General features: G+C 63.3%; 55 protein-coding genes (1 of these 55 only partly in view). 17 read left to right on the plus strand and 38 right to left on the minus strand.

Translation table 11 applies throughout. The features are described 5' to 3' along the window. Window positions 1–873: 873 nt before the first annotated feature. The 16 genes from ACFX4T_RS04990 to dacB all read right to left on the minus strand — a co-directional run bounded on the left by ACFX4T_RS04990 (window position 874) and on the right by dacB (window position 17109). The gene (locus tag ACFX4T_RS04990) at window positions 874–2358 is read right to left on the minus strand and encodes a DHA2 family efflux MFS transporter permease subunit (RefSeq protein WP_377651008.1); all 1485 of its coding nucleotides are present in this window, start codon (window positions 2356–2358) and stop codon (window positions 874–876) included. A gap of 116 nt (window positions 2359–2474) precedes the next feature. After that, window positions 2475–3377, minus strand: a complete 903-nt coding sequence (panC, locus tag ACFX4T_RS04995) for a pantoate--beta-alanine ligase (RefSeq protein WP_377651009.1) — start codon at window positions 3375–3377, stop codon at window positions 2475–2477. Window positions 3378–3382: 5 nt separating this feature from the next. After that, window positions 3383–4291 carry a Rossmann-like and DUF2520 domain-containing protein gene (locus tag ACFX4T_RS05000; RefSeq protein WP_377651010.1) on the minus strand — a complete coding sequence of 303 codons (909 nt, stop codon included), beginning with the start codon at window positions 4289–4291 and terminating at the stop codon, window positions 3383–3385. Continuing rightward, the gene (locus tag ACFX4T_RS05005) at window positions 4284–5837 is read right to left on the minus strand and encodes a PH domain-containing protein (protein WP_377651011.1); all 1554 of its coding nucleotides are present in this window, start codon (window positions 5835–5837) and stop codon (window positions 4284–4286) included. Before ACFX4T_RS05005 ends, ACFX4T_RS05000 begins: the two co-directional genes overlap by 8 nt. Next, the gene (locus tag ACFX4T_RS05010; RefSeq protein ID WP_216924201.1) at window positions 5834–6346 is read right to left on the minus strand and encodes a PH domain-containing protein; all 513 of its coding nucleotides are present in this window, start codon (window positions 6344–6346) and stop codon (window positions 5834–5836) included. Before ACFX4T_RS05010 ends, ACFX4T_RS05005 begins: the two co-directional genes overlap by 4 nt. Next, on the minus strand, window positions 6327–6848 hold the full coding sequence (locus tag ACFX4T_RS05015; protein ID WP_216924203.1) for a DUF3180 domain-containing protein: 522 nt from the start codon (window positions 6846–6848) through the stop codon (window positions 6327–6329). The genes ACFX4T_RS05010 and ACFX4T_RS05015 overlap by 20 nt, the downstream gene beginning before the upstream one ends. A gap of 2 nt (window positions 6849–6850) precedes the next feature. Beyond that, window positions 6851–7390, minus strand: a complete 540-nt coding sequence (gene folK / locus ACFX4T_RS05020; protein WP_223947515.1) for a 2-amino-4-hydroxy-6-hydroxymethyldihydropteridine diphosphokinase — start codon at window positions 7388–7390, stop codon at window positions 6851–6853. Then, window positions 7387–7746 carry a dihydroneopterin aldolase gene (gene folB, locus ACFX4T_RS05025; protein ID WP_216924207.1) on the minus strand — a complete coding sequence of 120 codons (360 nt, stop codon included), beginning with the start codon at window positions 7744–7746 and terminating at the stop codon, window positions 7387–7389. The genes folK and folB overlap by 4 nt, the downstream gene beginning before the upstream one ends. Before the next feature lie 12 nt (window positions 7747–7758). Continuing rightward, on the minus strand, window positions 7759–8664 hold the full coding sequence (gene folP, locus ACFX4T_RS05030) for a dihydropteroate synthase (RefSeq protein WP_216924208.1): 906 nt from the start codon (window positions 8662–8664) through the stop codon (window positions 7759–7761). 7 nt (window positions 8665–8671) lie between these two features. After that, entirely contained in the window at window positions 8672–9304 is a 633-nt protein-coding gene (gene folE, locus ACFX4T_RS05035; RefSeq protein WP_216924210.1) for a GTP cyclohydrolase I FolE, read from the minus strand. A gap of 10 nt (window positions 9305–9314) precedes the next feature. Then, on the minus strand, window positions 9315–11384 hold the full coding sequence (ftsH, locus tag ACFX4T_RS05040) for an ATP-dependent zinc metalloprotease FtsH (RefSeq protein WP_216924212.1): 2070 nt from the start codon (window positions 11382–11384) through the stop codon (window positions 9315–9317). Between the two features lie 166 nt (window positions 11385–11550). Next, window positions 11551–12603, minus strand: coding sequence for a LacI family DNA-binding transcriptional regulator (locus ACFX4T_RS05045; RefSeq protein ID WP_377651012.1), 1053 nt, complete (start codon window positions 12601–12603; stop codon window positions 11551–11553). Window positions 12604–12651: 48 nt separating this feature from the next. Continuing rightward, entirely contained in the window at window positions 12652–13203 is a 552-nt protein-coding gene (gene hpt, locus ACFX4T_RS05050) for a hypoxanthine phosphoribosyltransferase (RefSeq protein WP_216924216.1), read from the minus strand. A 31-nt stretch (window positions 13204–13234) separates the two neighbouring features. Beyond that, window positions 13235–14305, minus strand: coding sequence for a tRNA lysidine(34) synthetase TilS (gene tilS, locus ACFX4T_RS05055; protein ID WP_377651162.1), 1071 nt, complete (start codon window positions 14303–14305; stop codon window positions 13235–13237). A gap of 149 nt (window positions 14306–14454) precedes the next feature. Further along, on the minus strand, window positions 14455–15576 hold the full coding sequence (locus ACFX4T_RS05060; protein ID WP_377651013.1) for a zinc-dependent metalloprotease: 1122 nt from the start codon (window positions 15574–15576) through the stop codon (window positions 14455–14457). An 81-nt stretch (window positions 15577–15657) separates the two neighbouring features. Next, window positions 15658–17109, minus strand: coding sequence for a D-alanyl-D-alanine carboxypeptidase/D-alanyl-D-alanine-endopeptidase (gene dacB, locus ACFX4T_RS05065; RefSeq protein ID WP_377651014.1), 1452 nt, complete (start codon window positions 17107–17109; stop codon window positions 15658–15660). Window positions 17110–17252: 143 nt separating this feature from the next. Here dacB and ACFX4T_RS05070 point away from each other — a divergent pair, with 143 nt between their 5' ends. From ACFX4T_RS05070 to ACFX4T_RS05095, 6 genes are all read left to right on the plus strand, one after another. Next, window positions 17253–17741, plus strand: coding sequence for an inorganic diphosphatase (locus ACFX4T_RS05070; protein ID WP_144663396.1), 489 nt, complete (start codon window positions 17253–17255; stop codon window positions 17739–17741). A 280-nt stretch (window positions 17742–18021) separates the two neighbouring features. Further along, window positions 18022–19002, plus strand: coding sequence for a hypothetical protein (locus tag ACFX4T_RS05075; protein WP_216924221.1), 981 nt, complete (start codon window positions 18022–18024; stop codon window positions 19000–19002). Further along, window positions 18999–19775, plus strand: coding sequence for a hypothetical protein (locus ACFX4T_RS05080; protein ID WP_377651015.1), 777 nt, complete (start codon window positions 18999–19001; stop codon window positions 19773–19775). The genes ACFX4T_RS05075 and ACFX4T_RS05080 overlap by 4 nt, the downstream gene beginning before the upstream one ends. A 3-nt stretch (window positions 19776–19778) precedes the next feature. Next, a complete protein-coding gene (locus tag ACFX4T_RS05085; protein ID WP_377651016.1) occupies window positions 19779–20414 on the plus strand; it encodes a hypothetical protein in 636 nt (211 codons plus the stop codon). Window positions 20415–20545: 131 nt separating this feature from the next. Then, on the plus strand, window positions 20546–21037 hold the full coding sequence (locus ACFX4T_RS05090; protein ID WP_377651017.1) for a hypothetical protein: 492 nt from the start codon (window positions 20546–20548) through the stop codon (window positions 21035–21037). A gap of 91 nt (window positions 21038–21128) precedes the next feature. Then, window positions 21129–21728, plus strand: coding sequence for a hypothetical protein (locus ACFX4T_RS05095; RefSeq protein WP_216924227.1), 600 nt, complete (start codon window positions 21129–21131; stop codon window positions 21726–21728). Between the two features lie 105 nt (window positions 21729–21833). On the opposite strand, the gene ACFX4T_RS05100 is transcribed toward ACFX4T_RS05095, so the two are convergent. Genes ACFX4T_RS05100 through ACFX4T_RS05110 form a run of 3 tightly spaced genes read right to left on the minus strand, consistent with a single transcriptional unit; the run spans window position 21834 to window position 23844 of the window. Further along, window positions 21834–22409: a DUF3618 domain-containing protein gene (locus ACFX4T_RS05100; protein ID WP_377651018.1), complete on the minus strand. Its 576-nt coding sequence runs from the start codon at window positions 22407–22409 to the stop codon at window positions 21834–21836. Continuing rightward, window positions 22406–22837, minus strand: coding sequence for a phage holin family protein (locus ACFX4T_RS05105; protein ID WP_216924230.1), 432 nt, complete (start codon window positions 22835–22837; stop codon window positions 22406–22408). Before ACFX4T_RS05105 ends, ACFX4T_RS05100 begins: the two co-directional genes overlap by 4 nt. After that, the gene (locus ACFX4T_RS05110; protein ID WP_377651019.1) at window positions 22834–23844 is read right to left on the minus strand and encodes a hypothetical protein; all 1011 of its coding nucleotides are present in this window, start codon (window positions 23842–23844) and stop codon (window positions 22834–22836) included. Before ACFX4T_RS05110 ends, ACFX4T_RS05105 begins: the two co-directional genes overlap by 4 nt. A 162-nt stretch (window positions 23845–24006) precedes the next feature. Here ACFX4T_RS05110 and ACFX4T_RS05115 point away from each other — a divergent pair, with 162 nt between their 5' ends. Next, window positions 24007–25089, plus strand: coding sequence for an aromatic acid exporter family protein (locus tag ACFX4T_RS05115; protein ID WP_377651020.1), 1083 nt, complete (start codon window positions 24007–24009; stop codon window positions 25087–25089). A gap of 18 nt (window positions 25090–25107) precedes the next feature. Here the strand turns inward: ACFX4T_RS05115 and ACFX4T_RS05120 are convergent, their stop codons facing one another. After that, window positions 25108–26142, minus strand: a complete 1035-nt coding sequence (locus ACFX4T_RS05120; protein ID WP_377651021.1) for an NAD-dependent epimerase/dehydratase family protein — start codon at window positions 26140–26142, stop codon at window positions 25108–25110. 33 nt (window positions 26143–26175) lie between these two features. Beyond that, window positions 26176–27753 (minus strand): D-glycero-beta-D-manno-heptose 1-phosphate adenylyltransferase, encoded by a 1578-nt coding sequence (gene rfaE2 / locus ACFX4T_RS05125; protein WP_377651022.1) that lies wholly within the window; start codon window positions 27751–27753, stop codon window positions 26176–26178. Between the two features lie 114 nt (window positions 27754–27867). Here rfaE2 and ACFX4T_RS05130 point away from each other — a divergent pair, with 114 nt between their 5' ends. Beyond that, window positions 27868–29034: a glycosyltransferase family 9 protein gene (locus ACFX4T_RS05130; RefSeq protein ID WP_377651023.1), complete on the plus strand. Its 1167-nt coding sequence runs from the start codon at window positions 27868–27870 to the stop codon at window positions 29032–29034. On the opposite strand, the gene ACFX4T_RS05135 is transcribed toward ACFX4T_RS05130, so the two are convergent. Genes ACFX4T_RS05135 through ACFX4T_RS05165 form a run of 7 tightly spaced genes read right to left on the minus strand, consistent with a single transcriptional unit; the run spans window position 29000 to window position 35941 of the window. Then, complete coding sequence (locus ACFX4T_RS05135) at window positions 29000–29695, minus strand: SDR family oxidoreductase (RefSeq protein ID WP_223947500.1); 696 nt, start codon at window positions 29693–29695, stop codon at window positions 29000–29002. The genes ACFX4T_RS05130 and ACFX4T_RS05135 overlap by 35 nt on opposite strands. Window positions 29696–29736: 41 nt before the next feature. Continuing rightward, entirely contained in the window at window positions 29737–31164 is a 1428-nt protein-coding gene (locus ACFX4T_RS05140) for a PfkB family carbohydrate kinase (protein WP_223947499.1), read from the minus strand. Next, window positions 31161–31880 carry an SIS domain-containing protein gene (locus tag ACFX4T_RS05145; RefSeq protein WP_377651024.1) on the minus strand — a complete coding sequence of 240 codons (720 nt, stop codon included), beginning with the start codon at window positions 31878–31880 and terminating at the stop codon, window positions 31161–31163. The genes ACFX4T_RS05140 and ACFX4T_RS05145 overlap by 4 nt, the downstream gene beginning before the upstream one ends. Further along, window positions 31877–33148, minus strand: a complete 1272-nt coding sequence (locus tag ACFX4T_RS05150; RefSeq protein WP_377651025.1) for a glycosyltransferase — start codon at window positions 33146–33148, stop codon at window positions 31877–31879. The genes ACFX4T_RS05145 and ACFX4T_RS05150 overlap by 4 nt, the downstream gene beginning before the upstream one ends. Continuing rightward, a complete protein-coding gene (locus ACFX4T_RS05155) occupies window positions 33145–34281 on the minus strand; it encodes a glycosyltransferase (RefSeq protein ID WP_377651163.1) in 1137 nt (378 codons plus the stop codon). Before ACFX4T_RS05155 ends, ACFX4T_RS05150 begins: the two co-directional genes overlap by 4 nt. After that, window positions 34278–35366: a glycosyltransferase family 9 protein gene (locus ACFX4T_RS05160; protein ID WP_377651026.1), complete on the minus strand. Its 1089-nt coding sequence runs from the start codon at window positions 35364–35366 to the stop codon at window positions 34278–34280. Before ACFX4T_RS05160 ends, ACFX4T_RS05155 begins: the two co-directional genes overlap by 4 nt. Continuing rightward, a complete protein-coding gene (locus ACFX4T_RS05165; RefSeq protein ID WP_223947495.1) occupies window positions 35363–35941 on the minus strand; it encodes an HAD-IIIA family hydrolase in 579 nt (192 codons plus the stop codon). Before ACFX4T_RS05165 ends, ACFX4T_RS05160 begins: the two co-directional genes overlap by 4 nt. Window positions 35942–36049: 108 nt before the next feature. On the opposite strand from ACFX4T_RS05165, the gene ACFX4T_RS05170 reads away from it, so the two are divergent. Next, the gene (locus ACFX4T_RS05170) at window positions 36050–37000 is read left to right on the plus strand and encodes a glycosyltransferase family 9 protein (RefSeq protein WP_377651027.1); all 951 of its coding nucleotides are present in this window, start codon (window positions 36050–36052) and stop codon (window positions 36998–37000) included. Window positions 37001–37035: 35 nt separating this feature from the next. Here ACFX4T_RS05170 and ACFX4T_RS05175 read toward each other — a convergent pair whose 3' ends face one another. After that, window positions 37036–37809: a sigma-70 family RNA polymerase sigma factor gene (locus ACFX4T_RS05175; protein WP_223947493.1), complete on the minus strand. Its 774-nt coding sequence runs from the start codon at window positions 37807–37809 to the stop codon at window positions 37036–37038. A gap of 142 nt (window positions 37810–37951) precedes the next feature. Here ACFX4T_RS05175 and ACFX4T_RS05180 point away from each other — a divergent pair, with 142 nt between their 5' ends. Both ACFX4T_RS05180 and ACFX4T_RS05185 read left to right on the plus strand, forming a co-directional pair. Next, entirely contained in the window at window positions 37952–38692 is a 741-nt protein-coding gene (locus tag ACFX4T_RS05180; RefSeq protein WP_223947492.1) for a GAF and ANTAR domain-containing protein, read from the plus strand. A gap of 42 nt (window positions 38693–38734) precedes the next feature. Continuing rightward, window positions 38735–39184, plus strand: a complete 450-nt coding sequence (locus ACFX4T_RS05185) for an SRPBCC family protein (RefSeq protein ID WP_216924254.1) — start codon at window positions 38735–38737, stop codon at window positions 39182–39184. Window positions 39185–39217: 33 nt separating this feature from the next. On the opposite strand, the gene ACFX4T_RS05190 is transcribed toward ACFX4T_RS05185, so the two are convergent. From ACFX4T_RS05190 to serS, 3 genes are all read right to left on the minus strand, one after another. After that, entirely contained in the window at window positions 39218–40063 is an 846-nt protein-coding gene (locus tag ACFX4T_RS05190) for an HAD family hydrolase (RefSeq protein ID WP_223947491.1), read from the minus strand. Window positions 40064–40221: 158 nt separating this feature from the next. Next, window positions 40222–41286 (minus strand): hypothetical protein, encoded by a 1065-nt coding sequence (locus ACFX4T_RS05195; RefSeq protein WP_377651028.1) that lies wholly within the window; start codon window positions 41284–41286, stop codon window positions 40222–40224. Window positions 41287–41451: 165 nt separating this feature from the next. After that, a complete protein-coding gene (gene serS, locus ACFX4T_RS05200) occupies window positions 41452–42732 on the minus strand; it encodes a serine--tRNA ligase (protein ID WP_377651029.1) in 1281 nt (426 codons plus the stop codon). A 112-nt stretch (window positions 42733–42844) separates the two neighbouring features. Between serS and ACFX4T_RS05205 the strand changes: the two genes are divergently transcribed. Then, the gene (locus ACFX4T_RS05205; protein ID WP_377651030.1) at window positions 42845–43906 is read left to right on the plus strand and encodes a diacylglycerol/lipid kinase family protein; all 1062 of its coding nucleotides are present in this window, start codon (window positions 42845–42847) and stop codon (window positions 43904–43906) included. Here the strand turns inward: ACFX4T_RS05205 and ACFX4T_RS05210 are convergent. The 3 genes from ACFX4T_RS05210 to ACFX4T_RS05220 all read right to left on the minus strand — a co-directional run bounded on the left by ACFX4T_RS05210 (window position 43903) and on the right by ACFX4T_RS05220 (window position 45555). Then, window positions 43903–44133, minus strand: a complete 231-nt coding sequence (locus tag ACFX4T_RS05210) for a hypothetical protein (protein WP_216924263.1) — start codon at window positions 44131–44133, stop codon at window positions 43903–43905. The two genes, ACFX4T_RS05205 and ACFX4T_RS05210, sit on opposite strands and share 4 nt — an antisense overlap. Before the next feature lie 119 nt (window positions 44134–44252). Continuing rightward, window positions 44253–45182 (minus strand): prephenate dehydratase, encoded by a 930-nt coding sequence (gene pheA, locus ACFX4T_RS05215; protein ID WP_377651031.1) that lies wholly within the window; start codon window positions 45180–45182, stop codon window positions 44253–44255. Window positions 45183–45228: 46 nt separating this feature from the next. Next, window positions 45229–45555: a rhodanese-like domain-containing protein gene (locus ACFX4T_RS05220; protein WP_216924267.1), complete on the minus strand. Its 327-nt coding sequence runs from the start codon at window positions 45553–45555 to the stop codon at window positions 45229–45231. 141 nt (window positions 45556–45696) lie between these two features. Between ACFX4T_RS05220 and ACFX4T_RS05225 the strand changes: the two genes are divergently transcribed. From ACFX4T_RS05225 to ACFX4T_RS05235, 3 genes are all read left to right on the plus strand, one after another. After that, window positions 45697–46440, plus strand: a complete 744-nt coding sequence (locus ACFX4T_RS05225) for a Type 1 glutamine amidotransferase-like domain-containing protein (RefSeq protein ID WP_377651032.1) — start codon at window positions 45697–45699, stop codon at window positions 46438–46440. After that, window positions 46433–47863 carry an amidase gene (locus ACFX4T_RS05230; RefSeq protein WP_377651033.1) on the plus strand — a complete coding sequence of 477 codons (1431 nt, stop codon included), beginning with the start codon at window positions 46433–46435 and terminating at the stop codon, window positions 47861–47863. The genes ACFX4T_RS05225 and ACFX4T_RS05230 overlap by 8 nt, the downstream gene beginning before the upstream one ends. 63 nt (window positions 47864–47926) lie before the next feature. Next, window positions 47927–49426 carry a peptide MFS transporter gene (locus ACFX4T_RS05235; RefSeq protein WP_223947484.1) on the plus strand — a complete coding sequence of 500 codons (1500 nt, stop codon included), beginning with the start codon at window positions 47927–47929 and terminating at the stop codon, window positions 49424–49426. A 167-nt stretch (window positions 49427–49593) separates the two neighbouring features. On the opposite strand, the gene ACFX4T_RS05240 is transcribed toward ACFX4T_RS05235, so the two are convergent. Further along, the gene (locus ACFX4T_RS05240) at window positions 49594–50232 is read right to left on the minus strand and encodes a DUF4190 domain-containing protein (RefSeq protein ID WP_223947483.1); all 639 of its coding nucleotides are present in this window, start codon (window positions 50230–50232) and stop codon (window positions 49594–49596) included. Between the two features lie 256 nt (window positions 50233–50488). Between ACFX4T_RS05240 and pgm the strand changes: the two genes are divergently transcribed. After that, window positions 50489–52150 (plus strand): phosphoglucomutase (alpha-D-glucose-1,6-bisphosphate-dependent), encoded by a 1662-nt coding sequence (gene pgm / locus ACFX4T_RS05245; protein WP_223947482.1) that lies wholly within the window; start codon window positions 50489–50491, stop codon window positions 52148–52150. Window positions 52151–52166: 16 nt separating this feature from the next. Here pgm and ACFX4T_RS05250 read toward each other — a convergent pair whose 3' ends face one another. Further along, window positions 52167–52685: a 2'-5' RNA ligase family protein gene (locus ACFX4T_RS05250; RefSeq protein WP_216924279.1), complete on the minus strand. Its 519-nt coding sequence runs from the start codon at window positions 52683–52685 to the stop codon at window positions 52167–52169. Between the two features lie 177 nt (window positions 52686–52862). Next, window positions 52863–53468 carry a malonic semialdehyde reductase gene (locus tag ACFX4T_RS05255; protein WP_377651034.1) on the minus strand — a complete coding sequence of 202 codons (606 nt, stop codon included), beginning with the start codon at window positions 53466–53468 and terminating at the stop codon, window positions 52863–52865. A 254-nt stretch (window positions 53469–53722) separates the two neighbouring features. Between ACFX4T_RS05255 and ACFX4T_RS05260 the strand changes: the two genes are divergently transcribed. Continuing rightward, a protein-coding gene (locus ACFX4T_RS05260; RefSeq protein WP_216924282.1) for a uracil-xanthine permease family protein crosses the window boundary here: on the plus strand, window positions 53723–54801 show its 5' portion. The gene runs 274 nt beyond the window's last position; only the first 1079 of its 1353 coding nucleotides appear in the window; the start codon lies at window positions 53723–53725; its stop codon lies off the right edge, out of view.

Genomic DNA, 54801 nt, shown 5'->3' on the forward strand with positions numbered 1-54801 from the left:
CGGCATCAACAAACTTGGCACACTATTGAGTTCTCAAACAACAGGTCACTATTCCAGAGCAGTACCAACCAAAACCCAAAAGGCCTCAGAATCGCTCCGGAGCAACTTTTCAAACTTACCCGATTCGACCGCATGAAGCAAATCGCGCTCGGGCCCCCCAAGCCAGTTCAGAGGCACACAAAGCACCACCGGAAACCGGTAATTTGAAGGGGAATTCGTCACCATCATTTCCGCATCAGCGGCGGCGACTCAGATAACTTTACACGCGCCTTACCGTCCGAACAAATCCACCCGCACGCCGCCCAAAACCCCGTAAACACTGGGAAACGGCCCAAAAACACCTCAATAAGCGCAGAACCGTTGTCCGTGAAGCCCGTCACACAACGGAACGGCTGCAATAGCTGCCCTTTGAAGCGGCACCCCGGATCCGCCGTCGGGCCTAATTCAGCGGCCGATATCAGCCAGGTCAAGAGGCAATGGACTCAACGGCAACCGGCCCAAACACGTCAGGATGTGCGAGAGCAACACCCAAAACACGTCACGATGTGCGAGAGCAACACCCAAAACACGTCACGACGTGCGAGAGCAACACCCAAAACACGTCACGACGTGCGAGAGCAACACCCAAAACACGTCACGACGTGCGAGAGCAACACCCAAAACACGTCACGANACGACGTGCGAGAGCAACACCCAAAACACGTCACGACGTGCGAGAGCAACACCCAAAACACGTCACGACGTGCGAGAGCAACACCCAAAACACGTCACGACGTGCGAGAACAACAGCCAAAACGCCTCAGGATGTGAGAGAACGTTGGGAAGGGCAACAGCCGGGCCCAGCGGAACGGCCCGGCCGGGCCCAGCAAAGACTCAGTGACCTCCGTGGCCTGCGCCCTCGGTCTTGCGCATCATCGCACCGAGCACCACTGCAGCTCCAGCGATGATGGTTGCCGCCAGGAAGGCGGCCTGCATGCCGGCTACCAGGCCGGAGGATGCTGACACCACGGCGAAGATGGACACGAGCAGCGCAGTGCCGGCGGCACCGGCCACCTGCTGGGCTGTGCTCATGATGGCCGATCCGTGGGAGTACAGGTGCGGAGGCAGCGGGTTCAAGCCAGTAGTGAAGGCAGGCGTGAAGAGGAGTGCCAGGCCGAGGCTCAACGTAACGTGCAGTGCAATCACCCATCCGAGCGGGCTGCTGCCATCCAGGCGGGAGAACTGCCAGAGCGTCAGGACCATGAGGACTGAACCGGATACGGTCAGCGGCAGTGGACCAACTTTGTCGAAGATCCGCCCGATGACTGGACCCAGCAGACCCATGGCCAAACCGCCCGGCAAGAGGGCCAGGCCCGTTTCCATCGGCTGGAGGTGCAGTGTGTTCTGCAGGTAGAGCGGAAGCAGGATGACTCCACCGAACAGGGCCATCATCGCCACGACCATCAGCAGCGTGGACACCGTGAACATTCGGAAGTTGAAGGCTCTGAGATCCAGGAGTGGAGAGTCGGACTTCTGCAGTTTGAGCTGGCGGAAGACGAACAGCGCCAGGCACACGACTCCCACCACGAGTGCGATGATCGGGACCACCCCGGCGTTGGCACCACCGATCTGGCTGAGGCCATAGACCAGGCCACCGAAGGCAGGCACCGTGAGGACCACTGAAGTGAAATCCAAACCAGTCTTCCCGCGCTCCCCCACGTTGGTGAGGTACTTGGCGCCGATTGCCAGGGCAACCAATGCTACGGGGAGCACGAACACGAACATGAACCGCCACGAGAAGTGGTCCAGGATGATGCCTGAAACGGTGGGACCCATCGCGGGAGCGACTGAGATAGCGATGCTGACGTTGCCCATGACGGCGCCGCGCCGGGACATCGGCACCAGAGTGAGGATGGTGGTCATCAGCAATGGCAGCATGATGGCCGTGCCGCCCGCCTGGACGATGCGTGCAAGGAGCAGCACGGGGAATCCGGGCGCAAGGGCAGCCAGGAGTGTTCCTCCGCTGAAGAGTCCCATCGCCAGCATGAACGAGCCCCGGGTGGTCAATCGCTGCAGGATAAATCCGGTAGTCGGAATGACGACCGCCATGGTCAGCATGAACCCGGTGGCGAGCCACTGGACCGTGGGCGCGTCCACCTTGAGATCAGTCATCAGCCGCTGGAGTGCCACGTTCATAATGGTCTCGTTGAGGATCACCACAAAGGTGGCGACCAACAGCGTGACAATGACCGTGACGGATTCGCGGGACATCTTCCCTGATACAGGAGCCTGGGTGAGCGCTTCCTCTGTGAAGGTTGCACTTGCGGGCGTGCCGGAACCGGGCTCGCTGTTGGCGCCGGACGTGACGTCGGTAGACATGAGGATTCCTCAGGTTTGGGTTTGGATTCCGGCGGTCGGTACCGGTGAAGACAGGAACATTCTAGACGCCCAAGAGATTCCCGTCAGCAGAAAATCCAAACGTTAGGGATTCAACCTCAGGAATTAAGCGGAACGTTGTCTATCAACCGCACGGGGCCTACCTTGGCGGCAATGATTGCCAGCCCTTCGCCGCGGAACGGTGTTTCTTTGCAGTTCTCCGCCAGCGGCTCAAGCGTGGTGGGATCCACGACGTCGAAATAGTCCAGTTCCACCAGCGGCTGGGATTCAACGAGTGCGACGGCGGAATCCAGGTCCAGCGGTTCATGCGCGTTCGCGCGGGACTCGATAAGGCGCAGAGCCCGTGAGAGCACCAGCGCCGCCTCGCGTTCGTCGTCGGAGAGGAAGCGGTTACGGCTGGAAAGCGCCAGGCCGTCCTCGCTGCGCACGATCGGTACGGGCACGATCTCCACGGGGAAGTTCAGATCCACGACCATACGCTTCACAAGGGCAAGTTGCTGGGCGTCCTTCTGGCCAAAGTAGGCACGGTACGCCGGCGTCGGACCGTCCGCAGCTGCGCCGCCCGGGAGTCCATAGTGCAGCAACTTGGCCACCACGGTCAGGGCACCGTCGAAGTGTCCGGGGCGTGAGGCGCCCTCCCATTTCCCGCCGAGCGGACCCGCCGTGACACGGACCCGCGGCTGCCCGCCGGGGTACACCTCGTCCACGGAGGGCGCGAAAACAAGGTCCACTCCTTCGGCATCAAGGATGGCCATATCGGCCTCAAGCGTCCGGGGATAGCGGTCGAGGTCCACGGCGTCGCCGAACTGGAGGGGATTCACGAAAATGGTGGCCACCACGACGTCGTTCTCTGCCACGGCGGCCCTCGCCAACGCGGCGTGGCCTGAGTGCAGGGCCCCCATGGTCGGCACCAAACCTTGGGAACTTCCCCGCTTGGAAGCCAGGAGCCGTGCGCTTTCAGTACGCAGTTCGGCCGCGGTGGTCACGAGTTTGATGGCCATGCTGTTCAGATTCCTTCCGGCGCGGTGGGCTCTGGTCCCAAGGCCTCGCCAATGTCAGTCAGTTGTTCAGGGCGCAGCAGTCCGCGGTTTCCGGCACGCCGGGCCGTCGCCCGGGCCATGGCCTGGTAGGCCGCGAGCACGTCGCCGCCTGCTCCGCCGTCGTATTCTTTCAGCGCCTGGGCGTGCGCAGCAACGGTGCCTACGTCACCGCGCGCGACTGGACCGGTCAACGCAGATTCTCCGCTCGCAAGAGCGTTCTCGAGTGTGGCCCGCAGCAATGGACCCAGCATGGACTCCGGTGATTCGACGCCGATTTCCCGCAGTAACTGCGACGCCTGCGCAACAAGCGTCACCATGTGGTTGGAGCTGTGCGCGAGGGCCGCGTGGTACAGGGTGCGGTCTGCCTCGGCAATCGCTACCGGCTCGGCACCCATCTCCACAACCAGTGCTTGGGCAATCGGCAACATCGCAGCGTCGGCGGTGATTCCGAACGTGCAATCCATGAGGCGCGTCAGGTCAAGGCTCATACCGGTGAACGTCATGGCGGGATGCATTGCCAGCGGAATTGCGCCGGCCGTGCGGATCGGCTGCAGGATCCCGACGCCGAAACGGCCGGAGGTGTGAGCCACCAGTTGGCCGGGTTGCCAGGCACCGAGCTTCGCCAGACCAGCAACAAGCTCGCCGAGGGCATCGTCAGGAACGGCAAGCAGCACCAGTTCCGAGCGCTCCACGATCTCCTGGATCCCAAGGATCGGGACTCCCGGCAGCAGTGTCTCTGCCCGCTCGCGGCTCGCTTCGGATACCGCAGAAACCCCGACGACGGCGTGCTCGGCCGCGCGCAAAGCGGCGCCCAGGACGGCACCCACCTTGCCGGCGCCGATGATGCCGACTCCGAGTCTTCCTGGCCTAACCATGCTGGGGGTCCTCCTGTGTTGGTGCTTGCGGTAGCGATTGGGGTGGGGCCTGGCCGCTTACCTCCGCAAGCCATTGCTCGCTGGTCTGCCGCTTTCTGGCCTCGCGGGCACGGGCTGCCTGCTGGTCGAAAAGCTGCACAGCCTGCTCCACATCAGCCTGATAGAGGCGTGGCACCACAGGTCCCGCCGTAGTGTGGAAAACAAGATCGGCCACACCGAAACGCCGCGCGAGCGGACCTTGCTGCAAGGCCATGGACTGCGTGCGCTGATGGGGAACCAGGACCAAGGTGCGCCACCATCGGCCGGATCGAATCAACAATGCCGTTCGCGTGGCCAGGAAACCATTGCGCCGCCAACCCAGCGGCGCCAGGAGCCGGGCGCGGCGCGGAGTAGTGACGAAACCATCCGTGGAGGTAGAACCGGCTGAGCCAGAACCCGCCGGTGTCCCACCCCCAAGCCCAGCCAACCCTTCCAGCCCGGAAGTGAAAACCCGTTCCGGATCCTCAACACCCGGGTCCGGCAGCACGAGGGACAGCATCCGCATGACGTCCGGCTTCATGCCCACCGGTAGCAACGTGGTCCGGGCAGCGTTCTCATTGCCTGCCGCACCACCGTAGCCCGCCACGTTAACCTGCATGCGGTACCAGCCGAAGATCCTCCAGATGGGCGGCTGAGTGACTTTCAGCGCCTGGATTCGGCCCGGGGGCAAAGTCTGGGCCTGGGTGTCCAGGAGCCCGTAGCGCAGCCGGATCCCATCAGGAGAAATCGCGGCGGTGAAGTTGTAGCCCTTGTTGAATGAGCTCCAATAAGCAGCACCGATGCCCAGCACCGGCGGGATCAGCGCCAGGAAGATGGCGCTGTTTTCGGTGTAAACAGAGATCGCAATGGACGCCACGGCTCCGAGCAGGATACCTACCGTTTGCTCGCTCAGCAGGAGCGAGCCAATAAGGCGGGAAGGCGGCACTGACAAGACAACGTACTCCGGCGCTTCGGGGACAGCTTCCTGAGTCTCCGGTCCACTCACCACTCCAGCGGCACGGGCAAGAATAGTGGCGCGCAGCTGTTTGGCTTGGTCCAGCGGAAGGTAAGCGAGCCGCACGGCCGATTCGCCGGCGTCGGCCACTTCAAACTTGAGTTCGGCGAGGCCAAAAATCCTCGCCAAGAGGGGCTGCACGATGTCGATGGCCTGGACACGGTCCAACCGCGCCTGCCGCTGCTGCTTGAACACGAAGCCGGTGTTGACCCGGACATAGCCCTCGGCCACCTGATAACGCGTGAAGTACCAACTCAGGATGAATCCACCCACGGTCAGGAGAAGCAGAATGCCTCCACCGGCCAACAGCCAGGGCACCCGTCCGTTGAGGTTGGGATCGAGGATGTCACGGCCCTGCAGCATGCGTTCAAAGGCATCGCGACCGAAAAAGTATCCGACGGCGGCAAGCGCCACCCAGCCGCGCACGAACGGCGATGCTGGATGCACGCGCCGCCAATCGCCGTCGTCGGCTTTAGCCGGGAGGCCTACGGTGGCGCTACCGTCCGGGCTCACAGCCCGGCCAGCCTGGCTTCTCCACGTGCCGAGAGCTGTTCGCGCAGCCGTGCGCCTTCCCCGGCAGGAAGCCCGGGCAGGTATGCGCTGGTTCCGGCGGACGCCGTGTGGAGCTTCAAAGTACAGAGTCCAAGCCCACGTTCCACCGGACCAACAGACACATCCACGTACTGCATGCGTCCATACGGGACCACCATGGTGCGCTGGAAAAAGATGCCCCGCCGGATGAGGAGATCGTCATCGCGCTCCGCGTAGCCGATTGCGCGGACCTGACGCGGAATCAGCACGAGCCGCCACAACGCCAGAACGAGCATCACCGCAGGCACCGCGATGGCGAGCCACAGCGGAGGCCAACGCCACCAACCCAGCTGCACAAACACGAGGGGAAGGCTGAGGATCGCCACCATCACCAGGTTTCCGATGGCCCACTCCACCAAGCGGACCGTGACGTACTTCGGGGAGACCCGCAGCCACTGGACGCCGGGAGGGTCAATCGCCTCGGTACGCATACTCGCCTTCGCCTTTTGCTTCCCCGCGGCGGGTTTCCGGTCCAGGGGCGCCACCTTCGAGGTCCTCCGGTGGGATCCGGCAGAACCTCTCGACCACCAAGCCGACGATCACCATCACCACGCCACCACCGCCCATCAAGACGGCGTTCCACAGGATGCCTTCACCACTGCGCAAGGTTCCGACCCGCAGAAGATCAAAGGAGATGCCGGCATGCCAGCCCAGAAGGAGCGTCCCTGCATATGCGCAGGCCTGGGCAAGAATCAGCGTCCTGGCGGCCAGGATCGGGTTCAGCAGGTTCTTCTTCTTGCCGTTGCGCCACCGCAGCACCCGGATCCCCATGATCAGGGTGAGCACGGCGATGACGCCCATGGTGACCAGTGCGGAGACCGGAAGCACGGGCGTGGGCATGCTGAAGCGGTTCGTTGCCGCGGTGGCCAGCCAACCGATGGCGGCAGCGATGATGGCAATGAGGACCAGGACCGCGGGGCGCATTGGCTTCACTGCTACTCCACCGCTCCCGTCGCAGGAACACCGGCGATGTCGCCGTAGCCGTCGAAGCGACGGATGTCGGGCATGTCATCAGCCACGGCGGCCAACTCAGCAACGCTCCGCCCGTTCAGTTGGGCGTTCGGCTCCAACAGGGACCACGGGTACAGGACAAAGGCCCGTTCGGCCGCCCTCGGATGAGGCAGGGTCAGGACGGGGTCGTCGCTGACCACATCACCGAAAACGATGATGTCCACATCCAGTGTCCGAGGGCCCCAACGAACTTCACGGGTGCGGTGGTGCTTCTGCTCGACGTCGTGGCAGTGCTGCAGCAGCTCAAGGGGACTAAGCGTTGTCTCGACTGCCATGACCATGTTCAGGAAATCGGGTTGGCCTTCCGGGCCGCCGACTGCCTTGGTCTGAACAACCGGAGACACTCCAAGGAGCCTAACGTCCGGTGGGTCCACGAGATCGGCGACGGCTGTGGATAGGGTGTCGTTCCGCTCACCAAGGTTGCTGCCTAGGGCAAGGATCGCTTTGGTGTATCCGGAGTTCATGATCGCTCCCTGTGGACACTCACGGTGACATCGCCGAACGGAACCTCGATGGGCGCCTTCGGCTTGTGGACGGTGACATCGACGGCGGCCACGTTGTAATTGGCGAGGATGCCATCTGCGATCCGCACGGCCAAACCCTCAATCAGGTTCAGCGGCTCGCCTTCGATGTGCGATGTAATGAGCTCAGCCACCTCGCCGTAGTGCGCGGTGTACTGGAGGTCATCCGTCTCCGCGGCCTTACTGAAGTCAGTATGAAGGACGGCGTCCACGACGAACGGCTGGCCGTCCCGGCGCTCGAAATCGAACACTCCGTGATGGCCGACGGCGGTGACACCGGTCAGCGTGATCCTGTCCACAAGGTCCTCCGGTCAGCGGGCGATTCGAGCGGCAACCTTGACGGCGTCAAGGCTGGGACCGACGTCGTGGACGCGGACAGCCCAGGCGCCCTTCGCGGCGCTCAGGGCGGTGATAGCTGCCGTGGCGGCATCCCGCTCCAGCGGCGCGGCAGACTTGCCGGCAACAGTGAGGAGCGAGCCTAGGAACCGCTTGCGTGACGCAGCCACCATAACCTTGTGGCCGAGTGCGAACAGCTTGTCCAGGTTCTTGAGGATTTCCCAGTTCTGGTCCTCGTTCTTGGAGAAGCCAATCCCGGGGTCAACGATGATCTGCTCGGGAGCAACGCCCGCTGCATACAGTTTGTCGCGGATACCGCTGAGCTCCGCCACCACCTCTTCCGTCACGTTGTTGTATTCCGCGAGGGCGTCCATGGTGCGGGCATCCCCACGACGATGCGTGAGGATGTACGGAACCTTGGTGCGCGCCACGAGCTCAGGCATGTCCGGCTCGATGGTCAGGCCGGAGACATCGTTGATGATCGCAGCACCGGCCTCCACGGCGGCAGCAGCAGTGGACGTGTGCATGGTGTCGATGCTCACCAGCGCACCGGCCTTGACCAGCGCCTGGATCACCGGAAGGACCCGGCGCTGCTCTTCTTCAGGCGAAACGGGTTCAGCGCCGGAGCGCGTGGACTCGCCACCGACGTCGATGATGTCCGCCCCGGCATAGAACATACGCAAGCCAAGCGCGATGGCGGTGTCAGGCGTGCGGTGGTTGCCGCCGTCGCTAAAGGAATCCGGGGTGACATTGAGAATTCCCATGACGAGCGTGCGGTCCGTAGGCAGGTCTTCGAATCTGGCAGCGGGCCGCGGCTTGCGGAGAACCGGCAGTGGGCTTGTGGCCGGGCCGGTTCCGGGTGCTGCAGCGAGGGAATCCATATATTGCTTACCTTCCGAGTATGAGGCTCATGGCCTCGGCGCGGGTGGCCGGGTCATGGAGCTGACCGCGCACCGCGCTGGTGACAGTCTTGGCGCCGGGCTTGCGGATGCCGCGCATGGACATGCACATGTGTTCGCATTCGACGACGACAATCGCCCCGCGCGGGTTGAGGTGCTTAACCAGGGCCTCAACAATCTGCGTTGTGAGCCGCTCCTGCACCTGTGGCCTGCGCGCATAGATATCCACCAAACGGGCCAGCTTGCTCAGGCCCGTAACCTTGCCGTCATGTGACGGAATATAACCAACATGAGCCACCCCGTGGAACGGCACCAGGTGGTGTTCGCACGTCGAGTAGAAGGGAATGTCCTTCACGAGGACAAGCTCTTCGTGGTCAAGGTCAAACGTGGTGGAGAGGACCTCCGCCGGATGCTGGTGCAGGCCCGCGAAGACCTCCGCATAGGCCTTGGCAACACGCTTGGGTGTGTCCTGCAGGCCTCCGCGGTCAGGGTCTTCACCAATAGCAAGCAGGATTTCGCGTACTGCTGCTTCGATGCGCGGGCGGTCTACTTTGTGGCCCCGCTTAGCGTCCGCGGCTGAGCCGTGGACGGCGGCGAGGTCGTCGTCGTCGAAATGAGTCACAGCAGAAAGCTTAGCCGTGAAGCGGAGAGTCGTTGCCGCCGTCGGCTCCCGGTGACTGGAATGACTCCTGGCTGCTGACACCCTGCGCATGCGGGGCTACGGCATCCAGTGGCTCGTCCAGACGGGCCTTCTTGGCTTCTTCCTGGGCCTCGCGCTCAGCCTTTTCTGCGCGCGACTCGACCGGCGGAATCGACTGGACAGGGCGGGACTCCTTGGACAGCCAGATCTCACGGAAATCGCGCTTGCGGATGTCGTGGAAGATCTCGGCGATCTCGGCCTGGTTGAGGGTTTCGCGCTCAAGCAGTTCCAGTGCCAGCCGGTCGAGGACATCGCGGTTTTCGGTGAGGATGGCGTAAGCCTCGTCGTGTGCCTGATCGATCAGGCGACGCACTTCCTCGTCCACAACGTAGGCGATCTGGTCCGAGAAGTTGCGCTCCTGCGCGGCATCGCGGCCGAGGAACGGCTCGCCGCCGCCTTGGCCGAGCTTCACGGCACCAACCCGTTCGCTCATGCCGTACTGGGTAACCATCTTCCGGGCCGTGGAGGTGGCCTTCTCGATGTCATTGGACGCACCGGTCGAGGGGTCGTGGAACACGATTTCCTCGGCCACGCGGCCACCCATGGCGTAGGCCATCTGGTCCAGCAATTCGTTGCGGGTTACCGAGTACTTGTCGTCCTCAGGAATCACCATGGTGTACCCAAGGGCACGGCCACGGGGAAGGATGGTGATCTTAGTGACCGGAGCGGAGTTGCGCAGGGCGGCAGCAACCAGTGCGTGCCCGCCTTCGTGGTAGGCGGTGATCTTGCGCTCGAGTTCCTTCATCACGCGGCTGCGCTTCTGCGGGCCTGCCATGACGCGGTCGATTGCCTCGTCCAGGGCGCGGTCATCAATGAGGTTGGCGTTTGAACGTGCCGTCAGCAAGGCTGCCTCGTTGAGGACGTTGGCCAGGTCAGCACCGGTGTACCCGGGGGTCTTCTTGGCAACAGCCCGAAGGTCAATACCCTGGGCCATCGGCTTGCCCTTTGCGTGGACGTTCAGGATTTGCTCGCGGCCCACCATATCCGGGGCCTCAACGGTGATCTGACGGTCGAAGCGGCCCGGGCGAAGCAGCGCCGGGTCCAGCACGTCCGGACGGTTGGTGGCTGCGATAAGGATGACGTTCGTCTTGACGTCGAAGCCGTCCATCTCCACCAGGAGCTGGTTCAGGGTCTGCTCGCGTTCGTCGTTACCGCCACCGATGCCTGCGCCACGATGGCGGCCTACGGCGTCGATTTCGTCCACGAAGATGATGGCTGGGGAACTCGCCTTGGCTTGTTCGAACAGGTCACGGACGCGCGAAGCACCAACGCCCACGAACATTTCAACGAAGTCCGAGCCGGAGATGGAGAAGAAGGGAACGCCTGCTTCACCCGCAACGGCGCGGGCCAGCAGTGTCTTACCAGTGCCTGGAGGGCCGTACAGCAGCACACCCTTGGGGATCTTGGCGCCAACGGCCTGGAACTTTGAGGGCTCCTGGAGGAATTCCTTGATCTCCTGGAGCTCTTCCACGGCTTCGTCAGCACCGGCGACGTCAGAGAAGGTCACCTGCGGCATGTCCTTGTTGACCAGCTTGGCCTTGGACTTGCCGAACTGCATCACCTTGGAGCCGCCACCCTGCATCCGGGAAAGCAGGAACCAGAACAGCACACCGAGCAGCAGCACGGGGATGAGCAAGGAGAACAGTCCGGAGAACCAGTTGTTCTCGATCGGCTGGTCAGTGAAGCCCTTGTCCGGGTTGGCGCTGGTAACGGCCTTGACGACGTCCGGGCCACGGTCCGTGACGTAGAAGAACTGGACGTTCTTGCCCTTGTCCTGGCCATCGATGTTCAGGTTGTCCTTGAGCACCAAGTCAACGCGGTTCTCGGCGTCGAATATCTTGGCCTGCTCCACCTTGCCGCTTTGCGCGAGGAGTTCGAGGCCGTCCTTGGTGTCGATACGTGTGGAACCGCCCGGAGCCAGCGTTGCGAATGCCACCAGGAGCAAGCCGACGACGACAACAATCCAGATGCCCGGGCCCTTGAAGAAACTCTTAGCTTTCATCTGATCGGGGTTTTGCCCCGTCCCTCCTGGTAGTGCTGCGAGGCGCAACTTCTGCGCGCGAATGGTGCTGCTTCAGTTTCTAGCTATACACCGTTCCCAGTTATTCACGCACTGGAATGCTCAAAAGTTCCCTCTGGGCGTACACAGGATACTCGCCTACGCCGCGCTAGGACAGCCCTGGATGGGGATTCGTAATGGATTCGCGGGTCACCAAGGGACACTGAAGAATCGTCGGTTTCGCTGCCAGGACGGTGAGGTCTGCCTTGCCCTCAATGGCATCGATCAGGCGTTCAGTGGCCCAGGCACCCATCTCATAGTGGGGCAACGCCACTGTTGTCAGGCCAGGGTAGAGATTGGCCGCGATGAGTTCCTGATCGTCGAAACCCACCACGGACAGTTCATTGGGAATGCTGATTCCTACCTCGGCCGCTGCACGGTAGGCCCCCATGGCCATGCGGTCGTTGTAGCAGAACAGGCCCGTGGGCCGGTCCTTTCGCTTCAACATCCGCAAGGCGGCAACATAGCCGCCCAGCACCTCCGAGAGTTCGGACTCCACCGGTGCGGCAGCGCCGTCGAGCCCTGCTTCATCCAAGGCGTTCCGGAAACCTCGCAAGCGGTCCCGCGTAGCCGGGACGTCGTCGGTGTTGTTCAGGAAACCGATGCGGCGGTGGCCGGCATCAAGGAGGCTTTGCACGGCTACCCTGGCCCCGCCCTCTTCATCGGGGACTACCGAAGCGACGCTCCCGGCCAGGCTCTCGGAGTCCACAAGCACCGCGGGAATTGAACTCAGGTTTTCCGGCAAAGTGACCTCGCGGTGGTACATGGTGGCGTACAGGATGCCATCCACGCGCCGCTCCAGGAGAGCATCGACATCAGCCTGCCTGGACTCCTCACTTGCTGCACCTGAGGTGTTAATGATCATCAGGTTGTAGCCGCGCGCCCTGGCGGCCTCATCCGCACCCAGGATAATCCGCCCGGCGTGTGGTGTGGTGGCGATTTCCTCACTGACCAGACCCAGCATCCCGGTCCGTTGCGTGCGCAGGGCCTGGGCCAGCCGGTTTGGGCCATAGCCGAGACGTTCCGCCGTAGCTTTGACCTTTTCTCGTGTTTCCGGGCTGATGCGAGCGTAAGCGACGTCATTCAGGACGTGGGAAACAGTGGTGACAGACACGCCAGCGGCAACTGCTACGTCCTTGATGCCAATGCTTTTGTTCGTCAACGGCTTCCCACGTCCTTATGGTCCGGTGAAGGGCGTAAGTAAGGGTGGTTACTCGTAAACGTGCGGGGCCAGCGTGCCCACGAAGTCCAGGTTGCGGTACTTCTCGGCGTAGTCCAGGCCGTAGCCCACAACGAATTCGTTGGGGATGTCGTAGCCGACGTACTTGACGTCGATCTCGACCTTGGCGGCGGTCGGCTTACGGAAAGCGGTGCAGATCTCAACGCTGGCCGTACCGCGGGATTCAAGGTTGGACTTGAGCCACGAAAGTGTGAGGCCGGAGTCGATGATGTCCTCGACGATCAGCACGTCCTTGCCCATGAGGTCGGTATCGAGGTCCTTGAGGATCCGGACAACGCCCGAGGACTGGGTGCCGGAGCCATAGGAAGAAACTGCCATCCAGTCCATGCTGACGTGGCTGTGCAAGGCCCGCGCCAGGTCCGCCATGACCATGACGGCACCCTTGAGGACACCGACGATCAGCAGTTCGCGGCCTTCGTAGTCTTTGTCGATCTGCGCCGCCAGTTCAGCGATTCGCGTTTGGATCTGCTCTTTGGTGTAAAGAACGTGCTTGAGATCTGCCTGGACGTCGTTTGAATCCACCAATGGCTCCTGTTTTGATGCTCGGGTGCGGCTACTGTTGGGGCGATTTCTGATGCCGGAATACTAGCTTCCCACAGGGTGCGGCTTCCCGGGGACCGCCGGTGGTCGAATCACCCGACCCGGCAGCCGGCGACGCAATGGAAGAACCCGCCCGTTCCTGCTCCAAATCACTCAGCGACAGGCGATAGACACTGACGTGGCCGGGAAGTTCCACAGGACCGGCAGAACCCTGGCGGCGAAGCAGCGCTTCCGCGGCCTGGAGCCGTCCGTAACCGGGTTGTTGGCCCCCGACGTCGGCAGCTGCCTTGGCGATGACTCGGAACCTCAGCGCTGCAGGAAGTCCGCGGACGGCATCCTCTGGCAACCACGCGCCGTCGTCGGTTCGCTGGACCAGCGAGAGATACGTCTCGTTTGCGAGATCCTCAAGGAAATCCGCGTCCTGCTGAAGGATTGCGGCTGTCCGTGCCAAAGATTCGGCAACGCCCGGCCCCAGCTTTTCTTCGAGGACCGGCATGACCTCGACGCGTGTGCGCGAGCGCGCGAAGGCAGAGTCACTGTTGCTCGGATCATGCCACGGCTGCAGTTCCTCGACCTCGCAGATTTCCAGTGTCTCTTCCCGCCGCAGGCCAAGGAAGGGCCTCATCAGGCGTCCCCGGATTGGCCTCATGCCGGCCAAAGAACGGGTGCCGGAACCACGGGCCAAGCCCAGGAGCACCTGTTCGGCTTGGTCGTCCAAGGTGTGCCCCAGCAGGATGTGATCGCAGCCAAGGTCATCCGCAGCCGCCTCGAGGGCTGCGTGCCGGGCATCGCGGGCCGCAGCTTCGGGCCCGAACCCGGTGGACGCGACCTCCACCGTACGGACTTCCACAGGTGAGAGGCCCAGTTCCCCCAAGACAGCTGCCGTCCGGGAAGCTACGTCTGCCGAGCCAGCCTGAAGTTGGTGGTCGACAACCACGCCGGCCACCGAAATAGGATGCCCGTCCACGTGGCCACGCCGGGCGAAGTATCCAGCCACCGCGGCGAGCGCAAGCGAATCCGGTCCTCCGCTGCAGGCTACGAGAACACGTTCCGGGTAACCCGCAGCGGCCAAGGCGTTTTGCAACTGCTTCCGCGCCTTGCCGACGACTGGCGCCAAACGGCCGGGCCGGCGTCGGCCCTTGCCTGTTGCTGCACGCTCGGAACCGTTGTCAGAACCGCCGCTGGAACCTGCGCTGGAACCGCCCTGTGAGGGGCCATCAAATACGGGTGCGCTCAAAGCCCCATCCGCTCGAGCCACATCCTGGAATTGTGGATCTCTTCCTCGGTGGGGAGGTTTTCGGCCGAGTTCCACACCCGGTTGAAGCCTTCCATGCCGCCTACCTCAACAACCTCGCGCACGAACTTTGCGCCGTCTGTGTACTGGCGCATCTTGGCGTCGAGACCGAGGAGATTACGGATGAACTTCTCGATGATGCCGCGATCCTTGCCGCGATCATTGAACCGCTGGCGGATCGTCTTCACGGACGGGACGATGCTGGAATCCACCGCATCCATCACCACATTGGCATGACCTTCGAGGAGGCTCATGACGGCAGTGATGTGGGATAGGGAAGCCTTCTCCTCGGGATCCTGCAGCAGGTCCAGAATTGCGCCCCGGCTGGGCACGTTCCCGGATGCAGCGCGGTCCTTCAGGGATTTGGCCACCGCGGCCGCCCGTTCAACCAGGGAATCCATGTTGCCCAGCAGATGGCTGCTGAGCTTTTCGATTTCGGCGAGCATGTGGTCCCGCAGCCACGGTGCTGCGGCGAACTGAACGCGGTGCGTTTGCTCGTGAAGGCATACCCAGAGTCTGAAGTCGTCCGGGTGCACGTTGAGTTCGCGTTCGACGGAGATGATGTTGGGTGCAACAAGGAGTAGCCGCCCGCCCGAAGGAACGCGGGCGCCCGGGGCCAGGGCCGCGAATGGATCGTATTGGCCCAGGACTTTACTGGACAGGAAAGCAAGGATGGCGCCGAGTTGGCTGCCGGTGATGGCTCCGCTGGCTGCAGCCGCAGCAGGTGTCATGGACAGGCTGCCGCGGGACTCCAGCATTTTCTCCAGAATAGGCTGGAGCATGACGGAGAAGCTCTGGGTGTTGGCCTTGGACCATGAGGCACGGTCCACCACGAGAACGTGCGAGTCCCGCAGGTCCCGCGCCGCTTCAAGCCCCGTGATGTCATGGACATGTGGCACGGAGATATCGGCGTTGAAGCGCAGGTTCTCCACCGCCTTGCCGATTTCCCCGGCGCTCAGCGCTGGACCGGGCGGGGTAAGCCGGGCAGCCGTGGAGGCGGCCAGGTCCCAATTGATCAGGGACGGGGCCCCTGCTGACGAATCTCGGGCAGATGACACCATACGGTCCATCACACCACATGAGGCTGGCAATGGGCCTTTAAGTTCGCTCCGCGCTGACCCTCACTCCACCCGAGTAGGTGGCTAGCGGCAGCCGCACGAGGCCAGCACCGATGCCGAACGGTCCATCGCCTCCTTGTTTCCAGCCGCACCCGGTTCCAGGCCATTGCCGATGAACGAGAACACCAGCAAGCGTCCATCAGCGTCCACTACGTACCCGCTCAGCGCGATGACAGTGTTGAGCGTCCCCGTTTTGGCGCGGACAAGGCCCGCACCCTGGGCTGTACTCGGATCCACGTACCTGTCGTCCAGGGTGCCCGTAAGGCCCGCCACCGGGAATCCGTCCAGGGCCGCCCGAAGACTCAGGTCCGGTCCGCTGGTGATGGCACGGACTACCTCGGCAAACTGGCGGGCAGTGACCTGGTTCTCCAAGGCAAGGCCCGAAACATCGGCCAACTGCATCTGCTTGGGATCAGTGGCGATTCCCAACTCCCCCAGCCGTTGGCGCACGGCTGAAGTGGCGCCGTCGTACGTTCCTTCCTGTCCGGACGCAATGGCGGTCATCCGCCCAAGCGCCTCTGCCAGGAAGTTGTCCGAGGTCTCCAGCATGAGGTCCACCTGCTCGCTCACCGTCGCGGATTCAGCGGCGGCCAGCACCTTGGCGGGGACGCCCTTGCCGCGCTCGACGCCGGGACGCACCTGCACGCCGACAGCGGCCAATTGTTCGGCGAAAGCCTGGGCGGTGGTGACGGCCGAATCCTGCGGACGCGGCCCAGTGGTAAGCGTGGGTGAGTAGCGCCCGGAATTCAGGGCAAGGGAAAACAAGGGGGCAGTTTCGCCAGCCGCGACGTCGTCCAGGCTCCACGCAGGATTGAGGGGCGCACCGCTGAACAGCGAATCATCCACCTGCACCGTCACGGGCCCTTTGACCCCGGCGGTAGCCAAGGAAGCGGCAGTATCGGAGGCCAGGGTTGCAAGTCCTGACCTGCCCATCACGGCCTCAGGATCCGAGGCACCTGCGCCGAGGAGCACGTCCCCTCCCCCCGTCAGCACCACGGTTGACGCATCGGAACCGGCCAGCACACGGGTGGTAAAGCGGGATTCGGGACCGAGCGCCTTCAAAGCAGCGACGGCGGTCAAAAGCTTCATATTCGACGCCGGGATTCGGTTGGCGTTGGCATCGCGGTCGAACAGGACCGTGCCTGTGGAGGCGTCCATGACAATGCCAGTAATGCTGCCGGCGCCGGAAGGTTTCAGGGCGCCATTCAAAAGGCGCGAAAGCTCAGCCGGTACGGGCACAGGGGCATCGGGATCCAAAGGAAGCACGCCGTTGGCCTCGGAAAGGTGGTCAGGCTCCTGCTGCCATGGCGGCGCGGATGGTGACGGCTTGGGTGCGCTGAGGAGTCCTGGCACCATGCCGGCCACCACGATCGCCCCCAGGCACAGGAGGACCAGCGTCAACAGCATCGGCCATTTCAAGCGCCCCCACGCCGTGGACACCCGCTTCCGGGCACCCCCGTTTTTAACGCCCTTCATGCAGTTGCTTGGTCCTGTCAGTCCTGAAAATGTCCCGCCGGTTCAAGAAACCCGGGCCTCTCGCTATATCCTCAATAGTAGTCGGCGGCGCTGGCTGCACTTTCGCCTGCCGCGCCCCACCCACACCCGTCAAGGAGCACGCCATGAAGCACGACGTGACCATCGAGATCCCCAAGGGATCGCGCGTCAAGTACGAAGTTGACCACGAAACCGGCCGCGTCCGCCTGGACCGCGTCCTCTTCACCTCCATGCAGTACCCCACGCACTACGGTTTCTTCGAGAACACCCTGGGCGAAGACGGCGACCCCCTGGACGCACTGGTGCTCCTGCAGGACTTCGACCTCCACCCGGGCGTCATCGTTGAGTCCCGCCCCATCGGCGTTTTCAACATGACCGACGACGGCGGCGGAGACGCCAAGGTCCTCTGTGTCCCGGTGGATGCACGCTTCGACCACATCCAGGAAGTCAGCGACGTCAGCGAATTCCTGATCAAGGAAATCGAGCACTTCTTTACCCGTTACAAGGACCTGGAGCCCGGCAAGTGGGTCAAGGCTGAAGGCTGGGGCGATCGCGCCGCTGCCGAAGCCGAGCTGGAAGCTTCCATCAAGCGCTTCTCGGCCGAAGGCCACTAATTCCCATCTGAGTAGCACTTAAGCGCATTTTGAACGCTCAAAACGCGCTTAAGTGCTACCTAGTTGGGCTCGACGGCGGCTGGTGCTGTTCCCTGTGAACCGCACCAGTCGCCGTCGTGCTTTAAGCAACGCGGGGTCAGATACGGCCCATTGTTGGCTAAAACATGGGCCGTAAGTGACCTCGCGTTGCTTTGATGGGCACTGCTCCCCATCGCGCCACCTTCGGGGGCCGCCTAGGCTTGGACGAGACTTTACGACGCATGTACACAGGGGGTTCCACATGGCTGGGTTCTACGGCGCGGACATTGCGCAGCTTCGCAGTCTGGCCGGCGTCATGGGCAAGGCTGCTGACGCCATCAATATGCAGAGCGCGCAGTTGTCCAACGCCATCAACTCCGCAACGGCGTGGCAGGGGCGCGATGCCACAGTCTTCAAGAGCGATTGGAACAGCCAGCACAGGCAGAGCCTTATGAAGGCCGCCAACATGCTGAGGGACAACGCGGGCCAGCTCAAGAAGCACGCCAACCAGCAGGAATTTGCCAGCCACAATGACGGCTCAGGTACATCGGTGGGCGTCCTGAAAGACGTCTATGACACAGCAACGGGCGTCAAGGAATTGGGCGCGCAGCTCTGGACCGCCTACAAGTACGGCAAGCTCGGTCATGCCGAATGGGTCAAGACCCGCGAGGTACTCACCAACTGGCGGGCTGGCGGCACGGTGCTGCGGGATGCTTTGAGCGCGTTGCGCAGCGGTGAGAAGGTCACTGACGTCATCACCGACCTCAAGGCGAACATTCCCTACAGCCAGGCTTTCCAGGACGCCACAAAATTCTCCAAGGGCCTTCGAATCGCGGGGGCCTTGGCGGCGCCGCTGAACATCGTTGGCGGTATCAGCGACATGATCAGCCCGGAGCACGACGGCTGGCGCGGTACAGGCGACCGGGTAGCCGGCGGCCTGTCCGTAGTGGGCGGGGTGGGCAGCATCATGCTCATGACGGCCGGTGGCGCAGCCTTGCTGGGCCCCATTGGCGCCCCGATCGTGATCGGCGCGGGCATCGTTGCCGGCGCCTGGGCATTGGGCAACCTGGTGGCGGACAACTGGGATTCGATCAGCAACTTCGCCCGGAACCCCGGCAGCTACATCGCCGACGGCGCCCGGGAAGTAGGCAATTTCGCCAAGGATGTAGGCAGTAAGGTGGCAGACGGGGTCGGTAATGCCGCCAAGTCAGTCGGAAACTTTGTCGGAGGGATATTCGGATGACCACCAGCACCATGAATTGGACCGAGCGGGACGTACAGGCTGCGGCAAAGGTCCTGGCATCGGCCAGCGCCACAGGCAAGGCCTTGCCGACGTTGACCGATGAAGAGGTTGTTGCCCTGGACGGCGTCCAGCATGAGCAGATCGTGGCCCTTCCGTGGCTCACTGCGCAGGATGCCAGCAAGGAGCTGATGTGTGCTGTGGCCCTGCGTGGACTGCTTGCCAAGGAACTCGTCTACCCCGTGATCTTTGAAGGCGAGACCGAACCCACCCGGCTGCACGCCACCGAGGAAATAACCGGCGCCCTGACACTGCGCCGCAGTGGCAGCAGCGTGGTCTCCGTGGAACGCACCGTTTCCACTGGCAAGCGCTGGCTCTACGGCTACCTCCACGACGACGGCGTGCTGCTGGAGGAAGTGGACGAAGGCGGGCTGCACGGCTTCACCGTTGTCACCCGGGATCAGTTGGCTCCGCGCCTGGCTGAATTCGTTGACCCGAACACAGCGGCCAACCGCGACACCGATCCCACTGTTTACTCTGAGGCCGGATTCGAAGAATATGCCGCAACGGCCCTGGCCGATACCCAGGCGGCCAGCAACGTGGTGGTCTTCAATTCTGATACGAACGACTTTCCAACTGTCACCGTGTACACCGGCCCCACCAGCGTGCACGTGCTTACCCCCCGCGTAGAAGGCGAATCAGTCTCCCTTGAGCTGAAGGAGACGTCCGCCCCCACCCTTGCCCGTGTCCTCGGCGGGCTGGCTGGGCTGGCCTGATCCATGAGCAATTCGAAGTCCCAAACCGCTACTGGCTTGGTTGATGCCCTCAACGGCCGCCCTGTACGCCGCCATCCCGAGACCGGCGCATACTTCGTGAAAGCATCCGGAGGAGCCCACTTCTGGGGTCGCGTACTTGACGCAATCGTGTTCCTTGCCGGATATGGCATCCTGGCCGCGATGGTGGCCGTTGCACGCAATGCCATGATGAACAGTGGCTCGCTTCTGGCCTTTAACGACGGTTTTTGGCTGACGCTCTACGTTGTTCTTTGGTTCGTTGGTTTGTTCGTTTACGGCATGATCTGGGGTACCGCGGGCAGCGTTGGCGATGCTGCCGCGGGCATGCGTTCGGTACGGATCAAGGACGGTACGACGGCGGGCGCCTGGCTGGGCGGCTGGCGTGCCATCTGCTGGTCCTTCTTCCCGTTCTTCGTGGTGATGCTGATTCTGGCGGCTTTCAGCGGGAGCTCGGGCGATACGTGGGATCCAAGGTTTGCAGCTTTTGATCGGCGATCCGGGGTGGCGCAGGGCCGCCAGCCGGTCCCGGACCCCAAAGTGGTCGCCGCACAGCAAGCCGCCGAGGCAGAAAGGCAGAACCTGCCAAATCTCTACGGCCAGCGCCCTGATGCGCGGCCGTAACTGGCTGGTAAGGCGCACTGAGCGCAGGCTCGGACCCGAGCTTGGACAGCTACGTCATATTGCGTCCTCGCGCCGCATCTTTTGGAAGCTCCTCATCCCCTGCTTAGCGGTTGGATTCCTTTTTGGGCGCAATGGGTGAGTTCATCAGTCCCGCCACCTCCACGCGGGAACCCGGCCACTTCGAGGATCCAGTCCTGTTCATTGTGGCAAGCACTCTTACAGGCCTGGTCCTCTGGTCAATGACGCTCTTGGGCAGCTTCCGCAAACTCCTGGTGTTCGACGGCGGGATCGTGGCCAGGTATTCCCAGCAGTACACCACTTTGGAGTTTCCGTGGGCGGAGATCGCACCTGACTACATCAAGGCGGTGACCACGGCGGATGGCACTGATCCTGACCGCCGTTTGGTGGCTCGGCAAAAGACATCCCTGGGAGTGGCCGGAAAGAACGCGCTGGTTTTTCAGGCACGCGACACATTCTGGGTATTCTCCACCAATGAAGATCCCGTCCCTCTGGTGGAAGCCATCCAGGCGGCGATGCGCGACGCCGGAATACCCGACGCGCGCCGGTTGGCGGCAGGTGCGCTGCCCGCCGTCGTCGTAACCGGACGCACCGCACTGGACTAGCTGAAGGTGGATTGGATCAAGGGAATGGCGAAAGAAATAAGAAAAACAAGCCCTTGCACAGCGGCTACCAGCCGGTAGCATGTGATCCACTATGTTCACTCTGACCATCAACCAACGCGACAGCCGCCGCGACGGCGACCTCGTGCCCCAGCTCCTCAAGGACTTGCGGCACGTTCCGGCACGGCTCGACTTCGACCGTTCGGTTGAGGACGAGGTGCAAGGCATCGTCGAGTCCGGCCACCACGCTGTTGATACAGCGCTGATCGCCCTCCGAACCGGTCAGTGGTACGTGGGAATCGGTGTGGGGCCCATCAACGAACCCCTTCCAAACCTTGTCAAAGACGCTTCCGGGCACGGTCTGGTCTATGCCCGGCGGGCTGTCGATCGTCTCCGCAGCGGGAAGGAACGAGTCCCTGTTGCCGTTGATGGTCCCTTCACGGCTTTGGCAGCAGAAGCCGAAGCGGTCCTTCGACTCCTCGGACACATCGTGCAGCACCGCAGCGTGGCCGAGTGGCGGGTCCTGGACCTCCTCACCCCCGGCGTCCGCGGGCAGCAAAAGGCTGTGGCCCAGGAACTCGGCATCACGACGCAGGCTGTCAGCAAAGCACTTGCCCGCGCACAGTGGGTGGAAGAACATGCTGCCCGTCCCGCCGCAGCACGTCTACTGCAAATGATCCTCGAAGTGCGCTAGCCAGCAGCCGCGAAACAGCCCCGCGAACCCAACTGAGTCGCAGTTAATGCCGTTCTGAGAGCTCAAAACGGGCTTAACTGCGACTCAGTTGGGCGGGTAACGCGATTACTGGTTGCCGAGGTTGTCCTTGGCCATCGCGGCGCGGTCTTGCACATCTGCAGCAGCGGCCTGGCCCTCGTCCTTGACGTTGGCTGCTGCCTCAGTGGCGCTGTCTTTGACGTTCTGGAAAGCGTCCTGTGCCGGCTCCTTGAGGTGTTCGGCCATCTCCTGGGCGGCGTGGCCCAGTTCCTCGGTCAGTGGCTGGGCTGCTTCCTTGATTGCGTGGGCAGCCTCGCGTTCCTTGTCCGACGGCGGAATCAGGGCGGACACAAGCAGACCGGCACCGAAGGCAATCAGGCCAGCAGCGATGGGGCTGCCTTGGGCCTTTCGCGTAATCACCTGGGGTGCGTCGGCGATGTCATCGACCACCCCGGAAACGGCGTCCTGGGCCTGGTGGGCAACGTGACCCGCCCTGTCCTGAACGTCGTCGCGGGCGCCAAACACGGCCGTCTTGATCCTGTCTACCCTCCGGTTGACGATGTGCGAGGGCGTGACCTTGTCGGCAACGGCGTCAACGTTGGTACTGAGCCGCCTGCGAGTTTGTTCGATGTCGGCGCGCAGGGCGTCGGGGTTCTGCGTCATCGTGTCTCCTCAGTATTCGGTTTGAAGGTTGGAGGTATTTCCTTGACTGTCTCCGCGGTGCGCGGCATGCCTTTGATGGTGTTCAATTCCTTGCGTCCCATCGAGGCCAGCACCGCTGCGACTATGCCCCAAATGACCGCCACAACGACTGCGGACCATCCCAGGCCTATGAGCTGACCCAAGGCCCACCAAAGCGCCAAGGACAGGAACAGCACGGTTAGATGCCCGGCCCAAGCGGCTCCGGCCATCATCCCTGCGCCCTTTCCGGCCTTGGTGGCCGATTCCTTGAGCTCTACCTTGGCCAGCTCAACTTCCTGCCGCATCAAGGTGGAGACATCGCGCGTCAGGTCGCTCAGCAGTTCGCCGAGGGGTACGGATTCGGCTTTGAGATGGGCTTCGGTGGGAGGAAGGTCGGCAGGACTACTCATCGGGGACCTCCATATACGGGATCATCGGGATCGCTGGGATCATCGGGACGTGCTAACGGATCTCCTTGCGCCTTTACCCCACCGGCGTCGGTTTCCGGGTAGGGCATGGTTGATCCTTCCAGGCCACCCGTGGTGCCAGCGTCGTATCCCGTGTCAGTTCCGGCACCTGTCACAGTTGTCCCAGTGGCCGTCGTTCCGTATCCAGCACCTGTTCCAGCACCCGTCGTTCCGTAGCCAGCGGTCGTCGTCTGGGGACCTGGCAGATCTACTGCCGGAGGTGACACAGCGCCGCCCTGGGTTGGGTAGTACATGGCGCGAGGGGTCTGGGTGGTGGCATCGGAAGTGCTGGTCCCGGTCATGGGCGAGTTGTCCGCCATTCCGCGGCCCAAACGTCCGGCGAGGACACCCGCACCGGCAGCCAACAGCAAGAACGTGCCCGGCTTACGGCGGGCAAAGCTCTTGACCTCATCCAGGAGTGAACCCGGATCCCGGTTCTCCAGCCACCGGGCAACCGAGGAGGAACGCTCGGCCGCTTGCTGGACCAGATCCGTGGCCACACCACCGTTTTGGGTCGAATTGGCCATGGTGGACAGTTCGTCGGAAATGGACCGCAAGCCCTCGGCAACCCTCTGCTGTTGGGTAGCAGCCTGATCCGCCAGCTCGCCCTTGGTTTGCGTTAGCAACTGCCGGGCGTTCATCTTGACCTCTTGGGCTACATTTCCGGCCTCGGCCTTGGCTGTTTCGACGACGCCGCCAGCCGCATCGCGCGCTGTGCCGGCGACTTCGGCGGCTTCGTGCTTGGCCGAATCCATGGTTCCCGCGCCGGATGTGGTCCCGGTAGTGCTTCCGTAACCGGTAGTCCCCGCGCCGGCATCGGTTTCCATGCCAGTGGTGTCGGTTTCAACCGGTGAATCCAGGTAACTTCCCGAATAAGGCTCGGTCCCGGCGGGGACCCCAGTCCGTGGCGCCGCGAAGCTTCCGTCCTGCGGCGATTGGCTCTCAGTCATTGTCGCTCTCTTTCCACAGTTGGCAGGCTGCGGACAGCAGCCGGGATAGTAAGTATCGTTACTATCAATGGGTGTGTACCCGCTTGCCGCGGATTCAATCGCCACATATCGAAACGAAATCCCAGCTCGACACGCGGAGCAGGACCCGTCTACGTTGGACCCATGAGCCACAAGCCCTCCAGGCGGCGGCTGATTCCCGCGCTTCGAAAAACTGTCACGCGTCACCGACTCCTGTTCGCCGCCAAAACTGCGGCGGCGGCAGGATTGGCGTGGTATCTCGCGCCCTTCATGCCTGGTCCTGCAGCGTCCTACCCCTACTACGCACCGCTCGGCGCACTCGTGAGCATGCATCCCACGGTGGCAGACTCCGCAAGACATGGCCTGCAGAGCCTCATGGGCCTGGCCCTGGGTATAGGCATGGCTTTTGCGGTGACCACGGTGGCAGCGCCGACGGCGTTGGCAGTCGCCGTGGTGGTGGGATTGGGCGTGATCGTCGGCGGCCTCCCCCGGCTGGGCAGCGCCTCAGAATGGGTTCCGATGGCGGCCTTGTTCGTACTCGTCCTCGGGGATTCCAATGCGGAGGGCTTCTCCTTTGCGTACGTCCTGCAGATGGCCATGGGCGTTGCCGTTGGCTTCGCTGTGAACTGGCTGGTTTTTCCGCCGTTGCATCTTGAAGGAATTGACCCCGCCCTGGCCGGTCATCAACGGGCTTTGTCCCAGCAATTGAAGGACATGGCGCGCGCGATGGAGGAATCCTGGCCGCCCAACCACGAAGCCTGGGCAAGCCGTAGCGGCGAACTGTCAGCAACCGCCGCAGCCGTGCGGACTGCCGTTCATGAAGCGGAACTCAGCGCAAAAGCTAACCCCAGGTCGCGGCGTCGTGCTGGCCGGCTACCGAGTGATTTGGCTGGATTGCGGATCGTGGAAAGGCTGACCTTCCACGTCCAGGACATCACCGAAGTACTTGCAAGCGTGATCTGGGAAGAGGATGCGGGAACAGTCATACCGGACAGCGTCCTGGCCAACCTGTCCGAGGCGCTGGAGGCCGTGTCCCGGGTGATTGATCAGTGGCGGGACGGAGACGCCGGGGAATTGAAGAGCCATTTGGCGGAGGCGAAGGACAGCATCTCGGAGCTCGGGGACGCGGTCACGGAAGCTGCAGTCGGCCAGGCATCGGTGAACGCGGCGGCGTCAGTGGCCATGAGCTTGCGCAGGATCATCACGGTTGTGTCCCCTGCGGATTAGGGCCGCCGACACCAAAAATTAGCGTGGCGTCAACGGCGGCGAGGCTTTCCGCCCCTGACCGGCACCGAGTCCGTCCAGCACTTCAGTCAGCGCCTCCAACGATGATCGGTGGGGCATCCAGCCCAGGAGGCTGTGGGCGCGGCTTGTGTCCATAATGGGTGCGCCGGCGGCCATGTCCACCCAGCCGCCGTCGGTTACCTGCAACCGCAAGCGCCAACTGACCTCGACGACGGCGCGCAGCACCGGAAGCGGTAAGGGAAGCTGCCGTCGGGCGTTGAGGATCCAGGCAAGGGCGTTGGGGTCCAGCACGGGCTCCGCTGCGATGTTGAACGCGCCTTCTGCCCGACGTTCCAGCACGCGCCAGTACGCGTCGGCGACGTCGTCGGCGTGAACGGCTTGAAAAACCAGCTCCTTGGGGATGGGGAGGATGGGCAGCCATGGCTTACGGGGAATGAGCCGCGGGAGAACGCTCCCCAGGAAGTAGCGACCCACTTCACTGCCCGCCTCGGCGCTGAAGATCAGTGCCGGGCGCAGCCGAGCCACTACGATGCCCGAATTTTCCTTGGCAAAGCCATCCAAAAGCCGCTCCTGGGCTGCCTTGTCCACGCTGTAGTGGGAACGCTTGATGCCCCCTGCCGGCCAACCTTCCTTGGTCCGTTGATCCTTGGGGGCCGGCGAATAGGCACCAACGGATGAAGCACAGACGACGTGCTTCACGCCAGCATGCTTGGCCGCGCCAAGTACGTGGGCCGTTCCTGCCACGTTTGTCCGGCGCAGAAGTTCGCGATCGTGATTTGGTTGGATCTGCCAGGCCAAATGCACCACGGCGTCGGCACCTGCGAAGGCGTTCTCCAGTGCTTCCCTGTCCTTGTAGTCGCCGACGTCCAGCGTGTGCCACTCCACTGCGTTGTAAGGGGCTGCGTTCCTGTCAGGTTCGCGTCGCGCAATTCCCACGAGGTCAAGATCGGCACCCTCTTCAGAGCGGGCAGCCTGCAACCGCTTCAGCAATGCCGTGCCCGCGTTACCCGTGGCTCCCGTGATGACTATGCGCATCAAACTCTCCCTTCCCCATCCTGCAACGCCCGATCATGCATGCGGGTTCTCTCCCGTGGAGCGAATACGCTCCAGTACCGCCGTCGTGGAGTGTTCGGGGACGTAATCCAAAATCGTCACCGTGCCCCCATAGTGCTCCACAGCCGCGGTCTCGGCCAGCATTTCCGGCGTGTAGTCGCCGCCTTTGGCGTACACATCGGGCTGCAGCAACTCGATGAGCGGTATAGGAGTCGGGGTGTCGAACACAGTGACGTGGTCCACGCAGCTGAGCGCGGCGATTACGGCAGCACGGTCCGCTTCTGGATTCACGGGCCGGTCTTGTCCCTTCAGCTGCCGCACTGAGGAATCACTGTTAAGGGCCACCACCAGGACGTCACCGAGTTGCTTGGCCTGGTTCAGATAGCGGGTATGGCCACGGTGCAGGACGTCGAAGCACCCATTCGTCAGCACGATCCTCCGGCCCTCCCTGCGATGCGCCTCCACCTGCCGGGCCAATTCATCGGCAGTCAACGCAGTATCGGCGAACCCTCCGAGGTGCCGGGCAAGTTCCTCGGTGGTGCAGACAGAGGTGCCGGGCCGATGGACCACCACATCAGCTGCGGCCTGGGCAAGGTCAACACTGGTGGTCAGGGGCAGTCCGACCGCCCGCGCCAAGGTCAGCGCGGCCACAAATGTATCGCCGGCACCGGAGGCCTGTTTCTCGGCTTCCGGCCTGGCCCAGGTTCGGTGGGTGGCGCGGGCTCCGTTCGTATCGTCTCCGCTTGCGTCCGGATCGCTGGAACGCAGCGTCAGCGTCCCGTCACGGTCCAAAGTCACGACGACGGCGCCCGCACCTGAGGCGCGAAGGAGCTGGTCAGCGTGGGCCTCAACGAAGGGGCAACGTGCAGCGCCACCGGGGAGCTCTGTTCCGAGCAGCCTGGCAGCTTCCTGGGCGTTCGGGGTGGCAAGGTCCGGCTTGAGTTCGGCCCACCGGGCAGGATGATGGGCATCGACCACCAAGAGGGTGCCCTGCCTGTGGCTGGAGTCGGGGTGAGAACCAGTCTGAGGACTACGGGTGGGTCCAAGGGCATCCATCAAGGCGTCGCGGACCGGCCCCTCCAAAGCGCCGGCCTCGTAATCGCACAGCACCACGGCGTTGGAACCCGCGAGCGCTCCCGGGATGGCGGCCGCCAACTCCTGGAGGCCCTCCGGGGGAACGTCGGTGGCTGCGTCGTCGAGGCGAAGCATCACCTGGCCGGCGCTGCTTATCCGGAACTTCGTGGTGGTGATCATGCGGGGATGCTGCACCACGCCAGATATGTCGATGCCGGCAGCCACGAGTCTCCCAAGGAGCTCCTGGCCGGCAGAATCCTTACCGACCAACGAGACAAACCTGACGTCGGCCCCAAGGGCCGCCAGGTTCATGGCAGTATTGGCGGCTCCTCCAGGGGCGAAGTCGCGGCGCTTGACCTGTACCACTGGGGCGGGAGCTTCGCGGCAAAAGCGCTCAATCAGCCCATCCCACCAACCGTCCAGGATGGCGTCGCCGACGACTGTCACAACGGGCGGTTCCTCGGCCAAGCGGCGCGGCAGCCATTCGGCCAAACCTTCTTGATTGGAGAGGCGTGCCATTGGGTACCTTCCGGTAGAGGCGGCATGTTCCTGCTCCCCTCAGGTACCCCACAGCCCGCGGTTCACACGCCGGCTCCGGTAGTTTTCCAGCACCTTTGACGAAGGGACATCCAGATGGTCGTTCAACCGAATTTTGGCGTTGGCCCGGTGCTGGAGAAGTTCGCGAATGTGGAACGGATCGCGGTCCTCCGCGGAGGCGGTTTAGGCGATGTGATCTACACATATCCCGCGCTGCATGCCCTGAAAGTGGCCTACCCTGAAGCAACTATCACGCTCCTCGGCACGCCGATCCACGCCGCGTTGACCGCCGGGACGGATGGGCCCGTTGACGGCGCCGAAATTCTCCCGTTCGCCAAAGGCGTCCGCGACGCCGGCCCTAGGGAAGGCGATCAAGTAGACGAAACCGAAGACAGACTTGCCCAAGAGGAATTCTTCTCCGCCATGCGCGCCCGCAGGTTCGATCTCGCGCTGCAAATGCATGGCGGCGGCCGGTACTCCAACCCTTTCCTGCTCCGTCTGGGAGCACGGCACACCGTGGGCACACGAACCAAGGACGCTGAGCCCTTGGAGCGGAATCTCGATTACATCTACTACCAAAACGAGCCTGATCGATGGCTTGAGGTAGCGGGCCTGGCGGGCGCGCCAACCATCATTTCTCCCCCCTTACGGCCCCTGCCCGAACACGAACAAGCCGTGCAAAGCCTGCTCAATCCCCAACGGGGTCCCCTCCTGGTGGTCCACCCAGGTGCCACGGATCCGCGACGGCGATGGCCGGCGTCGTACTTTGCTGAAGCGGCGGCGACCATCGCCCAGGAAGGTGCACTGGTGTTGGTGGTGGGCGACCGCTCCGAAAAGGCGCTGGCCCAGGAAGTGGCGGAACTCGTGGCAAGGCAACTGCCCGTCGGGCACAAGAATGCCGTGCGCTCAGTTGCCGGCGAACTGGAGATTGGCGAACTCGCGGCGCTCTTGGACGCGGCCACCGTAATGCTTGCCAGCGACAGCGGTCCCCGACATTTGGCGCAAGCCCTTGGAACTCCAACCGTGGGGATCTTCTGGGTAGGCAACGTCTTCAACGCGGGGCCCCGGGGCCGGAGCCTGCACCGGATCCACATGTCGTGGGTGACCGAGTGCCCGGCGTGTGGGGCCGATGTTACGCAAGTGGGCTGGTCAGCACAGCACTGCGGCCACGACGACACCCTGATCAGGGGCATCGCCGTGGCCGAGGTTGTTCAGGACGTGCATGACCTTATGGCCACGAGCCTTCTTCTGCGGGGCAAATAAGGAGCTCACGGACCTCGCTACCAAACGGCTGCGACAACGCGAACACCACGGCTTGCGCCACGTTCGCAGGATCGTTGAGTTTGGAGTCGTCCTGCGGCTTGTATTGTTCGTCGCGGTCATCAAAGAAATGTGTCTTCATGCCTCCCGGAATGATGGTGGTGACACCAATGACTCCCCCGGTTTCGGCGGCCAATGCCCGGCTGAATCCGATGACGCCGAACTTGGAGGCGCAGTACGCCGTAGCGTCCGGCAGTGCCCGCAAACCGAGGGTTGAGGCGATGGTGATGGCCCGGCCCCGGGATTCCTTCAAGTACGGCAACGCCGCACGGACCACGGAAACGGTGCCCAGGAGATTCACTCCAATCACCTTTTCCCACTCGGCTGCGGGAACGTCGGCCAGTTTGCCACAGCGGTCGATGCCCGCGGCCGTCACCACCCCATCCAGGCCGCCGAGGCTTTCGGCCGCCTCTTTCACGGCGGCTTCAACTGATTCACGGTTGGAAACGTCGACTTCAAGGGCTTTAGCGCCGGACACGTTGCTGATATTGCGGTCGAAGACGAAGGGAGTGCCTCCGGCATCGCGGATGGCATCGACGATTGCAGCGCCGAGGCCGGAGCCGCCTCCAGTGACGATGACGCGGCCGGGAGTTTGCGTGTTCATGCGATTCCTTTCGGTGGTCGATTCTTTGATGGCAGCTACGGTCAGCTGACTTTGGCCAGTGCTTCAGCCAGGCCGCTGGTGGAGCGGGCCGGATGGAAGGGCACCGTAACGCAACGCCCTCCCCATACAGCCACGAGGCTGGCTTCCGGCAATTCGTGGGGTTCGTAATCTCCGCCCTTGACCCAAATATCGGGCCGGAGCTGGTTCAGGCAGGCTTCGGGGGTGTCCTCGTCGAAGACCACCACGGCATCAACACAGGTCAACGCGAGCAAGAGCTCTGCCCTGTCCTCCATGCTGACGATCGGCCGGTGCGGGCCCTTGAGCCGCCGCACAGAATCATCGGAATTCAAGCAAACAATGAGGCAATCACCCATGCTGCGGGCCGCAGCCAACGTCCTTGCGTGGCCGGCATGGAGGAGGTCGAAGCAGCCGCCGGTCGCCACGACGGTCCCACCACTCGCGCGGACTGTCCGCGCGAGTTGGATTCCGGGTTCCAGGCCCTGAAAGCGGCCAAAAAGCTCGACGACGGGACTCGCCTTTGCCCTGACCGGCTGGCTGTTCCCTGCAGCGTCCGGGGTCCTTGTATCCATGACCAGGGAGGAGGCTCCGCCCTTCGCGAGGAATGCAGAGGCATCCTCAACAGCTCTGGCCGCGGCACCCGGCAGCGCGAGCCCCAGACCCAAATACACGGCAAGGCTCCCAGCCAAGCGGTCGCCGGCACCGCAAGGATCGTCCACGGTTGTTTTGGGAGCGTGGATGATCTTGCCCGGTCCCCCACGTTCCACTAAAACCGCACCATCTTCGCCGGTCGTGACCAGGACGGCATTGCTGCGCCAGCGATCCAGCAAATGTTTTCCTGCGTCCTCCGCAGCAGTCTTGGACTGATCCTGCCCGCCCACCTTCGCAGCGGCCCGGGCCTCTGCGAAGTTGGGCGTCACGACGGCGACACCCGGCACCGGCTCCGAACCGGCAGGGTGCGGATCCCACACCACCGGGACGTGGCGGGCAGCGTCGGCGAGCGCAGTGCGGATGTCGGGGTTCGCCGTGATTCCGCGGCCGTAGTCGGCCACGATCACCGCTTCCGCGGAGGCAATGGCTGCGAGCATCTCTTCGGTGCACGACGGGGATGGGGCAGGTGCGCATCCTTCGTCGAACCGGACCACGGGGTGGGTCCCAATGCGCACGCGGGTCTTGGTGGGCGTTGGGGCGAGCGGGGCTCCGGCGAGTATGGCGACACCGGCCAGGGCGCGCCTGAGGTGGCTGGCGCCGTCGTCGTCCGACACCGCGGTGACCAGGGCGACGTCGTGACCGTCGCGCGCAAGCAGTGTAGCCACGAGACCGGCCCCACCTGCCCGACGCCGGATATGGGCAACGTCCACTACGGGCACGGGTGCGTCGGGGCTGAGCCGTGTGGCGGTGCCGTTGATGTCCACGTCCAGGAGGACGTCACCTACAACTGTCACTTTCATGGCTGGGCTCCGTCCCCGGCCAGGCGAGGCCCCGTCCTCCTCGCGACCTCCGCATCGAAGGCCCGGCACACAGCGTGGACGGCAATGAGGTGGCCTTCCTGGGCGTTGGCTGCGATGGCGTCCACTGTGATGGCTTGATCGCAGGCGTCGGCCAGCGGGTTGGGACCCGCGCCCGTCAGCGCCCACGTTGTGACGCCGCGTTCCCTTGCAGCCCTGACAGCGTTGAGAAGGTTGGGGCTGCGTCCGCTCGTGGAGAGAAGGATGAGGACGTCCCCTGCCCGGCCGTGTGCCCTGACCTGGCGGGCGAAGACTTCCTCGTAGCCGTAGTCGTTTGACAGTGCCGTGAGGGCGGAAGTCTCGGCGTGCAGGGAGATCGCGGAAAAGGGGGCGCGTTCAGCATCGAACCGGCCAACGAGTTCGGCGGTGAGATGCTGGGCTTCGGCAGCCGATCCCCCATTGCCGGCGGCCAGCAGCCGTTGGCCGGACAAGAGCCGGTGGGCGAGTTCCGTTCCCCACTCCGACAGGCGGGGGGCCTGCGAGCGCAAGGACTCGAGCGCAGGCAGAACGTTGTCCAGGTGTGCGGTGACCTCTGATGCAATCTGTGGTTCACGGATGTTTGTTGGCCTTCTGGATCCGCTCCAGCCAGTGGGCACAGTATCCGGGACGGGCCGGGTGTTTGGCGCGATTCTCTTGGGAACTGTCGATTCTGTAGTCACAGTGCTGTTCCTTCCAGTGGTTCCGCCAGGCCTTCTCCGGCTTGCCGGGACAGCCCGGCGGCCAAGACGGACCGGTACGCTTTCTCGGTATCTGCGGCGATGCGGTCCCAGGAGTAGCGTGAGCGGGCGCGGCGGCTTCCGGCCCGGCCCATTTCGGCACGCAAGGCGGGGTCGCCGAGGAGCCGCGCCACGGCGTCGGCGATTGCTTCCGGGTCCCGCGGCGGTACGTGCAGCCCGGTTTTCTGGTCGACGACGGTCTCCCGGAGTCCCCCGACGGCCGCGGCCACTACGGGCACTCCGCACGCCATGGCTTCAAGGGGAACGATGCCGAACGGTTCGTACCACGGTGCGCAGACCACGGCGTCGGCACTGCGGAAAATTCCGGGCATTGCGTCACGCGGAACCTGTCCGCGCATGGTGACCTTGTCCTCCACGCCAAGTTCCTTGGTCAAGGCGCGAAGTCTCTGGGCTTCCGGATCCTCTTCGAGGTTCAGGGCGTCGCCGGAGCCTCCGACTATGAGGAGCTCGACGTCGTCGAAACCGGCCTCAGCCAGGAGGGGCAGTGCCTGGATCACCAGATCCACGCCCTTCCTTGGAACCAGGCGGCCCACACTCAGGATGCGGTGCGTGCGGGCCTTACTCTCTGGCTCTCCAGTGCCCGGGAATAGGTTGAGATCCACCCCGCATGGTGCGATGGAAATTCTTGACCGGCCAATGCCCAGCGCTTTGAGCTCAAAAACCTCGTCAGGGCAGGTGGCGATCACCCAGTCCGCTGTGCGCCCTACCCACGGTTCCAGCCATGCACGTGCCGGTGGGCTGGTGTCCGCTGAACCTTGGTGCCTGCGCTTGACCGAACCCAGTGCGTGGAAGGTCTGGACCACGGCTACGTGCTCGGCGGCACCGGCCCGTCTGGAAGCTTGGATCGCCGCCAGCCCGGACATCCAGAAATGCGCGTGGACAACGTCCGGGACCGAGTCCGCCCAGTCCCGGCAGATGCCGTCTGCGAGCTCACCCATGAAAGGAAGCAGCTCGTCCTTGGGGATATGGCGGGCCGGGCCAGCGTCAACATGTACTACGGAGAGTCCCGGCGCAACCTGCACCTTTGCAGGAAGATCCGGGTCATCCCGCCGCGTGTACACGGTGACTTGGTGGCCGCGGCTGGCAAGGCTCGATGAAAGGGCGGCCACGTGGACGTTTTGCCCCCCGGCGTCCACACCTCCCAAGGCGGCCAATGGACTGGCGTGTTCGGAAACCATGGAGATTTTCATGGGTGCGTCCTCTCTGTGTCATGGCTGACGGACTCCGAACCTGGTTGCGGGCGGCGTTCCGTGTTGGGGAGCTGTTTATTCGGGACCTGCGTTTCAGGGACCTGCGTTTCAGGGATCTGCTTTTCGGGAAGACGGCTATTGGCAGTCGAGGGGCGTGATGTTGGGAGATCGGCCAGGAGTTCGTCCCAGTCCTGGTGAAATCTTGCGAGCCCGTAGCGTTCCAAGGCTGCAGACCGGGCCACCATCCCCATCGCATAGGCGTCGTCGGGATCGTCCAGCAGCTGCCGGGCGAACCGTTGGAGCTGGTCAACATTGTTTGAGACAAGGCCGGCTTCCGGCGGAATAGCGCGGGACGCCTCCGTGGTCGCCAGTGCCAGGACGGGCATTCCCAGGTGCATGGCTTCGAGCAAGGCCAACCCGAGGGATGTCCAACGCAACGGGTGCAGGTAGAGCCGGCAGCGGGCGAGTTCTCGGTGCAGCCTGGGCGCGGGTACGTCCCCGGAAATCCGCAGACGCTCCTCGCTCAGGCCGAACCCCTTCAGGTTCAGCGCTTCCGGCAAGGCTTCCGTCCCCATTCCGAACACCCTCAAAGGCCCTACCCCGGCGAAGCCAGGGAGGAGGTCCGTGCCCGTCACCCGGCCGCGGCGCACGGGTTCATTGACCACCACCCCCATCTCTTCGCGTTCACCGGTATAAAGTCGGCCCGGATCGGGGATGCCGTGCTCGATCACAACTGTTGGCGTGGATCCGGTGTCCCAGAAGAGCTGGTTGAAGTACGTCACATGAACCACGGGGATAGTGTGCTGATCGGCCAGCGGATGGAGAGTGAACGGGACGTCGCCTTTAGGCGTGTTGTGTTCAAGGTAGACGGCGGGCAGGTCCACGCCGGGCCTTCGACCCAGCTTCCGGGCAACGGCGGCGATCTCCTCCGGACGTTGCAGGACCACCACGTCCACGCTGTCCGGATCGAGGGTGTCCAGGTCAATCTCCTGCGCGGCGACCGGCCACTCCCTGCCACCTCGCCCCAAACCCCACGGACCGCCGTCGGGCTCTACCGGAAGGAGGTACTCGTGCTGGCCCCTGACGAAGGCCTCCATCCATCCTCCGTGGATATGCCACACCAGGATCCTCATGGTTTCCACACCTTCCTTCGGGTGCTGAGGGAGGAGACTCCCCCCAACAGCCGTTCCACCGCCTCAAGGACTTGTTCCGGGGTGACTGAGCTAAGGCACGGGTGGCCCGGTACCGGGCAGATGCGTGCCCGCGTATTCCTGCATGCTGCTTCCTGGTCGCCGAGCAATTCCATCGGAACGCCGTAGGGCGCCCAGCGGATGGCAGGAACCACAGGGGAAAACAGGCACACCACCGGCGTTCCGACCGCTGCGGCCAGGTGGGCGGGCCCAGTGTTGCCGGTGACCACGACGGCGGCGCCCGCGAGTACCGCTGCCAGGGTCCGCAAGTCCGTTGTGCCGCCGAGATTGTGTGCCGAAGGTCCTGCCACGGTTGCCGTCAGCGATGTTTCGCCCGGCCCTCCCGTGACCACCACCTGGTGTCCATACGCTTCAAGGAGTTCCACGGTGGCTGCGTGGTGGAGTACCGGCCACGCCCTCGCGGGAGCCGCTGAGCCCGGGTGGACCACGATGTACGGGCCTTTTTGGGTGAGTTCGTCCACCAGCTCCCCGGGTTCGTCCAGCGGGTTGATGTGGAGCTTGCCATCGTCGCCCCGGGGAAGCTGGAAGCCTGCTGCCTGCGCAATCCCCAGGGCCCGCACCACTTCAGGCTGGTCTTCGGGAAAGTCTTCCCCGGGTTTCAGCCGGACGTCCAGGAGGGAGCCGGCGAAGTCAGTGGAGGCGCCGGTGATGCGCTTGACGCCTGCCAGCCGCAGCAACAGTGCCAACGGAAGCGGGGACTGGTGGAAGGACGTGAGGATCACGGCTTCCTCAATCCTGGAGCTGCGGACGAACTCGATCAGGCCAGCGGTCAGCTCAGCCGTCACGTCCGGCGCCGGATTGACGATCCATGGGCACGGCCACGTGTGGACCTGGGTCACTCCGGGGAGCATTTCCGCAGCCCCGGCGCCTTCGGGGCCGCACAGGAGGACGACGTCGTTGGGCCGGCTGCCGTCCGGCCTGCTTCCGTTCGCCACGGCACGCAATGCCGGTCCAGCGAGGAGGACATCGCCCATGCTGTCCAGTCGGGCTACCAGGACGCGGCTCATACAGGTGGGTCCTGCCTGGCGTCGGGTTTCCCGGATGCCCCTCGTGCACCGGTATCAAGCAACAGCTCGACGGCGGCCAGCAGGTTCTCCGCAACCATTTCTGCCGCCTCAATTTCCTCGGTCCGCGTCACGTGAGTGGGCACCAGTATCGACTGCGAGCCGGCCGCCGTCGCTGCTTCCACGTCGGTACCGATGTCCCCAACAAAGGCCACCTGGAACGGCTGCAGCCCCAGTGTGCTGCAGGCTGCGAGAATCATTCCCGGCGCAGGCTTACGGCAGTCACAGCCATCGGCCGGGCCGTGCGGGCAGATTTCCCACACATCGAACGGGCCCAGAAGCTCATCCACGCGCTGGTTCACGGCGTGGACTTGATTCAAGGTCAGCAAGCCACGGGCAACGCCGGACTGGTTGCTCAGCACCCCTGTTGCCAGTCCCGCCCGGCGTACCAGGTCCAGGGCCGAACGGGCGCTATCCATGGGCCGCACCAGTTGCGGGTCGCCGTTATAGGGCACGTCAACGACGAGCGTTCCATCGCGGTCAAACAGGACCGCTTTCAACGTTCCAGTTCCTCCCATATCCGCAACGTTCCCCAGTTCTCCCGACACTAAACAGCGTGACGACGAGAAGTTTCCCTGCGGCGTTGGCGTCCGCGTTGGCCGCTAGACTCCTAGCGGGAGGCCACCATGGACATCGTCGAAATGAACGGACAACCCCTGCTGCTTGCCTTGCGCGCCTTGAAACTAGGGGACCTCCTTGTTGCCGTTCCGGCGCTTCGCGGCCTGCGCCGGGCATTTCCCGAGCACCGCATTCTGTATGCGGCACCAGCCTGGATTGCCGAGGCCTTGGAACTGGTGGGCGGCATCGACCACCTGCCCACGCCGGGCCTTGATGATCCACTGGACATTCCCTCGGGCGCCGTGGACATCGCCGTGAACCTGCACGGGAACGGACCCGAAAGCCGCCAACGCATCGACGAACTTGGCGCAAGGCGGGTGCTCGCGTACCAAGCGCCGGGGTTGGACGGGCCCGAATGGATCACCGGCATTCCTGAGCGCGAGCGCTGGACACGACTCCTCAACTGGCACGGCATCGACGCCGATCCCCTGGATTATCGGCTCAACAGGCCAAGCGTTCCCTCACCCCGTCCAGGCGCCACGGTCATCCATGTAGGTGCGGCATATGGCAGCAGGCTCTGGCCCATTGAGCGATTCGCCGAAGTGGCGGTCGAGCTCTCCCGGGCAGGGCACGACGTCGTGCTGACCGGGGGCACGTCCGAGCGCGGGCGGGCAGTGGAGACTGCCGCCTTGGCAAACCTCAAAGGAGCAAACCTCGACGGCGGCGTGCTGGCCGGGCGGCAGGGCCTCGCAGAGTTTGCAGCGACCATTGCAGATGCTCGGCTCGTCGTTTCCGCGGACACCGGCGCGGCCCACCTGGCGTCCGCCTACGCCCGGCCCTCCGTGGTCCTGTTCGGCCCCGCTCCTGCTGAAGAATGGGGTCCGCCGCCTGGACCGCATGTGGTGCTTACCGCCGTCGAACTTCGCCGCGGTGACGTTTTCGCCGCCGATCCCGATCCCGCGCTCCTTGCCGTGACCGTCCGTGATGTGTTGGATGCGGTGGACGGGTTGGGCTGCTGAGTCCTGGGCACTTGGTGGTTTCGGCTGTTGTTTGCCTACTGAGCCGCCGTTCCGTCCTGGAGGTGCGCTTCCTCATCCAGCAACTGTGTCTGCAGGGACACCAGGATCTTGGAAAGCCGCCGCGAGACCTGCATTTGGGACATGCCCAGTGCCTCCGCGATGGTGGACTGCGTTTCCTCTCGGTAGTAGCGGCGATAGAGGAGGTGCCTGTCCTCAGGGCTCAGGCCCCGGATCGCATTGCGCAGGGCGAGCACGTCCTCCAGCCGGTCGGTCGGACATCCGAAAGCGGAAAGGCTTCCTTGGAGTCCGTCGCGGCCTTCCGCAGCGGGAGCATCCAGGGAATCCGGCCGTTTGCTGGTGCCGGCCATCAAGGCTTCCCTGACTTGGCAAGGTTCCAGGCGAAGGTCCGCCGCCACTTCCTCGGGGGTCGGAGTCCTCTGCAGGCTTTGCGTCAGTTCCTCCGTCCTGGCGAGCACTTGGCGCCGCACATCCTGGATGGGCCTCGGTGGGCGCACAACCCAGCAGTGATCGCGGAGATACCTCTTGACCTCGCCAGCGATGGTCGGAGCGGCGTAGGCGGGGAAGCTGACGCCTTTACTTTCGTCAAATCCTCGTGCCGCCTTGATCAAGCCCATGTACGCAACCTGCCGGACGTCGTCGAGGTCGTGCGTGTGGGCGGAATACCGGGCGGCAATGGATTTCGCGAGATTGAGATGGTCCAAAACCAAGCCGTCTTGGAAGCTTTGACGGATGGTACTCTCCGGCGCAGAAGGCCGGGTTTGGACGTCGTGTGGTCGGGTTTGTCGCATGTGGCTTCAATCCTTAGACCTGCTGGGGTGGGTGAGCCCACGGCAAGACTCCTTAAAAAGAGAAGCACACTTACTATTAGCTTTCAACGGGTATTCAGGACTACGCTCGAAGAGTAGCCTCATCCAGGGATCGGAGATCCACGTGGAAAACCAACAACTCACCGAACCGCATCTTGTAGCTGCGGAAATCCAGGATCTGCTTCTGGATACACCCGATGTGGAGGCCTTCCTCGGCGAGCTGGCGCGCCACTCAGCGGCGCTGTTCACCAAACCTGACAACGAAGTATTTTGCGGTATCACTCTGCTTCGGCATCGGGCCGCAGCCACAGTGGCAAGCAGCAGCGAACGGGCGCAGATGCTCGACGAACTCCAGTACCAATTCGCCGACGGCCCGTGTATCCATTGCTGCAGGCACGGCACACTGGTGCATATTCCGAACTTCGAAAAAGACAACACTTGGCCGGAGTACAACGACCTCGCCCTGGCGAATGGTGTTCATTCTGTGCTCGCCGTTCCTTTCCCGCTTACGGATGACACCGCCCGGGCAGGCTTGAACCTCTACTCCGAACGCCCCAACGGCTTCGACCAGGCCGCCGTTCAACGCGCCACTGATTATGTCCAGCAGGCATCCAAGGGCCTGCAACTGGCAGTGCTGATTGCGCAGCACAGCCAAACCGCCGCCAACCTTCGTGCGGCCATGGCATCCCGGACGGTCATCGACGTCGCCACAGGCATCATCATCGCCCAAAACAGATGCAGCCAAGCTGAAGCCGTTGAGCTCATCAAAAAAGCCTCCAGCAACCGGAACGTCAAGCTCCGGGACGTTGCACAGGCAATCGTCGACTCAGCCGGCGGCGGCCCGGTTCAATCCCATTTCACTTAACCCCCCACCTAGCCCACAACAATCCAAATCGAGGTGTCTCTCATGCAAACCGTCACGAAAGCCATCGAGGTAGAGGTACCAGTTTCGGTCGCCTACAACCAGTGGACCCAGTTCGAGAAGTTCCCCGAGTTCATGAGCGGCGTGGAGAACGTCCGCCAGATCAACGATTCAACGCTGCACTTCTCAACCAAGGTGGGCGGAGTCCGGCGCGAATATGATGCCCGCATCACCCAACAAGTTCCGGATTCCGTCATTGCGTGGGAGAGCATCGACGCACCACGTAACGCCGGCACAGTCCGCTTCGACAACCTCGGACCCCAGCACTGCGGCGTCAACGTGACACTGGAATGGGAGCCCGAAGGATTCGTGGAGAAGGCAGGCGCCGCGCTTTCCGCCGACGAGATGCAGGTGGCCGCGGACCTGGAGAAATTCAAGGAATTCATCGAGGACCGCGGCCAGGAAACGGGTGCTTGGCGGGGCCGGGTGGACTAACGCGCCCCGCCTCCGGGCTTAGCCGTGCGGCTGTTACAGGAGGCTGCGCAGTACCAGGGCGGCGCCGTCGTCGAATACTGACGCAGTGACCTCGTCCGCAACGGCGATCACTTCTTCGGGAGCCTGGCCCATGGCCACTCCCCTGCCGGCCCATGTCAGCATCTCGATGTCGTTGCGGCCATCGCCCACTGCCACCGTGTTGACCTGTTCCGTGCCGATCCTCTGGCGCAGTGCCTCCAGCGCACTGGCCTTCGTCACGCCCTCCGCTGCAATGTCCAGCCATGCAGTCCAACCCACCGAGTACGTCACGCCGGAAAGGCCGATGTGACGGATGGCGTGGTTGAAGTCGTCCGAGGTGTTGTCACTGCTGAAGACCACCACGCGTACGGCCGTGGCCTCCAACATGGTCTGGAAGTCCACGCCGATTGCCTCGACGCCAAAGCTGGCATCCTGGAAGCGCTCCGTGGAGAGGAAGTTCCCGTCTTCATCCTCCAGCGCGTACTTGGCGTTGGGGAGGCGTTCGCGCAGGGCCTTCAGCGCGGGAGCGGGATCGAACGTTGCCTTGTGGATGATTTCGTAGCCTGCGTTGAGGCCCGGATCCAGCCGGAGAGTAACGCCGCCATTGCAGCACACCGCGTAGCCACGTTCCAAGCCGATTTGCTCAATGATGGGGAGCGTTGCATTCAGCGACCGGCCGGTGGCGATCATGACGTCGTGTCCGCTCGCGACTACCTCCTGCGCAGCCGCCCTAACCTCTGGAGACATGTGGCCGTCGTGGTCCACGAGCGTGCCGTCAACGTCCAATGCGATCATGAGTTTGTTGTTGTTATTTGGCTGGTCATCGATGCCAGCAACTGGAGTGTCAGTCAAAATAGTCATGGTTCCAGTAGAGCAGACACCTCTGACACCGCACTAGGACCGGGGACACAGCACCGGATTAACGCCGCGTGAACACTCCGCGCGGCCCCCGCTGCCAGATCCCGCCCTTGTTCGCGGGTCCCTGCCTACAAGGTTGGGCGTTGCGAACAAGATGGGGCTCATCCTGGCCTGGGCAGGTTCCAGGGAATCCGTCCAGCATCTCGAGCCGGAGACAGGCCCCCTTGCAGCAATTTTCGGCGGAGCCTCTCCGGATTCTCCACATGAGGCCAACCCCAACGCACGAAACCGAATCCGAGGGCGCGAATCCGGTCCTCCCTCAGCTTCTCTTTGTACAGGATTTCCTCCGGCGAGGCGCCGTTCCTTAAGTCGGCATCGGTGTACTTTGCCTTGCCGTCGAACTCGCCCACAACACCCCGGAGGCTGCCACTGCCACCCACCGGCCACCAGAAATCACTTCGGCCGATGAAGCCTTCGATGTCGCTGAAGTCGTGTTGTAGTTCCGGTTGCTCAAAGCCCAAGTACTCAAATGCGGCCCGGCTGTAAGACTCACCGGCTGACTCGGATAACGGCGTGGCCAAGGACAAGGCAACTTCCGCACGACGACGGGCACTCGCGTTCTGATTCCCACGCACTGCGATCGCGATGCCGTCCACATCCATGAGGCTTCCATGAAGGTCCAGCCTGCCCTGTTTCCACATTTCCCGCGCAGCTCCGTCGGCCACCACGAGGGACTGACTAAGGCGTGACGTAAATGCTACGTCCAAGACAGTTTGCACCAGGGCAGTGCACGCATACCCTCCCACCATGTCAGGATTTCGCTCTTTGCCCAGGTGAAATAGCAGAGGAAACCCACCCTCTTGGCGGATCTTCCGCGCCGCCGGGCTCTGCCCAAGGACAGACAGGGTGGGTCGGCCGCGACCCGATCTGCTGGAAGCTGCCGTTATACATTCCACATGGGTCGGCGTGCGCAGAACGGGTATTCCCATCGCGAAAGCCGCAGTTTCACGGCACAGAATCAAGCCAGGTACAGCCCGGGATGCTGCGGCCAACGACCACGCGAAGCGGTCCCAGGGTTTGGCTTCGAGCCAGCGGGACATCTCCACGTAGTAGCCCCGCCGGACCCGCACCAATTCGCCGGCGCGGAATTTCCGATGGATGGAGTCCGTGGTGATTCCCGTTCGCAGGAGTGCGGGAGTCTCAATGAGGCCAGGAGGTATGTTCATCGCTCCACTGTGCCTGCAACGATTCCCTGCCTCTGGACCGGAAAACCCCTATGTGGACAACGGGACCTGTGGAGGACAAGTGGCAGCAAAAAATCCCGCTCTTGTTCGCTGCTCCCGACCTACAAGGGCGGGTGAAACGAACAAGGGCGGGATCCGCGGAGAGAACTACAGGACCGGCAGAACCTCAAGCCCACCAATGTACTTCTGCAGCGCCTTGGGAACGTTGACCGAGCCGTCCGGGTTCTGGTGGTGCTCCAACAGCGCAACGATCCAGCGGGTGGTGGCAAGGGTGCCATTCAGGGTTGCCACAGCGCGGGTACCCTTGGCAACGCCTTCCTCGTTGATCACGCGTTCGCGGATGTTCAGGCGACGGGCCTGGAACGTGGTGCAGTTGGAGGTGGACGTGAGCTCGCGGTAGGCGTTCTGGGTAGGAACCCAGGCTTCGCAATCGAACTTGCGGGCCGCGGACATGCCTAGGTCGCCCGCAGCTGTGTCGATCACGCGGTACGGAAGCTCGCACTTGGCCAGCATTTCCTCTTCCCAGGCAAGCAGGCGTTCGTGCTCTGCCGCGGCTTCTTCAACCGTGGTGTAAATGAACATCTCCACTTTGTTGAACTGGTGCACACGGATGATGCCCCTGGTGTCCTTGCCGTGCGAACCGGCCTCTCGGCGGTAGCAGGAGCTCTGGCCGGCGTAGCGGATGGGGCCGGCGGAGAGGTCCAGGATCTCGTCTGCGTGGTAGCCGGCGAGGGCCACCTCCGAGGTTCCCACAAGGTAAAGGTCGTCTTCAGCGAGACGGTAGATCTCGGCGTCGTGCTTTACGTCAAAGCCTGTGCCCTGCATGGTCTCCGGGCGCACCAAAGTGGGCGTAATCATCGGGACGAAGCCTGCGTCGATGGCCTGGTCCATGGCCATCTGCAGGAGCGCCATTTCCAGGCGGGCGCCAACGCCGCGGAGGAAGTAGAAGCGCGCGCCCGAGACCTTGGCGCCGCGTTCCATGTCGATCGCGCCGATAAGTTCGCCGATTTCCAGATGGTCCTTCGGCTCGAAATCCGTGAATTCGCGCGGCGTGCCCACCGTCTTGACCACAACGTAATCGTCCTCGCCGCCCTCGGGAACGCCATCCACGATCAGGTTGGGGATGGCGCGGAGGAGCTCTTCCTGCTTGGCTTGGGCAGCAGCGGCTTCGGCGGAAGCGGCCTTCACCGAGTTGGCCAGTTCCTTGACCTCGGCCAGCAGGGCCTGCTTTTCCTCGCCCCTTGCCTGGGCAACCTTCTTGCCGAAGGCGTTCTGCTCGGCGCGGAGGGTCTCATGGCGGATCAGCGCGGCGCGGCGATCGGAGTCTGCGGAGATGATCGCGTCCACAACAGACTCGTCGGCGCCACGGGCGCGCTGGCTGGCACGGAACTTGTCCGGATTTTCGCTGAGGTCTTTTACGTCGATCACCACACAAGAGTATCGAATGGGCCGCTGATTTCCCGTGCGGACGCTGCAGCGCGCAAGCGCCGAGAGAACATCGTGAAATCAGCACTACCCGGGACGATAGTGTTGGAGCACCATGAGCGACTGGATCCTGTACGTGATTCTCGCTGGGGGCGTGGCGTTTGCCGTCTCCAGTTGGTGGGGTGTGCGCCGATTGAGAGCACGTCACATCAGGAGCGCGGTTCGGGAGGACACCCACAAGCCGGAGCCAGGGCACCAGAAAGTTGCGGTCATCCTCAACCCGGTGAAAAACAAGTCGCTCGAGGCCCGGCAGGCGATCATCGACGCCTGCGACCTCGCCGGTTGGGACAGCCCGAAATTCTTTGAAACCACTGTTGAGGATCCCGGGTACGGGCAGTCCCGCCAAGCGCTGGAGTACGGGGCCGACGTCGTTCTTGCGTGCGGCGGCGACGGCACAGTGCGTGTGGTGGCTGAGTCGCTGGCGCATAAGGGCGTGGCGATGGGCCTCATTCCGCTGGGCACCGGCAACCTCCTGGCCCGCAATGTCGATCTGGACGTCAACGACATCGCCGACTGCATCCAGATCGCCCTCTTTGGGCATCAGCGCTTTATTGACACCGCCAGCATGGCCATAGACAACGGCATTACCGGAGAATCGTCCACCCATACGTTCCTTGTGATCGCCGGAATGGGCCTGGACGCCGAGGTTTTGGGCGATACCAAGGAAGACCTGAAGAAGAGCGTGGGTTGGCTGGCCTACACAGAGGCGGGAGTCCGGCATCTCCCCGGCCGCCGCAAGCGCGTCACCATCACCATGGATGACCAGCCGGAACAGGCCCGGAAAATCCGCAGCGTGCTTTTCGCCAACTGTGGCCTGATTCCGGGAGGTATTGATTTCATCCCGGAAGCCATGATCGACGACGGCATGCTGGATATCGTCGTCATGAGCCCCCGCAGCGCCCTCGGATGGATCGCCATGTATGCGAAGATCCTGTTCAAGCACAAGCGGAATTTGCCGGTGATGAATTTCTATCGCTCCGGCAAGGTCACCATTCGCAGCCAGGAACCCATGGCGACGCAACTCGACGGCGACCCCGCGGGCGAGGCCACGGAGGTCACCGTTCAGGTCCAGCCGGGTTCACTATTGGTGCGGGTACCGAAGGCTCAAACCCCCTAGACTGCGCCCTTCTCCGGCTGCGCCGCATTCGCCGCGGCTGCTTCAGCCGCCGCCTTCGCTGCAGCCCGGGCCTCGGCCTGCTCACGGATCATCGCTTGTTCTTCTTCAAAACGGAGTCGATCCGCGCGGTCAGCTTCGTCGCCGTCCCAGTCGTCCTTGTTCTCGCCGGAGGGCTTGGGATTGACGATCATGCCCTGGCCGTCTTTGTCATCTCGGTGGACAGACATGACCGCTCCCTTCTTTTTGGCATTCATCCATCGTTTATGGATCAGGCAAGCATACGCACACTTGCATCAACGCGAAAGGGGTTGAAGGTTCAATAATTTAGCGCCGGAGACAGCGCCGCCTAGCCCCTAAGAATCGACTGGACCCACGCATGAGCGGAGGCAAAGGCGGCGTCCGAAGTGTGTGGCGCAACCACCGCAGCTTGCTTATCGGCGCGCGCGTACGAGCCCAGGAAACGGGTTGCCGGGCTGATTCTGTGAAGACCCGCCAAGGCATCAGCAACACGGGAATCCGACGCATGGCCGTCGGCATCGATGCTGAAGAAGTAGTGGCCAAGGTACTGGCCGGTGGGGCGTGATTCGATCCGGCTCAGGTTGACCCCTCGCGAAGCGAACTGTTCCAGGATTTCCATGAGTGCACCCGGGTGGTCTTCCGGCAGCGGGACAACAACCGTGGTCTTGTCCGCACCCGTGCGTTCGGGCAAAGTACCCGGCCGGCTCACTAGGATAAAGCGGGTGACTGCGTCCGGGTTGTCGCCGATGTTTTCGGCCAGAACGTTTAGCCCGGGCTGCTCCCCCGCAATCAGCGGTGCGCAAATAGCGGCGTCGTAGTGGGCATCTCCTTCCAGGAGGCCCATGGCCGATGCCGCGGTAGAGGAACCGGGGACATAATCCGCGTTCGGAATGTTTTCCTCCACCCAGAGGCGGCATTGGGCCCACGCGTGGCCGTGCGTGGAGATGCGCTTTATGTCTGAAACCACGACGCCGGGTCTCGCCACGAGGACGAAGGTAATGGGAACGAGGGCCTCGCGGATGATGCGGAGTTCCGGACCGGTGGCAATGGCATCCAGGGTGGCAGTCACGCCACCCTCCACCGAGTTTTCGATGGGAACCATGGCGGCGTCGGCCTCACCGTTGCGCACCCGCTCGAGCGCCGTGTTCACGTTGGTGCAAGGAATGCGGGAGGCATCAGCGGCGCCGGGGACCTGCATGAGGGCGGTCTCAGTGAACGTTCCCTCCGGCCCCAGGAACGTGTAGGTGAGTGCTGACATTGAATATTCCTTGCTGGTTATATGCGCGGGACGGGCTTACCGGACGTTAAAGAACCACTGGTTTGAGACCGTTGTCCGAGACCATTGGCCGGCCGGCTTCGAACCACATGTCCATGCCACCGGCGACATTCACCGCTGAGTAGCCCTGGCCCACGAGCCACTGGACTACGCGGAAGGAACGGCCACCGGTACGGCAGATGACGAAGAGATCGTCATCGGGATCCAGTTCATCCAGGCGGGCCGGCAGCTGGTCCATAGGGATATGCCGTGCGCCCTCAGCGTGTCCGGCAACCCATTCATAGTCCTCACGAACGTCCAGGATGCTGGCATCAGCCGGAATATCGCCCACAGGCACGGTTTCGAAGTCGCTCATGGCGGTTCCTTCCCATCGATTCAGGTCATCATCCAGCCTAGTCGCAGCAGCCACGAAGCGGGACGCCGCTTGCGCCCCGCGGTTGCGACACTAAGACTGGGACGCAAAGACTCCCATGAATCGGCTGTTAGGAGCAGGACCATGGCGGCTGGCCAACCCACCATCCTCGCAACATCCGGCGGTTACAAGCCAGGCAGCCGGACCCGCATCGAGTTCGACCACCTCATGCACTACGCCGTGGAGTTATCCGGGGTAAGTGGCCGTGCACCCCGCGTGACCCACATTGGTACTGCATCAGGTGACCAACGCTGGTGGGCGGCAGAGATGGATCAGGCGGCCCGCATTGCCGGATTTGATTTCGCTCATCTCAACCTCTTCACCATGCCCAATATTGAGGACCCCGAAGCGCATCTTCTGGAGCAGGACGTGGTGTGGGTCCACGGTGGTTCGGTGGTCAACCTGCTTGCCGTATGGCGGGCACACGGTCTGGATGGAATTTTGCGGAAGGCTTGGGAAAGCGGCGTGGTCCTGGCCGGGGTTTCCGCGGGTTCCATCTGTTGGTTCAAGAGCGGCGTGACGGATTCCTTCGGCCCTGAATTGCAGCCCGTGACCAATGCGCTTGGCTTCCTTCCCTATGCCAACGGCGTCCATTACGATTCCGAACCACGCCGTGCTCCTGCCATCCACAAGCTCGTGGCCAACGGCACGCTGGGCGAGGCGCATTGCACGGACGACGGCGTGGGCCTGGTTTACCAGGGCACCAAGCTCGTGGAGGTGGTGTCCGAAGTCAAGAACAAGGCCGCTTTCCGGGTTACTGCCGGTGCTGGCGAAAGCGTTGACGCCATCGCTGTGGAGGAACGGTTGGAGTCTCGTTTCCTTGGTTGATCTCTCCCCGCAGGCCCTCACGGCTGTGGCGCTTCGCGATGCCCTCGCAGCCGGCGAGCTCTCGGCACGGGATGCCGCCGACCATTTCCTGTCCGTCATCGAGGCCCGCAACAAGCATTTGGGCGCTTTCATTACTGTTACCGCAGAGCAAGCGATGGCCGATGCCAGCACCGCGGACAACCTCCGTTCGAAACTGCGCCGCGAGGGCCGCCTCTCCGAATTGCCGCTGCTGCATGGCGTGCCCTTGGCGTTCAAAGACCTTACGGACGTAGCCGGCGTTCCCACCACCCACGGCAGCGCCGCTTTGGAGCACAAACCTGCGCCGGAGGACGGCGCCCTCGCAGCCACTTTGAAAGGCCAAGGCGCCATCTCGCTGGGCAAGACGCAAGTTCCGGAGTTCGGGCTCACCGCGTACAGCGAAAACCGCATTGCACCGCCGTCGCGCAATCCCCATTCCTTAAGCCGAAGTTCCGGCGGGTCGTCGGGCGGAAGCGCTGCGGCCGTGGCAGCTGGGATGGTTCCGTTCGCTCCCGGGACCGACGGCGGCGGTTCCATCCGGATTCCCGCCGGCGCCTGTGGACTGATGGGGCTCAAGCCGGGGCGCGGCGTGGTGCCATCGGGAGCGAGCGCGGGCGATGCAGCTAAATTGGTGGTCGCCGGACCGTTGGCACGCACGGCGGCGGACGCTGCCCTGCTGATGGACGCGCTGGTCCCCCGCGAACAAGCGCCCGACGGCGGTTATCTCGCCAACGTTGATCACGCTCCAATGCCACTCAAGGTGGGCGTGAGCCTGGATAGCCCATGGGCCGGAGTGTTCCCTTTCGAGGTGGAACAGGAAGCATTGGACGCCCTTGCGCGGGGAATCAAGCTACTTGAGGAGGCGGGGCACCGTGTTGCGGAAGCGGAGGTCCGCTACGACAACCGCTACCCCGAGGCGTTCACCGCAGCCTGGACTGCCGGCGTCGGGAGCGCCCGAATAGCACCCCAGCGCGAGGCGCTTCTAACCCCGCTCACGCGGACATTCCGTCGTCGTGCGCAGCAGCGCAGCGCGTTGAAGGTCAATGAAGCCCTCGGTTTCCTGCGGCAGTTCGAGCACGACACGATCGCACAATACGCAGAATGGGACGTCATCCTCATGCCCACGCTGGCGCAGACACCGCGCCCGATCGGCTGGTTTACGGGCGGCGGCCACAGCAGCGAACCTTGGCCGAGCGAGTGGGCCGGTGACGCGGACGAGGACTACAGAAGACAGTGCGAGTACGCGCCTTGGTCCTCCATGGTCAATGTGTGCGGATTGCCGGCGATAAGCATTCCTGTGTTTCTTACGGAGAGCGGACTGCCGATGGGTATCCAGCTCATTGGCAAAATGGGATCTGAGCTGCAGCTTCTTCAGCTCGCCGCGGTTCTGGAGGCCTTTCCGTAAGCGGGTTTGGGTGGGTGTCTACCATATGGAAAGTGGTTGCCATGGGCATCCATCGATGTGACAATGCCCGCAGTCAATGCCAGCATTGAGGAAATGAGCACACCTCTAACCACGGCTACGCCCCAAAAACCATCGGGCGATACGTCATTCTTCGGCCACCCAAAGATGCTGGCCAGCCTCTTCTCCGTGGAGATGTGGGAGCGATTCTCCTTCTACGGCATGCAGGGCATCCTGCTTTACTACATGTACTTCACCGCGGACCAAGGCGGGCTTTCCATCGACAAGGGCCTCGCCGCAGGCTTGGTCGGCGCGTATGGCGGCGGCGTTTACTTGTCCACGATTCTGGGCGCCTGGCTTGCCGACCGTCTCTTTGGCTCTGAAAAAGTCCTCTTCGGCTCCGCCCTCATGATCATGGCCGGCCACATCGCACTGGCCCTCCTGCCCGGTATTCCCGGATTGATCGCAGGCCTGGTGCTTGTGGGGATCGGCTCCGGTGGCCTGAAGGCCAACGCGACGGCGCTGGTCGGCAGCCTGTACGGCGAGAAGGACGAACGCCGCGACGCCGGTTTCTCCATCTTCTACATGGGCATCAACATCGGCGGGCTCATCGGCCCGCTGGTCACCGGCTGGCTCCAGGAGAGCAACGGCTTCCACTGGGGCTTCGGCGCAGCGGCAGTGGGCATGGCGATCGGCCTGGTCATCTACTCGCTGGGCCGCAACAAGCTTCCCGAGGAAGCCCACCGCGTTCCCAACCCGCTCCCGGCTGCTGACCGCACCCGGTACGGGCTGATTTTCCTGGGCATCCTGATCGTGATCGGCGTACTGCTCGGCACGGGCACCGTTAACGCTGACAACCTGGCACGCAGCATGGCCTACGCTGCCATCGGGGCCTCGGTGATTTACCTTTTCCTGATCTTCCGCAGCGCCAAAGTCACAGGCTTGGAGCGCAAACGCGTGCTGGCCTTCATCCCGCTGTACATCGCATCGGCCGCGTTCTGGGCACTGTTCCAGCAGCAGTTCACGTTCATCGCCGTCTACTCCGAGGAGAAACTGGACCGCAACCTGTTCGGTTGGGAAATGCCAGCCGCATGGGTCCAGTCCATCAACCCTGTGTTCATCATCATCTTCGCCGGTGTCATGGCAGCCCTGTGGACCAAGCTTGGTTCCAAGCAGCCGAGTTCCCCGCTGAAGTTCTCGGCAGGCCTGCTCATCATGGGCCTGGCGTTCCTTGCGTTCATCCCGCTGGCTGGCGAGGGCAAGACACCGCTGCTGGCGCTGGTAGGAATCCTGTTCCTGTTCACCCTGGCAGAGCTCTTCCTCTCCCCCATTGGCCTATCCGTGAGCACCAAACTCGCCCCGCAGGCTTTCCACACCCAGATGGTGGCGCTGTTTTTCCTGTCCGTCTCCCTGGGCACCACGCTGGCAGGCATCCTTGCGGGCCTTTACAACCCCGACGACGAACTCCCGTACTTCCTGGGCATCGGCGGTGTGGCTGTGGTGTTGGCTGTGGCCCTCGCCGCTGGATCCCCGGCCATCAAGAAGTTGATGGGTGGGGTGCGGTAGCTGGCTTTCGGGCCTTCGAATTCCGGCGTCGCTCACGCCAGCTGACCGACCCGGTTTGCGCTTAACAACGACGGCGACCCTTACGCTCGGGGGGATTTCCACCTGACGTAAGGGTCGCCGTCGTACGCGTTTGCGGACAGCTGCCCCTGCGAGGGGCGCAGTGAGCGTTAGTAGTTGTACCTGCTGGTTGATGCCCCGATCGCGGCGAAGAAGAAGATCAAGACCACCACCGTGATAGCCACGCCGACGTAACCCATGATCAGGCCAGCAAGCGCCATGCCCTTGCCAGCGGGTTCGCGGTTGAGGGCAAGGTGGCCCAAGACCACTGCTGCGATTTGGGGCAGGATGAAGAACCCAAAGCCAACAAACGTTGCAATGCCGCAGCACATGCTCGCGATGCTTAGGCCCTTGGGCTGCGTGGGCATGGCGTAGTAAGCGGGCTGGCCGTACGGGTTCTGCTGCCCATAGGGCTGCTGCTGGTACGGGGTCTGATTGTACTGGCTCTGGCCGTAAGGGCTCGGCGGCTGGCCATAGGGCGATGGGGCCGGCTGGCTGTAATCACCGGGTGTGTATGAGGCCTGGCTTGCGCCGCTCTGGCCGCTGCTCTGGCTTGTGGGCGGGAGCGGCTGCGTGTAGAAGTCGTTCTGGCCCTGGGCGTTCTGCGTGTACGCGCCCTGATCGTACGGCGGAAGCGGCTGCGTCTGTGAGCTCTGCTCCGGTGCGCTGAATTCGGCGGGCGGGATGTACTGCGGCGGTTCGTAGCCCGCCGGTTTGTCCTCGTTGCCCTTGGATGGTTGATCTGACATGGGAATCCCCCTCGCTAAGTCTTCGTTTCCCACCCTACCGCCGCGACGTTCGCCGCATAAGGCGACCCGCTTTCCGGGTTTGGCCCATTATCTGGAACGCCGACGGGGCGGAATCCTCCCACTAAAGCCGCCGCTCGTAAACGCGAGGTAAATCTTTGGCTCATCCGGCGCCACATCGCCGCCATTCTGCGTCACAGGGGCGGCATCCCGGGACATTTCCTGTCAGGGGGCGCGGTGGTCTGGCATGCTGGACGACATGGCTAGCCGAGCGGGCACAGTTGCCCTTCCCCAGGACCTTGTTGACATCACAGCCCTGCTGGACGCGTACTTCGACGTCACCCCGGATTTGGGCGATCCCGCGCAACGCGTGGCGTTTGGAACGTCGGGCCACCGCGGATCCAGCTTGAAGTCGTCGTTCAACGAGCCGCACATCCTCGCGATCACGCAGGCAATCGTTGAATACCGCGGCCGCCAGGGCATCACCGGGCCGTTGTTCATCGGGCGGGACACCCACGCCCTGAGCGAGCCCGCGCAGAACTCCGCTTTGGAGGTGCTCGCGGCCAACGGCGTCACGGTGCTCGTGGATGCGCGCCACGGCTACACGCCCACGCCCGCACTGAGCCACGCCATCCTCAAGTACAACCGCGAAGCCGCACCGGGAACGCCGCAGGCTGACGGCATTGTTGTCACGCCCAGCCACAACCCGCCAGGCGACGGTGGCTTCAAGTACAACCCCCCGCACGGCGGACCGGCCGACACGGACGCCACAGGGTGGATCGCCGAACGCGCCAACCAGCTCCTTGAGAACGGCCTCCGGGGCGTCAAGCGCATTCCCTTGAATGATGCCTTGAATGCGGACACCACCGGAAAGTTCGACTTCCTCAGCAGCTACGTTGACGATCTCCCGTCCGTCCTGGATCTTGACGCGATCCGCAACGCCGGTGTCCGCATCGGTGCCGATCCCATGGGCGGCGCGTCCGTTGACTACTGGGGCGAAATCGGTGAGCGTCACCAGCTCAACCTGACGGTCGTGAACCCCACCGTCGACCCCCAGTGGGCTTTCATGACCCTGGACTGGGACGAGAAGATCCGCATGGACTGCTCCTCGCCGTCGGCTATGGCATCACTCATCAAGCGCATGTCTGTGGGCGCCGATGGTACTGCCGCCTACGACGTCGCCACGGGTAACGACGCCGACGCTGACCGTCACGGCATCGTCACGCCGGACGGTGGACTCATGAACCCGAACCACTACCTCGCTGTCGCCATCGACTACTTGTACCGGAACCGCAGCGGCTGGAATCCCGAATCCGTGGTCGGTAAGACGCTGGTTTCGTCCTCGATCATCGACCGCGTAGCCGCAGGACTCGGCCGCAAGCTGGTTGAAGTTCCCGTCGGATTCAAGTGGTTCGTTCCGGGCCTGCTGTCCGGCGAGGGTGCGTTCGGTGGCGAGGAATCGGCCGGCGCTTCCTTTAACAAGCGCGACGGCAGTGTGTGGACCACGGACAAGGACGGCATCCTTCTGGCCCTGCTGGCCTCGGAAATCACGGCTGTCACGGGTAAGTCGCCGTCGCAGCTGTACAAGGGACTCACCGACCAGTTCGGCGCACCCGTCTACGCGCGCATCGACGCCGCCGCCACCCGTGAGCAGAAGGCCAAGCTTGGCAAGCTCTCCGCGGCGGACGTCACGGCTACTTCACTGGCCGGCGAAGACATCATCGCCAAGCTCACGGAAGCACCCGGCAACGGCGCTTCAATCGGCGGCCTGAAGGTTGTTACCGAGAACGCATGGTTCGCTGCCCGCCCCTCCGGCACCGAGGATGTGTACAAGATCTACGCGGAGTCCTTCAAGGGCGCCGATCACCTGGCCAAGGTGCAGGAGGAAGCCAAGGCTTTGGTGGATGGGGTCATTGCCTAGGCTCTGATTCGCGTCCTTATGCGGTTTGCGAGTCCTCAGCCTCTGCGGCGTCCTGCGTCCAGAGTCTGAGGATGCGCCGGATGGTGTGGTTGCCTTCCGGCGCCATGTCCACCAGCGCCACCTGGTCAAGCACGACGACGTCTCCCGGCTTTGGGCGTTTGCCGTCGTGATGCGAGATGTGTGGTCGGTAACGTTCAAGGACGTAATTCGGCGTAGCGATGCGCCCGCCCACGCTGACCACGGCGTCGAAGAGCTCCTCGTGCAGGCCTTGGAGCAACGGGTTTTGTTCCACCAAGCTCACGGGAATCGATCCCATGTGGCCGAAGCCCGCTTCTTCCCCAATGGTCAGTTGCGTTCCGAGGGCTCCCTGGACCGGCGCCTCGGCCAAGTCAGCGAGGACATCGGCGACGTCGGCACTCACGTCAGTTCCGACGTCGAACCTTAACAACGTGATGTGGAGGGGCCAGTCGCTGCGCGGAAACACCAGCCCTGGCCGCACGGGCTCCGTAAATGCCACCCAGATGAGGTTCCGCATAGGCATAGTTTGCCACTCAGCGGGTCAGAACTGACGGGATCTGCGAGAGGGATGCCGAAATAGCCGCAGGATGTGAGAGAGCATCCAAACCCCCGGATCCTCGCTCACATCCTGACCCTTAAGCGCCGATGCTCTCGCACATCCTGTACGAGAGCATCGGCGGAAAAGTTGGAAAGACTAAACGGTGCGGACAACCTCTTCGTACGCAAACTTCGGCTTGGCTTCGCCCCAGGCGTCCGGGCCGGGCTGGCCGATGTTGACCACGAGGAAGCTCTTCTGGTCGCCGTCGGGGAAGAACTCAGTATCGATGGCGGCGAAGTCAGCGCCGGTCATCGGGCCAGCAGCGAAACCGAGTGAGCGCACGGCCAGAATGAAGTAGCCGGCCTGCAGGTGGGCGTTGTTGTTGCCGGTTGAGGCAGCGAAGGCGGGATCGGCGTCGTACATTGCCTTGGGGGCGCCGTAGGCGGGGAGGAACTTGTCCCACTGGCCCTGCCAATCGGTGTCGTAGGACAGGATGGCGACCAGCGGAGCCGAGGCGGTCTTGGCCTGGTTGCCCTTGGAGAGCGCGTCAACCAGCTTGGCGCGGGCCTCGTCCGAACGCACGTATGTCACGCGGAGCGGCTGGGAGTTGAAGGCCGTGGGGCCGAACTTGGTGAGCTCGTAGATGGCGCGGGCCTGCTCGTCGGTGACCTCACCGGCAAAGCTGTTTGCGGTGCGGGCTTCGGCAAAAATGGCGTCGACTGCTGCGGCGTCAATGACTGCTTCTTCGTGGGCGATCGTCATTCGTAAACCTTTCGCTGGGCCCTGGCCCTGGGGTGGCCGGGCACTTCTGCTTTCCATGGTTGCAACTTCAACTTCACATGGCCTCTTCCCGTGACGGCCCGTGACGTTGGGCACAGTGAATGACTCCGCGTGTCGTTTCCTTGCGTTGCGGGGCCCGATTTGCGCGCCATTCCGAGCGCGAGGCGCGTAGAGCAGGCCCCACAATGGCGGTAATGTTGCACCGAATCCCAACATTCTTCTGAGGAAGGCCCGCCATGAGCATGCTCGGCACCAAATGGAAGCTCCACGGCAACGGGAAGTCGGTCCGGCCCGGCCACGTGGTCTCGCCCGACGAGCGGCTTGCTTGGCCCCTCACCATTGGCATCGGCATGCAGCACGTGGTCGCGATGTTCGGTGCGACGTTCCTGGTACCGATCATTACCGGCATGCCGCCCGCCACCACATTGCTCTTCTCGGGCATCGGCACGCTGCTTTTCCTCATCATCACCAAGGGCCGCGTGCCCAGCTACCTGGGTTCCAGCTTCGCTTTCATCGCCCCGATCATGGCGTCCCAGCAACAGTACGGCGTTAGTGGCGCTTTGGGCGGCGTGGTGCTTGCCGGCGTCGTACTGGCGCTTATTGGGGCCGTGGTCCAGAAGTTTGGCGCCGAATGGATCAACCGGCTCATGCCGCCGATCGTCACAGGCGCGATCGTCGCGCTGATCGGCCTCAATCTGGCGCCGGCCGCGAAAAACAACTTCGACCTCGCACCGGTAACCGCCTTGGTAACCCTGGTGACGATCATCCTGGTCAGCGTCCTTTTCCGCGGAATCCTGGGGCGCCTGAGCATTCTGGTGGGCGTCGTGGTCGGGTATCTCGTGGCGATGATGCGCGGCGAGGTCAGCTACGAAAAGATGGATGCGGCCGCGTGGGTGGGCCTGCCCCTGTTCCAGACGCCCGAGTTCCACATCGGGGTCGTGGGCTTGTTCGTGCCGGTGGTGCTGGTTCTGGTGGCCGAGAACGTGGGACACGTAAAGTCTGTGGCTGCGATGACCGGTCAAAACCTCGACGGCGTCTCCGGACGCGCCCTGATGGCCGACGGCGCCGCGACCGTACTTGCCGGCCTCGGCGGCGGTTCCGGTACCACGACGTACGCGGAAAACATTGGCGTCATGGCCGCCACCAAGGTCTACTCGACGGCGGCCTACTGGGTTGCCGGTATCTTCGCCATTCTGCTGAGCTTCTCCCCGAAATTCGGCGAACTGATCGCAACCGTCCCGGCCGGCGTCCTCGGCGGCGCTGCGACCATGCTGTACGGCATGATCGGTGTGCTCGGCGTGAAGATCTGGGTGCA

Source organism: Paenarthrobacter sp. YIM B13468 (genome assembly GCF_042788025.1).
GTDB classification, from domain to species: domain Bacteria; phylum Actinomycetota; class Actinomycetes; order Actinomycetales; family Micrococcaceae; genus Arthrobacter; species Arthrobacter aromaticivorans.

Bases quoted from the DNA above. Each gene is read 5' to 3' on its own strand.
- ACFX4T_RS04990 (WP_377651008.1), bottom strand. From the start codon at position 2,358: ATGTCTACCGACGTCACGTCCGGCGCCAACAGCGAGCCCGGTTCCGGC.
- panC (WP_377651009.1), bottom strand. From the start codon at position 3,377: ATGGCCATCAAACTCGTGACCACCGCGGCCGAACTGCGTACTGAAAGC.
- ACFX4T_RS05000 (WP_377651010.1), bottom strand. From the start codon at position 4,291: ATGGTTAGGCCAGGAAGACTCGGAGTCGGCATCATCGGCGCCGGCAAG.
- ACFX4T_RS05010 (WP_216924201.1), bottom strand. From the start codon at position 6,346: ATGCGTACCGAGGCGATTGACCCTCCCGGCGTCCAGTGGCTGCGGGTC.
- folK (WP_223947515.1), bottom strand. From the start codon at position 7,390: ATGAACTCCGGATACACCAAAGCGATCCTTGCCCTAGGCAGCAACCTT.
- folP (WP_216924208.1), bottom strand. From the start codon at position 8,664: ATGGATTCCCTCGCTGCAGCACCCGGAACCGGCCCGGCCACAAGCCCA.
- ftsH (WP_216924212.1), bottom strand. From the start codon at position 11,384: ATGAAAGCTAAGAGTTTCTTCAAGGGCCCGGGCATCTGGATTGTTGTC.
- ACFX4T_RS05060 (WP_377651013.1), bottom strand. From the start codon at position 15,576: ATGGTGTCATCTGCCCGAGATTCGTCAGCAGGGGCCCCGTCCCTGATC.
- dacB (WP_377651014.1), bottom strand. From the start codon at position 17,109: ATGAAGGGCGTTAAAAACGGGGGTGCCCGGAAGCGGGTGTCCACGGCG.
- ACFX4T_RS05070 (WP_144663396.1), top strand. From the start codon at position 17,253: ATGAAGCACGACGTGACCATCGAGATCCCCAAGGGATCGCGCGTCAAG.
- ACFX4T_RS05075 (WP_216924221.1), top strand. From the start codon at position 18,022: ATGGCTGGGTTCTACGGCGCGGACATTGCGCAGCTTCGCAGTCTGGCC.
- ACFX4T_RS05080 (WP_377651015.1), top strand. From the start codon at position 18,999: ATGACCACCAGCACCATGAATTGGACCGAGCGGGACGTACAGGCTGCG.
- ACFX4T_RS05085 (WP_377651016.1), top strand. From the start codon at position 19,779: ATGAGCAATTCGAAGTCCCAAACCGCTACTGGCTTGGTTGATGCCCTC.
- ACFX4T_RS05090 (WP_377651017.1), top strand. From the start codon at position 20,546: ATGGGTGAGTTCATCAGTCCCGCCACCTCCACGCGGGAACCCGGCCAC.
- ACFX4T_RS05095 (WP_216924227.1), top strand. From the start codon at position 21,129: ATGTTCACTCTGACCATCAACCAACGCGACAGCCGCCGCGACGGCGAC.
- ACFX4T_RS05100 (WP_377651018.1), bottom strand. From the start codon at position 22,409: ATGACGCAGAACCCCGACGCCCTGCGCGCCGACATCGAACAAACTCGC.
- ACFX4T_RS05105 (WP_216924230.1), bottom strand. From the start codon at position 22,837: ATGAGTAGTCCTGCCGACCTTCCTCCCACCGAAGCCCATCTCAAAGCC.
- ACFX4T_RS05110 (WP_377651019.1), bottom strand. From the start codon at position 23,844: ATGACTGAGAGCCAATCGCCGCAGGACGGAAGCTTCGCGGCGCCACGG.
- ACFX4T_RS05115 (WP_377651020.1), top strand. From the start codon at position 24,007: ATGAGCCACAAGCCCTCCAGGCGGCGGCTGATTCCCGCGCTTCGAAAA.
- ACFX4T_RS05120 (WP_377651021.1), bottom strand. From the start codon at position 26,142: ATGCGCATAGTCATCACGGGAGCCACGGGTAACGCGGGCACGGCATTG.
- rfaE2 (WP_377651022.1), bottom strand. From the start codon at position 27,753: ATGGCACGCCTCTCCAATCAAGAAGGTTTGGCCGAATGGCTGCCGCGC.
- ACFX4T_RS05130 (WP_377651023.1), top strand. From the start codon at position 27,868: ATGGTCGTTCAACCGAATTTTGGCGTTGGCCCGGTGCTGGAGAAGTTC.
- ACFX4T_RS05135 (WP_223947500.1), bottom strand. From the start codon at position 29,695: ATGAACACGCAAACTCCCGGCCGCGTCATCGTCACTGGAGGCGGCTCC.
- ACFX4T_RS05140 (WP_223947499.1), bottom strand. From the start codon at position 31,164: ATGAAAGTGACAGTTGTAGGTGACGTCCTCCTGGACGTGGACATCAAC.
- ACFX4T_RS05150 (WP_377651025.1), bottom strand. From the start codon at position 33,148: ATGAAAATCTCCATGGTTTCCGAACACGCCAGTCCATTGGCCGCCTTG.
- ACFX4T_RS05155 (WP_377651163.1), bottom strand. From the start codon at position 34,281: ATGAGGATCCTGGTGTGGCATATCCACGGAGGATGGATGGAGGCCTTC.
- ACFX4T_RS05160 (WP_377651026.1), bottom strand. From the start codon at position 35,366: ATGAGCCGCGTCCTGGTAGCCCGACTGGACAGCATGGGCGATGTCCTC.
- ACFX4T_RS05165 (WP_223947495.1), bottom strand. From the start codon at position 35,941: ATGGGAGGAACTGGAACGTTGAAAGCGGTCCTGTTTGACCGCGATGGA.
- ACFX4T_RS05170 (WP_377651027.1), top strand. From the start codon at position 36,050: ATGGACATCGTCGAAATGAACGGACAACCCCTGCTGCTTGCCTTGCGC.
- ACFX4T_RS05175 (WP_223947493.1), bottom strand. From the start codon at position 37,809: ATGCGACAAACCCGACCACACGACGTCCAAACCCGGCCTTCTGCGCCG.
- ACFX4T_RS05185 (WP_216924254.1), top strand. From the start codon at position 38,735: ATGCAAACCGTCACGAAAGCCATCGAGGTAGAGGTACCAGTTTCGGTC.
- ACFX4T_RS05190 (WP_223947491.1), bottom strand. From the start codon at position 40,063: ATGACTATTTTGACTGACACTCCAGTTGCTGGCATCGATGACCAGCCA.
- ACFX4T_RS05195 (WP_377651028.1), bottom strand. From the start codon at position 41,286: ATGAACATACCTCCTGGCCTCATTGAGACTCCCGCACTCCTGCGAACG.
- ACFX4T_RS05205 (WP_377651030.1), top strand. From the start codon at position 42,845: ATGAGCGACTGGATCCTGTACGTGATTCTCGCTGGGGGCGTGGCGTTT.
- ACFX4T_RS05210 (WP_216924263.1), bottom strand. From the start codon at position 44,133: ATGTCTGTCCACCGAGATGACAAAGACGGCCAGGGCATGATCGTCAAT.
- pheA (WP_377651031.1), bottom strand. From the start codon at position 45,182: ATGTCAGCACTCACCTACACGTTCCTGGGGCCGGAGGGAACGTTCACT.
- ACFX4T_RS05220 (WP_216924267.1), bottom strand. From the start codon at position 45,555: ATGAGCGACTTCGAAACCGTGCCTGTGGGCGATATTCCGGCTGATGCC.
- ACFX4T_RS05225 (WP_377651032.1), top strand. From the start codon at position 45,697: ATGGCGGCTGGCCAACCCACCATCCTCGCAACATCCGGCGGTTACAAG.
- ACFX4T_RS05235 (WP_223947484.1), top strand. From the start codon at position 47,927: ATGCCCGCAGTCAATGCCAGCATTGAGGAAATGAGCACACCTCTAACC.
- ACFX4T_RS05240 (WP_223947483.1), bottom strand. From the start codon at position 50,232: ATGTCAGATCAACCATCCAAGGGCAACGAGGACAAACCGGCGGGCTAC.
- pgm (WP_223947482.1), top strand. From the start codon at position 50,489: ATGGCTAGCCGAGCGGGCACAGTTGCCCTTCCCCAGGACCTTGTTGAC.
- ACFX4T_RS05250 (WP_216924279.1), bottom strand. From the start codon at position 52,685: ATGCGGAACCTCATCTGGGTGGCATTTACGGAGCCCGTGCGGCCAGGG.
- ACFX4T_RS05255 (WP_377651034.1), bottom strand. From the start codon at position 53,468: ATGACGATCGCCCACGAAGAAGCAGTCATTGACGCCGCAGCAGTCGAC.